Genomic DNA, 57,671 nt, shown 5'->3' on the forward strand with positions numbered 1-57,671 from the left:
CGTCGCCGCTTGTAGTTGCCTGGGTTACGTTGGTAATCACCGTTGCCGGGGCAACCGTTTGCGGGCTGATTAAAGCCGGTACCGGTGTTGAGGCCACTACCTTGATAGCGGTGTTGCCCGATGCAACTACAGCATAGTTACTTGCCGGAAACACGCCGTTAAATATGTAACCGGTGGTTATAGAGCCTGGCAACGCGTTATCGGTTACCGACACGGTTTGCTGCGGCGTAACCTGTACGCCATTGGCATATGCATCAAGTGCAGGCACACCCGGCGCGGCGTGAAAGAATTTGAGTTGTACACCCGAAGCAGCTACGCCAGCTTGGGTTATCACACTTTTGTCGCAACTTGATAGTGCAAACGCAACCGCACAAGCCGCTATATAAAATATTTTTTTCATGTTGTTTCGCTTTTAATTACGGTAAAATAAACCATGGTTTTTTAGTGTGATAATCCGGGGCTAAAGCGCCAATATTATTCAAAGCCGGTACGTTCCAAATGTACTCCGAGTTGTAACGCGGCCTTAACAGGTAAACCTGTTTACCTGCATTATCAGGATACAATGGGGATGGTTTTTGGAAACCCTGGAATATCGATGTATCGTAGCTATACCTGCGCTCGTCGCACCAGGCCTCTATAGCACCCCAAACATACAGTGCGATGAATTTTTGCTGCAGGATATCGGCCAGTGTTAAGGTAGCTGCCGATTGCTTTACGCAAGGGCCGGTTAAGTACGCTGTTTTAGCAGCGGCGCTTATCACGTTTTGCGTACCCGTTAAATTGTCTCCCTGTGGTGGGTTGCTGCAAAAATCAAGGCTACCTGTTATACCGTTAATATAAGCTGTGTACGCACCTGCCAGGTCGCCCTTCTTAAACAAAGCTTCGGCTTTGAAGAACTGTACTTCGGCATAAGTATCTAAAACCCCCCTCGCGTTGTCGTTATAGATATACTTTTGCGTGGTACCTGCATTCGAAGGATAGGCAGCGCCGGTATAACCGGTGCCGTTACCGTTACTAAACAGGTATGGTATTAAGGTGTTGGCATCTGCTGAGTTTGGGTCGGCGCCTGCGCCAATCACACCACGGTAAACGCCATCTTTACTCTGCGCTATCAGGATATTAATGCGCGGGTCTAAAGTATTGTTAGGGGTCGACGAACCGGTGAAGATACGACCGTCGAGCAAACGAACAATAAAATCCGATTGACGGAACGAACCCAGGTTCGCCCGTAGTGGCCCCCAGAAATTCGAATCGCCCGATACCGAACCATTATTTTTTATGCTGGCGTTATCGGCATTGCTCACAAACGAGCTATCAACATATTTGGCAACAAGCGTTGGGTTAAATATTGATTTGTTGGTTAAATGTAACTGGTTTTTGGCCAAAATGGCATAACAAAATTTGATCCATTTGGTGCGATCGCCGTAGTACATATAATCACCAACTTTAAGGGCCGGGGATATAGTCAAGTGGTCGGTGTTGATAGCCAGGTTAAAGTAGTTGATGGCCATCTGCGCATCTTTTACAACTTCGGCATAAACATCCTCGGGTACATCATAGTCAAAAGTAAGGCGGCTTGGGTCAAACGCTTCCTTTACTATCATGTTGTTGTACTCGTCGGCACCAGCCTGCCATCCCCAGGCGCGCATGGCCCAGCCCGCACCAACATAGTCCCATTGTTGTTTTGGTATGGCATCCTGCCAAAGCAAGCCGGTATTGGCACCAAGGCTGAAGTAAACCGAGCGCCAAATCTCGCCGCCGCTGTCGCTTCCCACAGCATACCCTTCCTGATCCCAAACATTTTGTGATGCCGATGAGCCCCATATCTGCGCATACTGCCCTACAAAACGGCTATCAAACCAAACGCCGCGCTCCATGCCGGCCAGCATCGATGGCATTAAAGCTGATGCCGAAACCGCTACCGGTGCATTGGGGTTGTTATTTACATCTACATATTTTTTACAGCTGCTCGCCGTACAAAGCGTTAAGGCTGCAAGTATTGTATATTTTATCTTTTTCATTGTCTCTTAAATTTATAGCTTAACCTTTAAACCTAACGAAATTACACGCGGGGTTGGCAGCGTTCCGAAATCAAAACCACTCGAACCCGGGCCTGTTTCCGATGCGTTGTTACCATTCACATCAGGGTCGGCACCGGTGTAATTCGTCCACATAAACACATCGGTAGCGGTTACAAACACGCTCGCAGCTTTAAACAGCTTTTGCCTGCTTAGTATGGTTTGTGGCAATTTATAGCTCAAAGTAATATCTTTAAGTTTCAGCCAGTTGATGTTGTGCTCAACAAAGTCGGCATCGATATTACTGGTATAGTAAGTGTTTTGATAGTATGGTGTGATCTGGATAGTGTTAACCGTTGGGTTAGCGGTGTTTTCCTTGCCATCTTTAATAACACCCGGTACTATAACAGGTGTCAGGCGGTCAAGCGTACGGGTACTTAAACCGTAACGGGTTAAAAACAACTCATTGCCGTTAAATACGTCGCCGCCTTTGCGGATATCGAACAGGAAGCTCAGGTCAAAACCTTTAAAGCTAAAATGGTTACCCAAACCTACCTGGAAGTTGGGTATCCTATCGCCAACGGTACCAAAGGTTGCATTGCTGATAGGCAAACCGCTTTGCGGGTCAACCAATATCTGACCGGCATTGTTGCGTGCATAATTGTAGGCTGCTATATTGCCTGTGCTGCTGCCTGGGAATACGCTCACGCGTACGTTCGAGTACAACCAGGTATCAGAGTTATAATACTCAGGCAAGCCGCCTAAACTTTTAACGGTACCGTGCGCTTTGGTAAAATTAAGCAACACATCCCAGCTAAAATCTTTTGTTTTAACAGGTACGCCCGTTAAACTTATCTCAACGCCATGGTTATCAACTTCGCCACCATTGATATAGGCCAAAATGTAACCTGTGGCGTAGCTGGTGCGAGGCGCAAATATTTGGTTAGTGGCCACCACACTGTAGTAGCTGATATCGGCACCTAAGCGGCCTTTAAATAACTGAAATTCAACACCCAGGTCGAGTTCTTTATCACGCTCAGGTTTCAACAACGGGTTGTTGCCGGTTACGTTATAAGCAAACCCGCCGCCGGTTGTGGTTTGTTGCGATAAGGTTGATAATATCTGGTAAGGGGCATAAGGATCTTTACCTACCTCTGAGTATGATGCGCGGATCTTTCCATACGATAACCAGTTGCTGTTTTTAAGCGCTGGTATTTCGGTAAAGATATAACCCAAACCTACCGATGGATAGAAGTAATGATCTTGTGTAGTACCCGATAGTTTTGACGAATACTCTTCCCTTGCAGTTGCGTTAAGCGTTAAAGCCTCCTTGTAAACCACGCTCAGGTTAGCAATACCCGATGCGTACCTAACACGTTTCAGGTAATCTGATGTACGTTGTTTGGTAGGGTCGGTGTTGTTAATGCTGTTAAAGTTAGGCTGCGCAAAGTTTTGTCCGTAAAAACCATTCACGTCATCGCTGTTGTTAATAATCTCGGCACCTACGCGTAGCGTTGTGCGGAAATTACCGAAGGTTTTTTTAACGGTCGCAAACACGTTACTGTTGATCTGCAAGTTGTTGTCGTTGAAATTATCAATGATACCATTTGCACCAATACCCGTTGTTGCAGCAAAGCTGTTTACCGGCGAATTTTGGTAAGCCGAGCTTGCCTGGCTGGTGTAATTGTTACCGGCTGTCGAAGCAAAGTCGATACCCACAATACCGCGGAAGTTTAACCATGGCGTAGCGTCGAACGACAGGTCGGCGCTGGCTTTTATACGGTTGGTTTTATCTTCGCTGATGTTGTTGTGAGCATCCCAAATAGGGTTGTCAAAATCAATGCTGTTATCGGCTAAACTGGCTGTCGACGGGATAAGCGTTCTTTTCGAACCGTCAGGGTTTTGATAGTTCCTAACATCATCATAAGTAGGCCATGTCAACGCGTCGATGTAAGTACCCGTGTTACCCTTATTCAATTTACGGTTGTCAATATTAAAATAGTTAAAAGTAGCGCTGCTGGTTAGTTTAGATGATAGTTTGGACTGACCCGAAAAGAACAACGATAATTTATCATTATATGCTACCGGTAATACACCTGTTGCATTCCTGAACTGTGCCGAAATACGATACGATGACTGATCGTTACCACCTTCGAAAGCTACATTATTGGTAACCGTTTTACCGGTTTGCATAATGTTTGCCAGGTTATTATAAGTCGTGGTACCAGGCGCGTAAGCAGGGCCAAAGGCTGTACGTACGGTAGTGCTGGTAGCACCGTTTTGCCCTACACCAAATACGGTTTGTACTTGGGGGAAGCGGTAAGCGGTAGCAAAACCAAAGTTGTTATCATAGGTAAACGAACCATTTCCGGCGTGGCCCTTTTTGGTAGTGATAACGATAGCACCGCCAGAAGCTGATGAGCCGTAAACTGCAGCAGCATCGGCTCCTTTTAATACTGTTACCGATTCAATATCATCAGGATTAATATCTGCAATACGGTTGGTAAAGTCGGCACTGCGGTTCGGGCCGTTCGATGCTAACAATTGCTGGTCAACAGCATCGTTACTAACGCGCACCCCATCAACTACAAACAAAGGGTTGTTGCTGCCACCTATAGAATTGTACCCACGCAATACAATTTGCGATGAAGCGCCCGGGGCGCCACTTGTACTGGTCACTGTTGCTCCGGCTACACGACCTTGTAAAGCGTTCAAAAAGTTTTCGCGTTGGGTATTGGCAATATCTTCACCTTTTACCGTCTGCACTGGCGATGTCAGGTCGCGCTGACTTTGTTTAACGCCGAAAGCGCCGGTTACAACAACCTCATTAAGCGCATGGCTGTCTTGTGCCAGCTGTACGTTAATTATTGTTGATGCCCCTACAACCTTTTCCTGCGTAACAGTCCCGATATAACTAAATACCAGTATTTGGCCTGTATTGACAGAGATACTGTAAGCACCGTTAAAATCGGTAGTGGTTGCCTTTTGTGTGTTTTTAACTTTAACAGTTACCCCCGGTAGCGGGGAGCCGTCGTCGGCGGCTACGACCTTCCCTTTAACAGTTACTGTTTGTGCAAACGAAGTTGCTACATAACAAAATACTGCGAAGAAAAGAGTGAGTAGAGCTTTTTTCATACATGATTTGTTTAATGTTAGTTATTTATTTGTGTTTGGTAGTTGGTGCGTTTTTGGTGATTATTGTATCAGTTAGTGCAAATCAATTCGAATGCTTAGTGTCCAACCCGTCGAAACCTGCAATAAAATGCAATAAATTTAGTTATCTTAACTGATAAAGCTAATTTATGCAAATTAATTTTTATTTCTTGCATATTTTATACAATTTTATTTTCGATACATGCAGAAACCCGCAATATTTAACCTAAACAAGTTTTTAATTAACTAACATGCTAAAAAAAGAACGCCATTCGCTTATCATTAAACAGGTTAATTTACACAATAAGGTGCTTTCTGCCGACCTTGCCCTGCAGTTAAACGTGTCTGAAGACACCATTCGCCGCGATTTGAACGAGATGGATGAGGCCGGCGAAATTGTAAAGGTACATGGCGGCGCACTGTCGCGCTCGTACCACTATCCTTTTAAGTACAGCGATGTTTACGCCGCTGATGCCAAAAAGAAGATCGCACACAAAGCGATCAGCTTAATTAAGGATGGCATGGTTATTTTAACAGGCGGCGGCACCACCATGATCGAGATGGTGGGAATGTTACCCAAAACCTTAAGCGCTACCATATTTACGATAAGTCCGCTTGTTGCCCTGCAACTGGCCGATCACCCGCTGATCACCGTCATCCTCATAGGCGGGCAGTTTTCAAAAAACTCGCAGGTTTGCGTTGGCCCGCAGGTTACGGGTTATTTAAACGAGATACGTTTCGATTTTTGCTTTCTAGGTACCAATGGCATTTCGTTGAGCGACGGTGTTACCGATTCTGACCTGGATATCGTCCAGGTAAAAAAGTCGATGATCCGTTCGTCGAACAAACTGGCAGTGATGTGTATTGCCGAAAAACTCAACTCTTCACAGCGCATACGCGTTTGCGAGCTGAGCCAGATCAGTTGCCTGATAACCGACCTCGACCCGACAGATCAGATCTTACAGGCTTACAGCCGCGAAAATATACAGTTATACTGATCTAAACAGGAAAGCTGATCTTCCCCATCAGCGTCGCCGGGTTCGTTCCGATGGCAATGGGTTCGCCGCAAAGCGTTTCATTACCCAACAATGCAAAAAGTATGGCCTCTTTAGCATCCGGGTCGATGCCCAGACCGGCAGTACTGCTGATACTTACATCTCGTAAACCTTGTTGCAGTTGCTTCATGATGAACGGATTGCGGTAACCACCGCCACTTACAAACAATTTCAAATTTTTACCCGGATAATTGTCCCGTATAACACTCACAATAACTTTTGCCGTTAAAGTGCTCAGGGTAGCTACTATATCCGCCGGTGTTATATTTTGTGTGCCCGATAATTGCTGCGCCCGCTCCACATAGCCTAAATTAAATAACTCGGGGCCGGTGGTTTTAGGGAAACTTTCTTTAAAAAAGGAATGTGACAACAGCTCGTTTAATAAAACTTCATTTACTTCGCCCGAAAAAGCGATCTTACTGTTCTCATCAAAATCGCGATTAAAGTACTTCTTGCAGGCTGCATCAATTAAGGTATTCCCCGGGCCGATATCAGTGCACATAATTTTAGCCGGATCGCTATCTGCGGGCAGATAAGTCAGGTTGGCTATACCGCCCATATTTAACAAAATGCGGTCCTCACCGGCCTTAGTACCCAAAAGCACATCGCCGTATAAAGCCAACGGAGCTCCTTCGCCACCTGCTGCCAGGTGCTTTTGCCTGAAATCGCTGATGGTCAGAATGCCGGTTTTTACAGCCAGGTGGTCGCCATCACCAATTTGCAGGGTTGCGTTGGGGTAATCAGCGTTTAAATGCAGGCGCTTAGGCGCGTGATAAATGGTTTGCCCGTGGCTGGCGACATAATCAACATCGAGCGGATCAATGCCCCATTTTTCCAAACAATCCAGCACCAACTGCCCATGAAAATTACCAATGTACGCGTTTAGTAAGGTAAGCTTTTCGAGATTGACAGTTTGTTTGGAAAACACCTCGCGAATGGCGTTTTTAAATTCGGTCGAATAAGGTAAAGTTGCAAATTCATGCAAATAAATTTGCGTTTTTAAACCATTTCCTGCAAACCTGCAAAGCGCCACGTCCAATCCGTCGAGCGAGGTTCCCGACATCAGGCCAATGCCTAACCTTTCGGTTTTCGAGGCTATTTCAACCAGTTTTGTGAGATTGCTGTTTAAATGCTGCATTAATCAAAGATAAAGATATCGCCACGCATAAAATTATTTTTTTTATGCATCTATGTGCAGGGTTCTGATATATTTGCTTAGAATTTACCTTTTCTTTATCATATGGCCAGATTAAATTTATTAGAAGAAACCCGGTACGAAAAGCTGCCGGTGACTGTCTATCCCGACCAGTTAACCGCATCGGTAAAAGTTGCACAACGTATTGCAGCCCTCATCCGGTCAAAAAAAGAAAAGGGCGAAAAGGCCGTTCTGGGCCTGGCGACCGGAGTTACCCCTTTGCAGGTTTATGCCGAATTGGTGCGTATGCATAAAGAGGAAGGACTAAGCTTCAGCAATGTAATTACCTTTAACCTGGACGAGTATTATCCCATGAAGCCCAAGGCTGCCCAAAGCTACGTGAGCTTCATGAACGAGAATTTGTTCAACCATGTGGATATCAATAAAAACAACATCCACATCCCTGATGGAAATTTAAAGAAAGAGTTTATACAGTCGTTTTGTTACGATTACGAACAAAAGATCAACAGCCTTGGCGGCCTCGACCTGCAGATATTGGGCATCGGCCGTACAGGCCACATCGGTTTTAACGAGCCTGGCTCGGCGCCCAACAGCGGCACCCGCCTGGTTACGCTCGACGACCTGACCCGCAGCGACGCCTCGCGCGATTTTGGCGGCAAGGCCAACGTACCTACCAAGGCCATCACCATGGGTATCGGTACGATATTTAAGGCCCGCGAGATCATCCTGATGGCCTGGAGCCAGAAAAAGGCCCCGATCATTAAAAAAGCCGTCGAAGGCGAAATATCGGGCGATGTACCGGCAACCTTCCTGCAGTTATCAGATAATGTGGAATTTGTGCTCGATGCAGGCGCAGCATCGTCGTTAACCCGCTTCGATACGCCATGGCTTGTTAAAGATTGTGCCTGGGATAACACTTTAAAGAAAAAAGCGGTGATCTGGCTGGCCCGTACTGTAAACAAGCCGGTTTTAAAGTTAACCGAAGACGATTACAACAACCATGGCATGGCCCAACTTGCCGTTGAGCTGGGTCCGGTTTACAACATCAACATCGATATTTTTAACCAGATACAACATACCATTACCGGCTGGCCCGGAGGCAAACCCAATGCCGACGACAGCGACCGCCCCGAACGCGCTTACCCGGCACAAAAACGGTCGGTTATTTTTTCGCCTCACCCCGATGACGATGTGATATCGATGGGCGGCACATTTATCCGCCTGGTCGACCAGGGGCATGATGTGCATGTGGCTTACCAAACATCGGGCAATACTGCCGTTTGGGATGATGACGTGTTGCGTTATATGGAGTTTGCCATCGATTTTAACCATAGCATCGGCGAAAGCAACGCCAGGCTGAAAGCCATATATGAGGATATGCGCAAGTTTATTGCATCCAAACAGCCAAACCAGGTTGATACGCCCGAAGTGCGCGATGTGAAAGGTTTCATCCGCAAAAGCGAAGCCATATCGGGCGCCCGTTATGCCGGATTAGAGGATAATCATATCCACTTTATGGCGCTCCCTTTTTACGAGAGCGGTAAAACGCAGAAGAACACCGTTGGCGAAGCCGATATCAAGTTAACCATGGATCTTCTGAAAAAAATAAAACCGCACCAGGTATTTGCCGCCGGCGATTTTGCCGACCCGCACGGTACGCACCTGGTTTGTTTTAACATCATACTGGCAGCGCTTAAACGTTTGAAAGAAACCGAAGACTGGGTTAAAGATTGCTGGCTATGGCTTTACCGCGGTGCCTGGTTTGAGTTTGATGTGCACGAGATCGAGATGGCTGTACCCTTATCGCCGCAGGAGGTGGAACGTAAACGTAACGCTATCTTCAAACATCAGTCGCAAAAAGACAGGCCGGTTTTCCCGGGAGAAGACGCGCGCGAATTCTGGGTACGCGCCGAAGACCGCAACCGCGATACTGCCTGCCAGTACGATAAGCTTGGCCTGGCCGAATATGAGGCAATGGAAGCTTTTGTACGGTACAAATACTAATCGGTGAGTGGGGATTGGTGAACAGGAGGCCGTTGGACCGGTTTGTAATTTATTTTATATCTTGGATATTATTTAACCAAATAAACCCCTTTTAGCATGAAACAAGCCCTGGGCCCTAACCGCCTGCTATCACTCGATGTTTTCAGAGGCATAACGGTTGCCGCAATGGTACTGGTAAACAATCCTGGCGACTGGGGTCATATCTATGCCCCGCTTGAACATGCCGCCTGGAACGGGTGCACCCCAACCGACCTGATATTTCCCTTCTTTTTGTTTATCGTCGGCGTTTCTATCGTGTTTGCCATGGAAACAAAAAAGGCCGATCCGGCCAATCACAAAAAGCTGATGCTGAATGTGTTGAGGCGGGCGGGCATCATTATGCTCCTGGGGTGGCTGCTATCGGCATATCCATTCTATAATTTCAACGAACATCACTTCATCAACCTGCATACGCTGCGCATACCAGGTGTATTGGTCCGTATCGGTATCGTATTTGGCATCTGTGGCACGCTTTACCTCAATACTACCCGCAAAACCCAACTATGGCTGTTCTGGATATTCCTCATTGGCTACTATCTGATCATGACCCTGGTACCTGTTCCTGGTTTTGGCCCGGCAAACCTCCAGCCCGAAACCAACCTTGGCGCCTGGATAGACCGCACTTTGATAGGCGAAGCTCATTTATGGAAAGAATCAAAAGTTTGGGACCCCGAAGGTTTACTGGGCACCATACCTGCGTGCGGCACAACCTTGTTCGGCATCATGATCGGCACCTGGCTCAAGCGTAAGGATAAAGACGAAGCCACCAAAATAGCCTGGATGTTCAGCACCGGTTTGGGTGCGGTGATGCTGGGTTTATTGTGGGATTTGTTTTTCCCGATCAATAAGGCACTTTGGTCGAGTTCGTATGTTTTATATGCGGGCGGCCTCTCCACCTTAGGTTTGGCTTTTTGCTACTGGATAATTGATGTTCAGGGTTATAACCGTTTCGTCAAACCTGCGGTTGTTTACGGTGTCAATGCTATTTTTGTATTCTCGTTTTCGGCAATACTGGTGCGCACACTGGGCTTTATCCACGTCACCGAAAAAAAGATAACACTAAGCCAGTATATTTTTCAAACGGTGTTTAAGCCCCATTTTTCGCCGGTAAACGCATCGCTGGCCTGGGCCATTTGCTTTAACCTGTTCTTCATGCTCATCCTGTGGATCATGTATAACCGTAAGATCTTTATCAAAGTATAAATTACCTGATAACAGTAATGTAGCCGGATGTATTAATAGAGGTACGGAAGTATGTATTAACCGCTGTAAGTACCCAATAATACGTCCCGCCCGGAACAGGCTTACCATCAAACTTACCATCCCATAATTTATTGATATCGTAGCTGGTAAATAAAAGCTCGCCTAACCTGTTGTATATCTTAAGGTTTTTAAACGTCCCGTAACCGCTTATGGTTATGCCGAAATAATCGTTAACCCCATCGTTATTCGGCGTAAAGGTATTAGGCGCCGTGATAGTTGGCGGCGGTGGCGGGTTAACCGTGACGGCAATAGCCTTGATGGTATAACACCCGAATTTGTTTGTCGCCTTAATATAATAAATGCCGCTGTAGTGCAGATTGTTAAAGTTGGTAAGCGGCACTGTAGCCAGCGGATCGCTGTAGTAAGTGTATGTTAAACTGGTATCGGCTGTGAACGTTGCCGACAGATCGATGCCCTCGGGATAAGTAACCGGGGCAGGCCTTACCGGGTTAAATATCGGGGTACTAATAATGATCTTAACAGGCAAAATATTGGAGCAGCCAAATGGGTTGCTTGCTTTAACATAATATACACCGGGGCCAAGCGACGTAGGGTTCGGCAGGAAGTTTACCCCATCCGGATCGGAATAGTACGCATAGGTTAAATTAGGGCTGCTGCCTCTTACATATGATGGCTTTGTAATATCGACCGTCCCCTGCCCAGGGCATATCGCTATCGAATCGGGCAGGTTAAAATCAAATTCGGCATTAATGGCGTTGATGGTGGTATGCAAAGTATCCCTACAGCCTAAACCCGCAAAAGGCACGATGATCAGGTTATATTTGGTTTGATCAGCTGGCGGCGGGGTGATGGTTAAGCTGTATTGTGTACCTAATAATTTGGTATAGTCTTCGTTATACCAATAATATTGATCGAAACCGGCCGGCGAATAAAGCTTCAGCGATTTTTCGTTCGTGCAAAAAGCATTCCCGGTAATTGCCGAGCTGCATCCCTCGTTAACATCAAGATAAGCATAACCGAAATGCCCTCCCGGCGTACAGCAGCGGGCAGTAAATTCGAGCCGCATAACACGCCCGCCATATCCGCGCAGGTTAATACTCGCCGGGGTCCAGTCTTTATAATAAACAATGCCTTTGCTGTTATTAAACAGCGACTGTTTAAAGCCCGGCAAACTCGAGCCGGCATTATATGAAAACGATGCACATGGGATGTATTGACCCGTAGCTACGTCATATATCTGTGCCGAAAACAAGGGTTTTTGTTCGGTGGTATGATTCGTGCCTCCGGGCGCCGGATCCTGCAATACACAGGCGTAGTTATAAAAGATGGTATAGTCTGACGCGTTTGCCGGAACAGTGAAGGTATACGAAATACGCTCGGCTATTGATGGAACATCAGAATTACCCAACTGGATAGAATAATTACTGCCGTTTGGACATATACGCGAGAACCCGCCATAAGCGTCAACGCCGGGGGTACCGTTTTTATAATACATAGTGTGCCTTCCCGGAACAGGGCCGGTTGCCGTTAAGTGCAAAACACCGCTTTGATCTACGGTACCAGCAGAGCAATCCCAATTAGTAAAATTACCATCTTCGAACCCTATATTGGGCGGACAGTTTTGTGCAGTAGCCCTCAGGGTGAAAAGCGCGATGAATAAGAGTACATATTTATTCATTCAGCAAAGATTTAAATTAGTATCCTGGTGGGCTCAACAGCAGTTTACGTATAACGTATAATATTACGCAAATTGTATCAACATAAACAAATAAAAAAAGTCCTGGTTTTTAGCCAGGACTTATAATTCTTATTGAGTAATTTACCGGTTCTTATTGCTGATCGATAATCGTTCTGATCACACGGCCATCCGGGGCCATAATTACCTTTTCGCTACCGGTTTCATCGGCCAGGCTCAGCTTATACGATACCTTGCCTTTTTCTTCAACCTGGCTGGCTTCGGTTATTTTCAGTTCGGGAAAGTTCTTTTTCAAACCGTCGAACACGTCGGCAGGCAGACTCGATACCGGCAGGCCAAACTGCTGCGATATCATTTTGCCATTCTGATCGTAAACCAATTGGTGTGCAAATTGCTCAACGTTAAAAGTAGCTTTGTAATGTTTGCCGTCTTTCTCCCAATCTACCCTGGTCATGTTTGGATATTTGGCCGAAAAATCCTGAGTGATGTCGGCCGGCAGATCGCCGGTGCCTATATATTGCGCTTTAGCGTAAAATCCAAAACTTAAGGTAAAGATGGAAATTAGTATTAATACCTTTTTCATAATGATAATGATTTAATTGTTTTAATAAATTAATTTCAATAGCAAAGATAATACATTGTATAATTATCAACAAATTAATTTAATTTTTGAAATTATGTTAAACAATCGTATATTTTTTTATGATCGTTTAATTAACGTCCTGATTCGCTTTGTTTTTTTAACGATCTCTCAATAATTGGAATGGTTTTTTTGATAATAGTTTAAAGAAACAGGATAATATTTGCGAATAATTCTGTATTATTTGGGTTACATTATCAAAAATTTATCATAAACTTTTCTTCCGGTCACAAAAAAAGCCCCCGGCAACCGGGAGCTTTCCATTTTTTCTCTGGCACTCTAATTATAAATACGATTGCAACAGGTTGCTGCGCGAAGTGTGGCGCAGGCGTTGCAGGGCTTTGTCTTTAATCTGGCGGACGCGTTCGCGGGTCAGGTTATATTTCTCGCCTATCTCTTCCAGCGAAAGCGGATAGTTGTTACCTAAACCAAAAAACAGCACGATAACTTCGCGCTCGCGCTCGGCTAAGGTTACTAACGACCGCATGATCTCCTGCGACAGCGATTCTTCCATCAGCAGATCGTCGGTAGTGGGCTCGTTATTCTGCAAAACATCCAGTAAGGTATTCTCCTCGCCCTGTACAAACGGCGCATCCATACTTACATGGCGGCCCGAATTGCTTAACGAATCGGATATCTTTTCCTCGGTGGTCTCGAGTATCTCGGCTAACTCGGCTTGCGACGGCTCACGCTCATACTCCTGTTCCAACTTTGAATAAGCCTGGCGTATTTTGTTTAACGATCCGATCTGGTTAAGCGGCAAACGCACAATACGCGATTGCTCGGCAACGGCCGACAGGATCGACTGACGGATCCACCATACTGCGTACGATATAAATTTAAAGCCCTTGGTTTCATCAAAGCGTTTAGCCGCTTTAATTAAACCCAGGTTCCCTTCGTTAATCAGGTCGCCAAGGGTTAAGCCCTGGTTCTGATATTGCTTGGCTACCGAAACAACAAAACGCAAATTGGTTTTGGTTAAGCGTTCCAATGCAGCCTGGTCTCCCTCCCGTATTTTCTGTGCCAGTATAACCTCTTCATCAGCGGTTATCAGATCTACTTTGCCAATCTCGGTCAGATATTTATCCAACGACTGGGATTCGCGGTTAGTAATGGATTGGGAAATTTTGAGTTGTCTCATTTTTAAAACCTCGTGAAAAAATACACTCTGTGTTCAGAGTGTTGTACAATGTAGTAAATTACTTTCGTGATAGTCCCTCTATAAACGAAATAAATTATTTGCAAATTGTTATCTGGCTATCCCTCCTACTCATTATGACACAATACTGATAAGTAATTTGTCGCAAACAGATAGACACAACTCCCGGCAAATTTATTGATTCTGGTGCTATAACGCATTTTGAGCCAATATTGTTTCGAGGTGCAAAGGTAAGGTTTAAAAATTACTTTTACAATACTCATTATAAGTTGTTTGCATGCAGTGTTTAAATGTTAATATCAGGTGACAATCAGTATGTTTACCAGCCGGCGGATGATATAGAACGAGGCATATGTTCGGAGAACAGGCCCGGCGCCAAAATGTTTACACTTTGTTTTCACAGATCAATGTTTGTATTTTTAGCATCTTTACGAAACGTCAAAATTAAATTCTGAACCTAAATAGCCTACATGAAAACAGTACACTTTTTACCTTTAATAGCTATGGCAATTACTTTGGCCTCGTGCGGAGGCGGTCATCAAAGCAATAGTGCCGGCAGCGTTTCGGCCGATAACCCGTTGCTAAACGCCAGTACATTGCCCTTGCAGGCCCCGCCTTTTGATAAAATTAAGGATGCCCACTTTAAACCGGCAATGGAAGAAGGCATGAAACAACGCCTGGCCGAAGTGCAAAAAATTGCCGATAACCCCGATGCGCCGACTTTTGAAAACACGCTTGCAGCGCTTGAGAAAAGCGGGCAGCTGCTTACCCGGGTTAACTATGTGTTTAACGTACTAACCGGCGCCAATACCAACCCGACATTACAGAAGATACAGGAAGAGGAAGCGCCCAAGCTCTCGGCCAACCAGGATGCTATATTCCTGAACAGCAAATTGTTTAAACGCGTGGAAGCTGTTTACAAAAAGCTCGAAACGCTGAAATTAGATGCCGAATCGAAACGCCTGGTCGAATTTTATTATCAGAAGTTTGTACTGGCCGGCGCAAACCTGAACGATGCCGACAAAGAGGCACTGAAAAAACTGAATGCCGAGGATGCCACCCTCGAAGCCAAATTTACCAATAAGCTATTGGCTGCCGCAAAGGCCGGGGCATTGGTTGTAAGCGATAAGGCCGAACTTGCGGGTTTATCTCCAGGCGCACTCGACGCCGCTGCCCAGGCCGCCAAGGCAGCTAAAATGGACGGCAAATGGCTCATCCCATTGCAAAACACCACACAGCAGCCGAGCCTGCAATCGTTAAGCAACCGCGCCACCCGCCAGAAACTTTTTGAGGCTTCGTACACCCGCGCCGAAAAGAACGATACCAATGATACCCGCGCCACCATAGCGCGCATAGCACAGATACGTACGCAGCAAGCCAAATTATTGGGTTTCGCTAACTATGCCGCCTGGAAACTGCAGGACCAGATGGCCAAAACGCCCGGGGCAGTCGAGAAATTCGTGAGCCAGTTGGTTGGCCCTGCAACAGCCAAAGCCGGTCGCGAGGCGGCCGATATACAGGCCCTGATCGACCAGCAAAAAGGCGGGTTTAAACTGGAGCCTTACGACTGGAATTTTTATGCCGAGCAGGTACGCAAAGCTAAATTCAATTTAGACGAGAGCGAGATAAAACCCTATTTCGAGCTCAACAATGTGTTGCAAAACGGTGTGTTTTATGCCGCTAACCAGCTGTATGGCCTGACATTTAAAGAGCGTAAAGATTTGCCTGTTTACCAGGCCGATGTGCGCGTATTTGATGTGATCGACCAGGATGGCAGCCAGATCGGCTTATTCTATTGCGACTACTTTAAACGCGATAATAAATCGGGCGGCGCCTGGATGAGCAATATGGTCGATCAATCAAAACTCCAGAATCAAAAACCTGTGGTTTATAACGTTTGCAATTTTACCAAACCCGCTCCCGGCCAGCCGGCACTGATCAGTTTTGACGATGTGACCACGATGTTCCACGAGTTTGGCCACGCATTGCACGGCCTGTTTGCCAACCAGCAATACGCCAGCATTTCGGGCAGCAATACCGCACGCGATTTTGTGGAGTTCCCATCGCAATTCAACGAACACTGGGCGCTCGATCCGCAGGTGTTTAAACACTACGCCGTACATTACCAAACCCACCAGCCTATGCCTCAGGCTTTGGTGGATAAGATCAAAAAGGCCGGCACCTTCAATCAGGGTTATGCCCTTACCGAACTTTTAGCAGCTGCCGACCTGGATATGCAATGGCATACCTTAGGCGCTAATGCCCCGCTGCAGGATGTAGATAAATTTGAGGCGCAGGCCCTGCACAACACGCATTTGGATTTGCCGCAGGTGCCAACACGCTACCGGTCAAGCTACTTTTTACACATTTGGAGCAATGGTTATGCTGCCGGTTACTATGCTTATTTGTGGACCGAGATGCTGGACGATGACGCTTTCGCCTGGTTTACCGAGAATGGAGGCCTGAACCGTAAAAACGGACAGCGTTTCCGCGACATGGTATTATCGCGCGGCAATACCGAAGATTACAATAAAATGTTTGCCGATTTTCGCGGCCACGCACCATCTATCCACCCAATGCTGGTTAAGCGTGGTTTGGTTGAGAAATAAATCAACCAACATATATATCTAAAGAGAGGCCGTTTTCATGGCCTCTCTTTGTATTTTCTTCTATTGCTTACTGAAGTTTTACTACGGCCGATCCTGCGGTTACCGTCGACGAATTTTTATTCGCATCAACCGGTAGTCTAAACTGAAAATGACCATTGCTGTCTGTTGTCGTCCAGAAACTTTGCAACCCGGCATTCAATCGCACACTTGCATTCGATAACCTTCTGCCTGCCGTATTTTCGACGGTCCCTGCTACACTGTTGGCTGTGCTCAATTCTGTCGAGTTATCCCTGAAGGCAAACGTGCCAAAAACGTTATCGAAATAAACCTCGCAGTAATAATGGTCCATCAAACCATCGCCATGCAGGGTGAAACTTTGCACAATACTTTGACCATTGGTAAGTTGTACCGATGCACTTTTGCTGAATGTTGATTGAATGGTCCTGTCGCCGGTTTCGCCCAATCCTAAAAATGAAAGGAAACCGGGTTTGTCGACTTCAATAGTTGAACTGCTGATAACCGTCGACTGAAGATCGGAAGCGGTTACCTGGTGCGATACGGTTTCTGTTTCATCGACGCCACCATTTTGAAATGACGCCTGCGAGCCATCCAATTTATGCGCTATCGAAAACCGTGCAGGATCGAGTTGTGTCTGAGCTCCGTTAGGGCCGGTAAACGGATCCAAAGCAAGCAGCGAAGCTATCGAACGCGCGTCAAGGTTCCATTGCGCATCTCTTGCTCCGGGTGGCCTGTTTACTAAACCACCTAATGCAGCCTTCAATTGCCAGGCGCTCGGCGTTTTTAAAGTTGGGTTATAACCCAGCAATACAAACTCCATTTTACCGCCTACCTGACACCATAATAGCTTAACATCGGTGTAAAAGCAAATCACATCGCCATCTCCCGGTCCGCCGTTACTGGCTTTGGCCTGCATGGTTTCGGTTTCGGAGCTGCTTACCGCATAAGTTTGCTGGTTGGTGACCGAGTTTGAAACCGTTTGATTGATGGCCTGTGATCCTAAAGCATCTGTCAGGAGACCATTCACGGTATTTAATGCCGCTCCTGCCGCCTTTACGTCCGGGTCATCAATTAACGAAAACGCTTTGGATAGGTCGCCCAGATCTTTTTGTATGCCACTTAATGTAGTAAAGCCAGTGCTGATCGGTGTTGTAGTACTGTTAACCGAACTAATCTGAAAACTGGAGCTATAGCCTTGTAAGGTGGAGTTTGATATTGACGAGGTGTTTAACTTTTTCGAATCAACAACCGGTGCATAAACTATTTTAACAGGCAAAACCGGCAAGGTAACAATACCAGCACCGGCAACATGCCAGTTAATTTTTAATATGTTATTTGTTTGCTGCCAAGACTCTAAAAGCGACGATCTGCGAGGTGGAACGTTACCATTGGTGTAACAGGTTACGTATGCATTTACATCAAGCACATTATTAAACAATATTTCGCTTTCGCCATTATGCACTGTTTTGGTTTGCGATCCCACGGTTAGGGTTAAAGTATTAGCCGCGGATACCCAATTGCGTATAGTAAATCGCAGTGCAACACGTAAATTGCGGTTGGCATTTACAACGCGGTAAATATTGGTGATGTCTCTCTGATCTATTATTACGGTTCTGTTAGGCCCAGGAAGGCCCAAATCGCGTGAGCTCTCCCGCGATCCCGGACTTACAATATGGTCCGAATGCTCAACCGGCATGGCATAGTTTATAACCGGGTTGTTATTATTGATGTTAATTTCGCCGACTCTTACGGTGGTATCCTTTTGGGGGAACGGAAATTTGATTTCCTGCGATTGGATTTTGGTAATCAGATCGGGATACGAAATTTGTGCCAACAACGTGCTGCTGATCAGCAACAGTAAAAAGCTGAATTGATATTTCATGATACATTCGGTTTATGCTGAATAATGATCGAATGTAGATAGATGCTTAAACAACGAATACCGTAAAAATACCCTTATTAGGTTCGTCATATCACCTTTTATAAGCATGAATTATGCATTTGGTGACGTATGGCGTTAAAATAGCAAAGCCATCCTAACCGATGGCTCTGCTATTATTACATATTTACAGCCTTAATTTGAGTATGATCAAGGTTCTGTATGCCGTACTTAACGGTGAGCTCGCCCATTAATTTAATAAACTCGGGGCTTGGCGGCCCTGATGGCGGAGGTGGTAGCTCGTGCTTCTCGGCTGGGCGGCTTACCTCAATAAACATCTCCTCCAAACCGGCCGGGGTTACCTGTAAGAGATATTTTGCGGTATCTGTCTGTATTTTAAACCCGTGCGGGATGCCTTTGGGCAGGTAGATATGATCTCCGGCTTTTAACAAGGCTTCCTTTCCGCCGGCAGTAAACAGGATTTCTCCTTCCAAAACATAAAAGCTTTCATCTTCGCGGGTATGGGTATGCCCCGGCGGCTCCAGGCCCTTGCGCATAATGGTTTCTATCAAAGCATATTTACCATCGGTATCTTTACCGGTGGCAATAAAGGTTAAAAAACCGCCCATATACCAGCGGGCCCTTTCGAGGTTGTTGTCGGGGTTAAGATAAATAATTTGGCGATCCATAGGTTTTGGTTTAATTAACTAAAGCTAAAGATTCTAAAATAACCAAACAATTTTTTTTGAATGATTAACTCGCCCGCGATTTACTTCCCAACCATAAACACCGCGTTGCTGAACAACAGTTTACCATTTTGCCAGAAACTACGGAAGAGCGGGTCGTCGGCCATGTAGATAATGCTGCCGTGGCCGGCGTTCTGCACACCCAATACCATGCCTTTGCTTAGTTTGGCTTTGGTTTTCTGGCCTACAAAACCGGTTACATAGGCATCTTTGCTGATGGTGCCCACGTTCCAGCCATCATCGCCTAAAAACTCAAACAGTTCGTCGTTGAGTTTAAGGGTATAGTAAAAATCGGGCAAACCAAAACCCAGCGGGTGGGTATTATCAATATTCACTTTGTAAATAGCACCGGGTATGCTGTTTTTGAGCGATTCGCGGTCGCGGTTATCATAAGCTTTCGGCAGGTCATCAGCAGATTTCTTATCGGCTTTATCGTCTTTTTTCTCTTCTTTATTTTTGAGCAGGAAACCTTTTTTATCGATTAAGCCCGATGCCCCGTTTTCCATCGCGATAAGCTTTCCACCCTCGTTCACCCAGTTCAGCAGCTTATCATTCGGCACCGAATTATAGTTACCGTCCGGAAAGATCGCCACATCAAAATCACTCATCCTGATGCGGCCCAGGTCCTGCACGCGTACCACGGTAACCGGGTAGCCAATTTGCTGCTCAAACAGCTGCCATACTTCGCCCATCGCTGCCGACGAAATGCCATCGCCTGCAACGAGCATAATATTGGGTTTGCTGATGTAACGGATAGAAGACGAACCCAGATCGTTACCCTTATCAACAAAACCCGAATATAAATTGCTTAAGGGGCGGTTAAATTGCGACGCAAGGTGCAATACCAGTTCGTCAAAATCAGGCTGCCTGTTACCTGCACGGGCTATAATGAGCGATCCGGCGGCAAACTGCCTGCCCACCGCTTCAAATGGTTTTTCCGAATATCTTACTTTGATACCGGCTTTTAACAATGCCGCTAAAAACTGCACGTCCTGCATCGATCTCCATTCGCACACATAAGCATACGGTGCGGGTGGCAAAAGTTTCACCTCGTTAGCGAAAGTCATCTTTGCGGTTTCGGGCTTAATACTTTGCTTAAGGCCGTAGGCTTTCAGGCCGTAAGCATAAGGCATAGCCCAGGCGGTGATATCGTAGGTGTTTGAGTCGGCTACAAAAGTTTTAGGCTCAAAAAGCACGTTTAGCAGCACGGCCTTAGGCTGGTGCGCATCGATCACCATATCGTTGGGGTCAACGTTAAAGGTTTCGGTTTTATTAGTGAAATAGTTATAGCCCGAAACACCTTTGGGCCCGCCAAAACCGTATTTGATCCCATTACGGTCGAGCACCCCGGCCAATGCTTTAATGTTATCCGGGTTATCGTTTTTTACCACATATCCCTTGTACTCGCCGGGAGGTTCGCTTACGCTGATATCGAAAAATTTTTTAAACTCGGCAATGAGTTTCGGCGCGTTTGCCGATGCCGTTTCCACAGTACTCATACCGGTAGTGTAATGGTGCAAAATACGGTCGGCAAGGGTTAAGGTATCTCCATCGTGTTTTATCACAGCCAAACCGGCGCTGATACCGGCCTGCTCATAAGTCATGCCGATGGAACCGTTGTATAGCGGGTAGGTATCGCCGTATGAAGGGTATAACAAGTCGAACTCTTCTTTAGTAAAATACATCCAGCCATTTTTATCAAAGTATTTGGCATTGTTTTTACCGATGGTGGTTTGAAACTCGCGCTGCCATTTGCTGATCACCTTGTGGAAAGGCTCGGCGGCAGGCGCAAAATAATAAGGTGCGTTGACACCCTGTTCGTGAAAGTCGACGTGCACCTGCGGCAGCCACTGGTTGTAAAAACCCACCCTTGCCTGCGATTCCTTTTGCGTTTGCCAGGCCCAGTCGCGGTTCAAATCAAAATAATAATGGTTAACCCGGCCGCCCGGCCATGGCTCCATATGCTCGCGCGAAGCAGAATTGGCATCGGGCGCCAGCTCGCGTACCGAATTGTAAAAGTTAATATAACGTTCGCGGCCATCGGGGTTAAGGCAGGGATCAATCACTACAACAGTGTTTTTGAGATACTCCTTGGTTTGAGTATTGGCAGGGTCAACCAGGTCGAACAGGGTTTGCATGGCAGCTTCGCTGCTGCTTGGCTCGTTACCGTGCACGTTATAGCTTAGCCAAACAATAGCCGGGGTAAGTGCGCTGGCTGCACCGCTTTCAATCCCGGCAAGGCGCAGGTTATTTTTGCGGATGTCTTCGAGACGGTTGATGTTTTCGCCGGATGCGATGAACATAGCCAGCAGCGGCCTGCCTTCGTTAGTGCTGCCATATTGTTGCAGCTTTACATTTTTTGAGCTTTGCGCGATGTATTTAAAATAGTCGGCTATCCGGTAATGCGGTGTAAATTGTTCGCCCAGCCTATAGCCCAAAAACTCGGCCGGCGATTGTATTTTTTGCGCCTGCGCGCTGATACAGAAACAAAAGGTGAGGACTAAGGTCAGGTATCTTCTCATAGAAAACAATATAGATTGACTAAGCTAATAATTTATCAGGAATGTTGATTACATCTGTAACGCAAAAACGTGTTGAGCCGATGTGGTATCCGGAAACCGCTTTTAGAAAGGAGGCTCCTCCGGAGCCAGGGTCTTCGGTTTTGTACTTCACAAATCGCCGAAAGGCACATCCAGCAGTTCGAAATTTTGCCAGCCGATAAAATCAAAGTGCCACCATTCGTTGCTCAGCTGCCTGAAGCCGTGATGCTCCATCGCGGTTTTAAGCGTCAGCCGGTTTTTTAATACCTGTGCAGGCAGGTTAGGGTAATCGGCTGCAGCCATAGGGCTAAAACTGTCAAAAGGTGTGGGCATATCCAGTTCTTTACCGGTTTTAAGATCGATCAGACTTAGGTCGACAGCACAGCCCCGGTTATGTTTTGAGCCTTTTTTAGGATTGGCCACGAAGTTTTTATCGCTGGCTTTTTTGTAAAACTGGACGGTTACCGAATAAGGTCGATAAGCATCATAGATCTTTAAACCCAAACCCAGCAAAGCCAGTTCGGCCTCGACAGCCTTTAAAGCTTTAACAACCGGAAAACGGGCAAAAGCACGTGCCTGGTTATACATGCGCTGGTGCATAAAGTTATTGGTGGTAGCGTAGCGGATGTCGAGCTGTATGGCAGGCACCTGTTTACTGATCTCAATCAGCTGTTTTTCGGGCGCAAGCTTAATCTGCTTTTTATAATCGCTTGCGCTGATGACATGCAGCGAGTCGCGGTAATCCTGCGCCCAGGCGCCAAAAGCTAAAAGTAATAAGATGGCGAACAGAAATTTGGCCTTCATACCGTTTAACGATGCGATACGATGAGCAGGTCGAGATCTTTACAAGGGATCTTAAACCTGTCGCCAATATGTTTGTTGGTTAGGTGCCCCTGGTAAATGTACACCGAGTTACGCACACCCGATTTTTGCCAGATCACGTTCTTTAGCCCGCCATGCTCGCCGATATCCAGCAAAATAGGCGTAAAGATATTGGTCAGCGCATAGGTTGCGGTACGCGCTACGCGCGAGGCGATATTGGGTACGCAGTAATGGATCACATCGTGCTTGCGGAAAACAGGATGCGTATGGTTGGTTATTTCGGAAGTTTCAAAACAGCCGCCCTGGTCGATACTCACATCGATAATGACCGAGTTGGGTTTCATCCGGCTCACAGTAGCTTCGGATACGATGCACGGGCTGCGGCCCGATTCGGCACGCATAGCGCCAATGGCTACATCGCAGGTGGTAATGGCTTTCTCCAAAACTATAGGCTGCACTACCGAGGTAAATACCCGGCTGCCGATGTTGTTTTGCAAACGGCGCAGCTTATAGATCGACGGATCGAACACCTTCACCTGCGCACCTAAGGATATAGCGGTACGTGCGGCATATTCGCCAACGGTACCTGCGCCTAAAATCACGATCTCGGTAGGCGGCACGCCGGTTATCCCGCCCAGCATCAAGCCCTTGCCATCGAACACGTTACTCAGGTATTCGCCGGCTATCAGTATCGATGTCGCACCCACGATCTCGCTCATGGCACGTACCACGCTCAGCGAACCGCCTTCGTCTAAAATATCTTCAAAACACAGCGCGGTTACCTTTTTCTGGATAAGTGCGTTAATGTATTCGGGTTTTAAGGTGGAGTGCTGCAGGGCCGATATCAGCGTTTGATGGGGTTTCATCAGCGCTATCTCCTCCAGCGTCGGCGGCGCTATCTTGATAATAATGTCGGCCTGTTCGTAAACCGATTTACTGTCATAAACTATCCTTGCGCCCTGCTCGCTGTAATGGTTATCGTAAAAATTGGCGGCTTTGCCGGCATTGGTCTCTAAAACAACCTCGTGGCCGTTGTTGATGAGCAGCGCTACCGAAAGCGGCGTGAGCGCGATGCGGTTTTCCTGGAAGGATGTTTCGCGCGGAATACCTATGTAAAGTTTGTTCTTTTTATTTTTAACCTCCAGCATCGACTCCTGCGGCTGCATCATGGCTTGCTTCGCGACGTCGGAAAACCCGCTTAAAATCCCTGAACTCATAGTATTTCTATTTCCGGTTGATGAAGGTACACAAAAAGATGCTCATATTAAATACTGCTGATATGAATTTCTCTTTTATTATCCGCTAATATTTCAATATTGATATCTAAATAATGGTTTGGCAGAAGATCTGCTATTTTTTCGGGCCATTCGATAAAGCAATATTCGCCCGAATAAAAGTATTCTTCATAGCCCATATCCAGGGCTTCTGTTTGGGTTTTGAGTCGGTAAAAATCAAAATGATATATTTTACCTTTCGGGATAAGGTATTCGTTTACGATAGAGAACGTAGGGCTGCTGATATTTTCATCAGTACCCAAAGCCGAGCACAGCGCTTTGATCAGCGTGGTTTTACCTGCGCCCATCTGCCCGTGAAAAAGGAAGATCTTTTGTTTACCGGCAGCTTCGATGATGGAGCGGGCGGTATTATCGATAGTATCGAGGGTAGAAGTCATAATATTCACTTATAAAAAATTGTCATTTCGAAGGAGCAATGGGAGGGACTGAGTGACTGTGCGACTGAAAAATCTTCTGCAATCAGCAAAACGTCATACATTTAGCAGAAGATTTCTCCTCACGCCCTGCACTTACCCTACCCGCATTCGTCGAAATGACATATGGTTTTTTATCCCGGACTCAAGTTAAGTTATATCGACATCAAATATAATAAATCATTAAAAATAAACTTTCAATAAATTTTGAAAGTTAAATAATGTTTGTACATTTGTATATGGAATTGGCAGAAGCAAAGCAAAAGTTTATCGAATCGTGGGGCAAGTTAGGTTCAGAATGGGGTATTAACCGTACCATGGCTCAGGTACATGCCTTATTGCTCATCACACCCGAGGCGCTCACCACCGAAGAGATCATGGAGCAACTGAGCATATCGCGTGGCAACGCCAATATGACCCTGCGCGACTTAATTGGCTGGGGACTGGTTGAGAAGCAATTAAAACCCGGCGAACGTAAAGAGTACTTTTTTGCCGATAAAGATACCTGGAACATTGCCCGGCAAGTCGCCAAAGAGCGCCGCAAACGCGAGCTCGACCCGATCATCAAAATACTCGACGAACTCACGAAGGTAAAGGGCGATACAAAGGATCCGGAGTATGCCACCTTTAATAAATCGGTAACCGATATTAACAAACTGGCAAAAAACGTTGATAAAACTTTAGAGACCATGCTCAAAGCCGAAGAGAATTGGTTCTGGGGATCGGTTATCAAGATCTTTAAATAGGTCTTTTTTTATGACTATATATTTCAATTATTACTGAAAATTCAAATAAAATGAATACTTTAAAAAACTATCTGATCCTATACGATGCCGAATGCCCTATGTGCAGCCTGTATACCAAAGCCATGGTGAATACCGGCACGCTCGAACGCAAAGGCCGTAAGGCTTATCAGCGTGTACCAGTAGCCGCCTGCCCTATGGTCGACAGGCAGCGCGCCGTGAACGAGATAGCCCTCGTTAACCAAACCACCGGCGAAGTAACATACGGTATCCAAAGCCTGTTTAAAATCATCGGCAATGCTATACCGGTACTTAAACCCCTGTTCGCGTTTGGGCCGTTTGTATGGTTGATGAGCAAGGTTTACGCCTTTATATCTTATAACCGCCGGGTCATTATCCCTGCATCCCATGCAGATACCACTACTCAATTACAGCCAACTTTTAAACTGCATTACCGTATTGCTTACCTGCTATTCACCTGGATAGTTACTGCTTTTGTGCTAACCCGTTATGTACACTTAATGTACGGATTGTTGCCGATAGGCACCGCTTACCGCGAATACTTGGTTTGCGGTGGCCAGATCATCTTCCAAAGCGTAGTCATCAGCTTCTTTGCAAAGGATAAGCTTTGGACATACCTCGGCAACATGATGACCATCTCTTTCGCCGGCGCATTGTTATTCCTGCCTGGTCTGGTATTAGCTCATTTTGCCCATTTACAACCTTTGTTTTATGTACTGTACTTTTTAACCGTAGCCGGGTTAATGTTTGTAGAACATATCCGCCGTACGGGGTTATTAAACCTGGGCCGGGCATTAACCATCAGTTGGGCAAGCTACCGCCTGCTGGTTTTATTACTGATATTTTTAGCCAACTAAGTCATGAAATACAAAAAGATCATTCTCGCCGGCGGTAACGGTTACCTCGGCGGCGTACTGGCCGGTTACTATCGCAACCTTGCCGATGAGATCATTATTTTAAGCCGCAAGCCTAAAGCAACCGATGGCAACATCAAAACGTTGGTATGGGATGGCAAAACCGAAGGAGACTGGGTAAGCCAACTGGAAGGTGCCGAAATGCTCATCAACCTTTGCGGTAAAAACGTAAACTGCCGTTACACCAACACCAACCGCGAGGAGATCGTTAACTCACGCGTAGCACCTACAAAGCTATTAGGCAAAGTAGTCGAAAAACTAAAAGAACCGCCAAAGCTTTGGATCAATCTTTCTTCAGCTACGATATACCGCCATGCCGAAGACCGCCCGCAAGATGAAGCAACCGGCGACATTGGTTACGGTTTTTCTATCGATGTATGCCAGCAATGGGAAGCCGCCTTTTATGAATCTATCACACCTAAAACCCGCAAAATAGCTTTACGCATGGGCATCGTACTCGGCATGGCCGACAGCGCTTTCCCACGCCTGTTCAACCTGGTAAAATTTGGTTTGGGCGGCAAACAAGGCGATGGCAAGCAATACCTCAACTGGGTACACGAGCAGGATGCCGCCCGCTGCACTGAGTTTCTATTGCAACATACAGAGTTAGACGGCGCAGTCAATTGCACCGCTCCCGCACCTATACAAAATGCCGCTTTTATGGCCACTTTGCGCAAAGCCTGGGGAATACCTTTCGGCTTGCCAACCGCGGCATGGTTGTTAAACATAGGCATGGCTGTCGTCGGCAGTGAACGGGAATTGATACTTAAAAGCCGCTGGGTGATACCTACGCGGCTGTTGGATGCCGGTTATCAATTCCTCTTCGCCGAAGCGGAGTATGCGATTAAAGACCTACTGAGTATTACTAAATAACTCTATATTGACCTTAATCTTACACAAATGAGTGATAAATCTTTTGACCCTAAATTTATGGGGTTCTTAATGTCAAATTTGCTGGCGTTTGCAATCATTGGCCTTAGTGCGCTTTTTTTAGAACATGATCATACTGACGTAATACTGGTCTTTTCTGAATTTATCATTATCCCGATACTGATGGGATTGGTATGCGCCTGGTATTGGCTCAAAACGGACCTGAGCGGAAGAAGCTGGACAGCTAATGTAGGTGCCAATAGTTTGATCGCTGTTTTCCTGAGCTCTGTTTTTTTGCACGAAGGAGTTATTTGCCTTCTAATCGTCTCGCCATTGATATTCTGCTTTATGCTGGTAGGCACGGCCATCGGCAAAGCCATCTTTAAACGCAACAATCAAAATCTCAACGTAAGCGTATTCGCTCTGCTGGCCTTAATATTTGTTGCCGATTCCTTATCTAAGCACGATTATAAAAATGTAGTTTCGGACAGCATCGTGATCAACGCAACCCCGGATAAGATATGGAAGAATGTGGTGTCGTTTGAACCGATCAAACAAAAAAACACGTATTGGCTTTTCAGGATAGGTATGCCAAGTCCAATGGCAACAACCGTAACCGGGCAATACAACGGCGCGGGGCGCAAATGTATCTTTAGCAACGGCTATGTTTTCGGTGAAAAAATAGTGACTTACGATGAGAACAAGGACCTTACCTTCGACATTATCGATCAGCCGCGCGACCCGGAGATCATGGGCCATATCGATATAGAACGCGGCCAGTTTTTGTTAAAAGATAACGGTAACGGCACCACTACCCTTATCGGAAATAGCTGGTATAAACTTTATGTGTTTCCGGTTTGGTATTACGATATCTGGGCGCAAAGCATTACGCGCAATGTACACTTACGTGTGATGCAGCATATTAAAGAATTGAGTGAAAAAAATTAACCTGTTTAGTTTCGTCGTCAAAAACTTTGGCTTTTTAAAGTATGTGCCATTGCTGCCGCTGGTATTTGATGCCTGGCTCAAACTATGGACATTACTTACAAACGCTTCCATCCTCGATGCAATGGAAGCCATAGAAGCCGAAGTTTTAACCTGGCAGGGCGCAAGTGCCGGCCTGCACAAATATGGCGGCGTTCAGTTTAATTATAACGGGCGCGAACTTGGGCATATTCACGGTAACGGGTTGTTAGATATGCGTTTCAGCCGCTCTATAAAAAACAAACTGCTTGTCGAAAACCGCATAACACATCACCATGTTTTTGTTAACTCGGGTTGGATCAGCTTCTACATCCGAAATGAAAAAGATGCTGAATATGCTCTCCGTTTATTAAAAATGACTTATGATCGGCGGAATAGAATCAATAGCTCTACGCTTCTTCATGCTTCCTGATTTTGATATAAACCAGCTTGCTGGTCGGGGTATTGCTTTTTTCAGCAACGCTGTCTACCGGCACCAGTACATTTGTTTCGGGGTAATAGGTGGCAGTGTTCCTTTCGGGGATGTTATACGGTACTACCACAAATAGCCTGGCCACACGTTCTTTTCCTTTAAAATGACTGTACAGGTCTACTTTATCACCAGCTTTTAATCCCGCTTTCGCGATGTCGGCGATATTCATAAATATCACCCGGCGCTCATTGTGGATGCCACGGTAACGATCATCGAGACCGTAAATAGTGGTGTTAAACTGGTCGTGGCTGCGGATGGTCATCATATAATATTCATCTTCGGCAAGATTATGTACAGGCAAACCAGCGATATTGAATTTGGCTTTATCGCCAAAATCCGGCGTTGGGAATTTACCGCCCCGGGGCGCATTAGGCAAATAAAAACCTGCCTTATCGCGCACACGCCTATTGTAATCTTCAAAACCCGGTATAACTTTTTCTACGTCGTCGCGGATGTGATCATAATGAGCAATATATTTATCCCAGTCGACAACCGACTTTTTGCCCAGCACGGCTTTAGCCAGTTCGCAAACAATCACGGTTTCGCTTTTCAGCTGATCGGATACCGGGTCGAGCACACCTTTTGACTGCTGTACCACGCCCATCGAGTTTTCGCAACTTACAATTTGTTCAATTCCGTTAATGATATCTTTATCGCTGCGGGCGTAAGTAGGCAAAATAATGGCCTCCTTACCATGCACAAAATGGCTGCGGTTTAATTTGGTTGAGATCTGCACCGTCAGGTCGCACCGGCGCAAACCATCTGCAGTGTAAGTAGTATCCGGCGTAGCCGATAAAAAATTACCGCCCATCGCAAAAAACACTTTTAATTTACCCTGGTGCATAGCTTTGATGGATTCGACCACATCATAACCGTTCTTACGCGGCGGTTCAAAACCGTATACTTCCTTCAGTTTATCCAGCTGCTCTTTTTTAGGTTTATCAAATATGAGCATGGTACGGTTGCCCTGCACATTGCTATGCCCGCGCACCGGGCACAGCCCTGCACCGGGTTTGCCGATGGCGCCTTTTAATAATGCCAGATTAGCTATCTCTTTAATGGTAGCCACCCCGTTGACATGTTGGGTAATACCCATAGCCCAGCAGATAATGATCTTGCTTGTGCCCTTCAGCATATCCGCGGCCTGCTTTATCTGCGCAAGCGGCACACCGGCAGCATCTGCCAGATCGTTAACATCATATTTTTGCAGGCTATCAATAAATTCATCATAGCCGGCTGTTTTTTCGTTGATGAACTGATGGTCAAAAACCTTTTGCGGGTTTTCTTTTTCGGCCTGATGCAACAACAGTTCGATGGCTTTGATAAGCGCCATATCGCCGTTGATCCTAACCTGCAGGTACAGGTCGGCCAGTCGGGTGCTAAAGCCAAGGGCGCCCTTGATGGTTTGCGGGTTTTTAAAAGCCATCAGGCCGGCCTCGTGCAAAGGATTGATCGCGATGATCTTGCTGCCGTTCTTTTTGGCTTTCTCAAGCGCGGTCAGCATCCTCGGGTGATTGGTGCCCGGGTTTTGCCCCATCACGATGATTACATCCGTATCGTAAAAATCGTTCAAAGTTACTGTCCCTTTGCCGATGCCTATCGACTCTGACAAAGCCGTACCGGTAGATTCGTGGCACATATTGGAGCAATCGGGCAGGTTGTTGGTGCCATATTCGCGCACAAACAACTGGTAAACAAACGAGGCTTCGTTACTCGTCCGCCCCGAAGTATAAAAAGCTGCCTCATCGGGCGAGGCCAATCCATTTAAGTGTTGTGCTATTTTTTGATAAGCATCCTCCCAGCTAATCGGCTGGTAATGCGTACCGCCTTGCGGCAGATAGACAGGTTGTGCGATGCGGCCTTTTTTGCCCATCTCAAAATCCGTCAGCGCCGCCAGATCGGCAACAGAGTTTTGCGCGAAGAACTCTGCGTCAAGCTTCTTATTGGTCGCCTCCCAAGCCAGGGCCTTGGCTCCGTTCTCGCAATATTCGGCGAAGGGCGAGCGGTCATCATCCGGGTCGGGCCAAGCGCAGCTTGAGCAGTCAAAGCCGCCGGGCTGGTTCATTTTCAATAAAGCCTTTAATCCCCGCAAAGGGTTGCCTTCTTCTTCCAGCACATCTTTCATCGCCGCGCCTACGGCACTCATGCCCGCGGCCCAATGTTTGGGTTCGGTAAGCCTGATCCCGGTTAGCTCTTCGGGGTTTTCGGCGCCGGGCGCTTTGGCTTTAGTGCTCATGGCTGTGCGCGGCTAAAGGGTTTGGATAGTTATCGCTTTGGTCTTCGGCTACGTTATCAAGGCATTTAAAGTCCTTTTCGACATAGAGCAGCAGCTTACCGTTGGTATTTTCGAAGCCCACGCGGTCGGTATCCGTCCACTCTTCGGCCTGTGCCTGGGGCATCAGCAGGGTGATGATATCGTTATCGTAAGTAGCCTTTAATTCGGGCTCGTCGCTCGCCCTCAAAATGTAAGTGAGCATTTTGTTGCCGAAATCGGTGCGCTCGGTAATAACGCCTTGATCCTTGAATTGTTCAACTTCGGATTGGGTAAGACGGTAGCGAACTGAATTCCCCCTGATACGTATTTTCATGACCCTAAATTTTTACGCGGTGTGCTGATGTATAAATATTAAACCGCCCGTCGCGCAGGAAGCCGATGAGCGTGACGTTAAACTCATCGGCCAGTTGCACCGCCAAAGTTGATGGCGCGCCGATAGCCGCTATGATGGTGATGCCTACCATTACGGCCTTCTGCACCAGCTCAAAACTGGTGCGGCCGCTTAACAGCAAAATATGTTGATTGAGCGGGAGCAGGTCCTGATCGAGCGCTACGCCAATCAGCTTATCGAGCGCGTTATGCCGGCCCACATCTTCGCGCAGCAGCCGCAGTTCGCCCTGGTTGGTAAATAATGCCGATGCATGCAAGCCGCCCGTATCGTCAAAAATATCCTGGTGCCGGCTTAAAATAGCCGGCAGACCATTCAGAATTTCGGCCGTGGCAGAGTTATGATCGGGCAAAGCCGAACCAAAGGCACTGACCGTACGGATGGCATGGATAGACGATTTACCGCAAACGCCGCAGCTTGAAGTGGTATAAAAATTCCGCCCGGTGTTTTGCAGATTGGGTTGTACGCCTGGTTTAAGCGCAACTTGTATCACGTTCTGCCGGTCTTCGTCGCAGGCAGCAAAACAATGCGCAATGTTTTCAACTTCATCAGCATCGCAGATTATTCCCTCGGTAAATAAAAAACCAAGCGCCAGTTCGGCATCGTTGCCCGGCGTACGCATCGTTACCGATACATTGCGGGTTTGGCGATGCTGTTCATCGCCAAACTCCAGGCGAATCTCCAAAGGCTCTTCAGCAGCAAGCTTATCCAGCGCTTCGGTGCTGCCGCTGGCGTTTACTTTAATAACAGGTAATTGGTTTATGGCGGTTACAGGCATATTCAAATATACAATTTGTAGCCCGTGTTTGTTTAAGCTTTCGGGTAAATCGCTTTTAGAGAGGAGGCTCCTCCGGAGCCAAAACCATAAGCGGCTTTTTCTATAAACAGGGTACTCCTCCGGAGTTTTAGATGTTGTTAGGTCAGCTCCGGCGGAGCTGCGTGTTTATAGAAATTCAATTACAACAGGAAAGATGGCTCCCGCGGAGCCCCCTTAATTACTTTTGATGTTTAAAAGCGATCTTCCGCCTTTGGTTCATGTGGATTAACCACACTTTGCCATTTAGGCGAAGACCTGATGGTTATCAAACCTGCAAGAATAAACAAAATGCAACCGATAGATAACATCAATTGTTTTGAAGGGAATGACACCCATGGTACAGGCAGGAACATGCCCGAACTTTGCATAACTATGACCGCTATAAGAACAAAAGTTGCTGTTTTGGTTTTTATAGCGATACTGACAGAAGCCGGTATAAACAATAAAAAATCAAAGAGCGCTATCTTTAGTGCTTCTCTTAAACCATCGGGTACATATTTGTCGTCCAGGTAATCTCTGTAGTTAGTTAGGTATACCAATCCGATAATTAGCTCGATCAACAGCGTTATTACTAAAATTGATACTTCCTTCTTTCTCATTTTTCAATAGTGCTATCGAGGGATGGCTCTTCCTTTTCACTTACTGGTGTAAGTCGATATCGGGATGATCATCTCCTCTAACGAGATGCCCCCGTGCTGGAACGTTTCGTTATAAAAATTAACAAAATGGTTGTAGTTGTTAGGATACACGAAGTAATAATCGTCCTTGGCGAATACAAAGCTGGAGCTCAGATGCAGCCTGGGCAGCATGGCATCGTGCGGGTTGCGGATGTAAAATACCTCCTTGGCGTTATAATTGAGATTTTTGCCTTGTTTATAACGCAGGTTGGTGTTGGTGTTACGGTCGCCGATGATCTTGCTCGGGTTTTTTACGCGGATGGTTCCGTGATCGGTAGTGATGACAATCTTTACCTGTTTTTGCGACAGGAATTTGAGCAGATCGTATAAAGGCGAGTGCTCAAACCATGATAAGGTTAACGAGCGGTAAGCGGCATCGTCGCTGGCCAGTTCGCGGATCATCTGCATATCGGTACGGGCATGGCTCAGCATGTCCACAAAGTTGTAAACCACCACGTTCAGCTCATTTTTCATCAGGTTGCTTACGGTATCGTTCAGTGCGCGGCCTTCGTCGATGTTCAGTATCTTGGTGTATGAGTGTTTGCACTCCTTACGCAGCACCCGTTTGATATGATCGGCCAGGAAGGCATCCTCGTGCAGGTTTTTGCCCCCCTCATCTTCGTCGTTCTGCCACAGCTGCGGAAAACGCTTTTCCATGTCCAGCGGCATCAACCCGCTGAAAATAGCGTTACGCGCATATTGGGTAGCAGTGGGCAGGATAGAGTAATAAGTATCTTCTTCCTCCAGGCGGAAATACTCGGAAATAAGCGGATGTATAATGCGGTACTGATCGTAACGCAGGTTATCTATCAGGATAAAAAATACCGGGCCGGCTCCGTCCAACTGCGGGAAAACTTTCTTTTTAAATAGCTGTGTTGAGGTAATAGGCGCCTTATCCGGGTTTTTTAGCCAGTCGAGGTAGTTTTTTTCGATAAACTTAGAAAACTGCACGTTAGCCTCAGCCTTTTGCAGGGTGAGTATCTGGTGCATGCCGTTATCCTGCAGCTTTTCAAGCTCCAGCTCCCAGTAGATCAATTTCTTATACACATCGACCCATTCCTGGTAGCTCAGGTTATCGTTCAGGGTCATGCCCAGCGTGCGGAAATCCTGCTGGTAAGCCATGGTGGTTTTTTCGGTTACCAGGCGTTTGTTCTCCGTCAGCTTTTTTATCGTGAGCAGTATCTGTTTAGGATTTACAGGCTTAATCAGGTAATCGTCTATTTTAGAGCCGATGGCATCCTCCATCAAATACTCTTCTTCGTTTTTGGTGATGAGCACGATAGGCACATCGGCATTGATGTTTTTTATCTCGGATAAGGTTTCGAGGCCGGTTAGGCCGGGCATGTTCTCATCCAGGAAAACCAGGTCGAAATAGTTATTTTTAAATAATTCGACGGCATCGGCGCCGTTTGTTACAGTTTGTACCTTATAACCTTTATCGGTTAAAAAAAGAATATGTGGCTTGAGCAGATCAATTTCATCATCCGCCCATAATATAGTGGTATCTTGCATCGTGAATTTTGTTATGAGGTATTAACCGATAAACTTAGCTTTTGTTACCGACAATTATCCGTATTAACATAAATTAACTAAAATAAAATATCGATAGTTTACGGTAATTTAACATTTTTGTAGCTCAAATTAAACATTGAATAAAAAGAAGATCATTAACGACCCGGTCTATGGGTTTATCAGCATCCCCTCGGGGCTGATATTTGATTTGATACAACATCCATATTTTCAGCGCCTGCGTTATATTAAGCAACTGGGTATGACGCACCTTGTTTACCCAGGCGCATTACACACCCGTTTTCATCATGCTTTAGGCGCCATGCACCTGATGACCATGGCCCTCGAAACCCTGTGCAGCAAAGGCCATTTTATCAGCGACGAAGAGCAGGAAGCCGTAACCATCGCCATTTTATTGCACGACATAGGCCACGGGCCATTTTCGCATGCGCTGGAACAAACCATTGTGGAAAGTATATCGCACGAGGATATTTCGGAGCTGCTGATGGATAAGCTGAACGATGAGTTTGACGGCAGGCTAAGTATGGCGATAGATATTTTTAACGATACGTATCCAAAAAAATTCCTGCACCAGCTGGTTTCGAGCCAACTGGATATGGACCGCATGGATTACCTGATGCGCGACAGCTTTTTTACCGGCGTGAGCGAGGGCGTGATCAGTTTCGACCGTATTATCAAAATGCTGGATGTAGCCGATGACTACATCGTGGTAGAAGAAAAAGGCATTTATTCGATCGAAAAATTTTTGGTGGCCCGCAGGCTGATGTACTGGCAGGTTTACCTGCATAAAACCGTAATAGCCGCCGAACTGTTGCTGGGTAAGATACTGGAGCGCAGCCGCGAACTCTCGCTGGCGGGCGAAGAATTATTTGCAACCCCGGCGCTGGCTCATTTTTTAACCAATAATATCGATATCAGATCGTTTATTAATGGTAACGATCATTTGGATATCTTTGCCAGCCTGGATGATACCGATATCATGTCGGCCATTAAGGTGTGGACAAAACACGATGATTTCATACTATCGGCCTTGTGCCAAAGCCTAAGCAAGCGCAATTTATATCATGTCGAGATAACCAATACACCGCCTACTGCCCAACGGGTGGCCGAATTGGTTGAGCAGGCTATGGAAAAATACGATATCAATGAAGATGAAGCATCGTATTTTGTTTTTACCGATACGATAACCAATAAGGCTTATCGCGTGGGCGATGGCAGTATAAGGATATTGATGAAGAACGGCTCGGTGCAGGATATTACTACGGCAAGCGATAACTCCAATTTGGAAGTGCTGGCCAAAACTGTAAAAAAATATATTTTATGTTATATAAAGGGCCTATGATAAATTGTAATAAGCCCGGATTTATTATAATTTGCTGCTTTAATTTTAACGTTTAAATTTGTCCGATGCAATTTACCGCACAAGAAATCAGTTTGCTGCTCGACGGCACCGTAGACGGTGACCCGACCGTGCTGGTAAATCAGCTTGCAAAAATAGAAGAGGCCGAAAAAGGTTCGCTGTCGTTCCTGGCAAATCCTAAATACGAGCAATACTTATATACTACAAACGCTTCGGTTGTTATTGTAAATAAAGATCTTGCATTGACCGATCCGGTAAGATCGACCCTCGTGCGTGTCGATAATGCCTACAGCGCTTTTACCGTATTGCTCGAAAAATACAATACCATTAAATTAAATAAAACAGGTATCGAGCAGCCGAGCTTTATCCACCCGACGGCTAAAATCGGCAAAAACGCTTACGTAGGTGCTTTCGCATATATAGGCCCGAATGTGGTGATAGGGGATCACTGCAAGATATTCCCAAACACCTATATCGCTGATAATGTTACCGTTGGCAACAATGCCACGTTTTACGCCGGGGTAAAAATATACTTTGATTGCGTTATCGGCAATAATGTAATACTGCACTCGGGCGCCATTATCGGCGGCGATGGCTTTGGCTTTGCCCCCAACCCCGATGGCACTTACAACAAAGTGAGCCAGATAGGCAATGTGATTTTGGAAGATGACGTGGAGATTGGAGCAAATACCACCGTCGACAGGGCTACCTTAGGCTCTACCATCATTCGCCAGGGCGTAAAACTGGATAACCTGATCCAGATAGCCCATAACGTTGAAATTGGAAAAAACACCGTGGTTGCCGCACAAACCGGCATATCAGGCAGCTCAAAAGTGGGCGAAAACTCGGTTATCGGCGGGCAGGTAGGCATAGTGGGGCACATCAGCCTGGCTAAAGGCACACAGGTACAGGCCAAATCGGGCATCAGCCGTAATATCGATGAAGAAAACCGTAAATGGGCAGGCGCGCCGGCTACCTATTACCAGGACCACATGCGCAGCCAGGTGGTATTGGCCCGTTTACCCGAGTTAGAAAAGAAGTTGAACGAATTGGAGCGTGTTATTGCCGAACTGCGCAAGGAAGCCCAATGATTAAATACTTGTAAGCGCATATATGAACGCAAAACAAAGAACAATGATGTCTGAAGTTACCGTTTCGGGCACAGGATTACATACAGGCGAAAAGGTGACTATGACCTTTAAGCCCGCACCTGAAAACCACGGTTACAAATTCAGGCGGATAGATTTACCGGGACAACCCATTATTGAAGCCGATGTTGACAATGTAACCGATACTTCGCGCGGTACAACCATCTCGCAAAACGGAGCGAGCGTAAGTACCATCGAACACGTTTTGGCAGCTTTGGTAGGTTTAGAGATTGATAACGTATTGATCGATCTGGACGGCCCGGAAACGCCGATCATGGATGGCAGTTCTATCTTATTCGTCGACGCCATACTCGAAGCCGGCTTTATGGAACAGGACGCCGACCGGGAATACTATCATATTACCGATAATATCCACTACTCTGAGCCCGATCGTAAAGTTGAGATGGTAGCCATGCCATTGGATGATTACCGCTTTACCTGTATGGTCGATTATAACTCGCCGGTACTGGGCAGCCAGCATGCAAGTATCTCTACCATATCCGAGTTCAAAAAAGAGATTGCCTCGAGCCGCACCTTTTGCTTTTTGCACGAACTGGAAATGCTGCTGAAGCACGACCTGATCAAAGGCGGTGATTTGAACAATGCCATCGTAGTGGTCGACAAGCATGTGAGTAAGGACGAGCTTGACCACCTGGCCAAGCTGTTTAACCGTAAAGATATCGACGTTGCCCCGCAGGGGATTTTAAATAACATCGAACTAAGGCACCAGAACGAGCCCGCCCGTCATAAATTATTAGATATGATAGGCGACCTTGCCCTGGTTGGCGTACCTATCAAGGGCCATATTATGGCTGCACGGCCGGGCCACGCGGCCAACGTTGCTTTTGCGAAAAAAATCAAGGCCATTATTAAAAAGGAACGCAGCCGCAAGCATTTCAAGGTGTACGATCCGAATGCCAAACCGGTGTACGATACCGTGCAGATTATGAACATGCTGCCGCACCGCTGGCCGTTTTTGATGGTTGACAAGATATTGGAACTATCCAAAACGCACGTAGTGGGCTTAAAGAATGTAACCATGAACGAGGATTTGTTTATGGGCCACTTTCCCGGCTCGCCGATATTCCCCGGTGTGCTGCAGATTGAGGCAATGGTGCAAACCGGTGGTATTTTGGTGCTGAACACTGTGCCCGATCCGGAAAATTACCTGACCCTGTTTTTGAAGATAGAAAACGCCCGCTTTAAAAACAAAGTGGTGCCGGGCGACACGCTGATATTTTATTGTACCCTGCTCGAACCTATCCGCCGTGGCATAGCGCGCATGCGTGGTGTAGGTATGGTTGGCGAACGCATAGTTGTTGAGGCCGAATTAATGGCACAGATTGTAAAAGTGAAAGGTTTAGAAGAATGATCCAACCGTTAGCATACATACACCCACAGGCAAAAATTGCCGACAACGTGGTTATCGAACCATTTGTAACCATTGATAAGGATGTGGTGATTGGCCAGGGTACCTGGATAGGCCCCAACGTTTGCATTATGAATGGCGCCCGTATCGGTAAAAACTGCCGTATATTTCCGGGTGCAGTTATCTCGGGCATCCCGCAGGACCTTAAATTTGCCGGCGAAGACACCACCGTCGAGATAGGCGATAATACCACCATCCGCGAGTGCGTAACCATTAACCGCGGCACAAAGGATCGCTGGAAAACCGTAATTGGTAACAATTGCCTGATTATGGCTTACTGCCACGTAGCGCACGATTGCGTGGTGGGCAACAACTGCATCTTCAGCAATAACACCACTTTGGCCGGCCACGTTACCATTGGCGATTATGTGGTGCTGGCAGGTATGGTAGCCATACACCAGTTTGTACAGGTTGGTTCGCATGCGTTTGTAACCGGCGGCTCGCTGGTGCGCAAGGATGTACCGCCGTATGTAAAGGCCGCGCGCGAGCCGCTGTCGTACGTAGGTATTAACTCGGTAGGTTTACGCCGCCGGGGCTTCTCGTCAGAGCAGATCAACGAGATACAGGATATTTACCGTACTATTTTTGTTAAAAAGCACAATTTCAGCAACGCCCTGGATATTATTGAAGCCGAACGCCAGCCTACCGAGATACGCGACGAGATACTGGATTTTATCCGTAACTCCAACCGCGGTATTATGAAGGGTTTCGGAAACCAGTAGTTAGTCTGGAGTCCGGAGTCTTTAGTCTGGAGTCGGGCTGATGGTTAGATAAATAAACAAAATAAATTGACTCAAGACTCAGGACTCAAGACTCAGGGCTTCAAAATATCCCTCGAAAATATCGGCCGCCGTTTTAACCGCGAATGGATATTCAGGGATGTGAACTATACTTTTAACAGCGGTGCCGCTTATGCCATACTGGGGCCCAACGGCTCGGGTAAATCAACTTTACTGCAGATTCTTAATGGCAGCCTTACGCCCTCGGCCGGAAAGATCGTTTATGAATTTGACGGGAAAGCGGTAGAGGCAGAGTCGGTTTACCAGTACCTGAGCCTGGCAGCACCTTATATGGAGCTGATCGAAGATTTTACCCTGGCGGAGATGATCACTTTCCATTTCAAATTCAAAAAGATACGCGAAGAGCTGGATACCGCAAGTGTGATCGATTTGTTGAACCTGCAGGCGAGCAAGGATAAGGCCATTAAATATTTTTCATCGGGTATGAAACAGCGCACCAAACTGGCTTTAGCTTTTTGCGCCGATACCCCGGTGCTCATGCTTGACGAACCGACCTCGAACCTTGATGCCCAAGGCGCCGACTGGTATTTAAACCTCGCTGAAAGATTTAGTAAAGACCGCCTCACCGTTATCTGCTCCAATCAGCCCAGTGAGTATGGTTTTTGCAGCGAAATGATCAATATCACCGACTACAAGAAGTAAGCCGGTAAGTATCTCGTTTTTGAAGAAGGTGCGTTAGGGAAGCGCCCGCCTGCCGGACGGGCAGGGATACCGGCCCGTGGCTAATGCCCGTGCAGTATGAGCGGAAAGGCCGGGCCGCAGGCAACGGCCCGATAGCACTGATTGGATGCTTGAATCAAAAAACTTTTAAACCCTCTCAACCTTACAACATTCAAACATTGCAACAAAACCCCTTTTAAACAATCGTTTATATCCGGCTTGTATCTTTGGATGCAAGTGGCTAAGTTTGCGCTTCAATTTTTTAGTACAATTTTATGTCAAAAGCATCCGAAATAAGAAATGGCAGTATACTTCGCTTCAACGGCGAACTGGCACAGGTTGAAGAGTTTATACACCGCACCCCTGGTAACCTGCGTGCGTTTTACCAGGCACGTATGCGCAACATTAAAACCGGTAAGCTGATCGAATACCGTTTCCGTACCGACGAGGAGGTGGAGATTGCCCGTGTTGAAACCAACGATTATCAATACCTGTACGACGAGGGTAACGACCTTGTAGTAATGGATAATAATACTTACGACCAGTTTAACGTGCCTAAAACCTTATTCGGTAACGCCGTTAAATTTTTAAAGGAAGGAACTAATGTAATTGTTGCTTTTGAGAGCGGCGAGCCGATTATGGGCCAGATGCCAAACTCGGTTGAGCTGGAAATTACTTATACCGAACCTGCGGTTAAAGGCGATACTTCGAGCGGCGCCATGAAAAAGGCTACCGTTGAAACAGGCGCCGAGATCAACGTACCTTTGTTCATCAATTTAGGCGATATGGTGAAAGTAGATACCACTACCGGCAACTATGTTGAGCGCGTAAAGAAATAGGGATAATTTAATGATATTGAAAAGCTCTCCGGCATTCGGGGGGCTTTTTTTGTTTGGGATGCAAAGCGTATATTTGAGTATGAGCCTTTTCGGAATTGGTTACGAGGTGTACATCATCTGCGTACTACTTGGTATCCCTGTTTTCTTCCTGTCAAAGTACATTTCCAAGAAATTGATAAAGGAGAAAAAAAACCAAATGATCGGCACATGGCTGGCGACGATCATCCTAACGCCAATTATATATTGTTCCATTGTATTATTTTTCGTTTTTTGTGTAGAATACTATCCCAATAATGATTTTGATAAAGATAAATGGAAAGCAGATAAAGAAAAACGCTATGAACTTACAAAGGATCTGATTGGCAGCAAATTACTAATCGGGATGACTAAGGATCAGGTAAGAGCAACTCTTGGCGATGAAGAAAATATTAACGACAATAATGATTGGTATTACGAAATTGGGTATAAACCGGAGTTATTCAATATCGATCCGAACAGCATCCATATCACTTTTGAAAAGAATAGGGTTGTTGAAGTATTTGAACATTGATTGATAATGCCAACCAAACAACAACTCCGCAAAATCTACTTAGCCAAAAGGCAGCAGCTTTCGCCCGAAGAATATGCGGAATTGAACAGGCAATTGCTCACGGAGTTTCAGCAACTCGACTTTACCGGAATAAAATACCTGCACTGCTATTTGCCCATCTTATCAAAAAAAGAACCTGATACGCGGCTGCTGCTCAACTGGCTCAAAGTAACACGCCCTGATATTAAGATCGTATACCCGCAAACCGATTTTGCCGACCATAGCATGCGCCATTTTGCTGATGACGCCGATCTTGTTTTGGCCGAAAACATGCTGGGTATTACCGAGCCCATTGCCGGCAATATGGTTGATGTGAGCAATATAGACATGGCTGTTGTGCCGCTCCTGGCTTTCGATAAGCGCGGTTTCCGTGTTGGCTACGGCAAAGGGTTTTACGATCGTTTTATGGCGCAATGTAAACCCGGCGCGCATTTTATCGGCCTGTCATTTTTCGGCCCTGAGGAAAAGATAGAAGATATTGATGGATACGACAAACCTTTGCATCAGTGCATCACTCCTGATCAACTGTACCTGTTTTAGCTACTACCTTTCAGCCAGGGCGCTGCCCCGTACAGGAGCGTTGTCTATCGCGCGTGAGAACCAGGCATTCCATTCTTCCTGTTTGATATCATTTTGCATGTGCATGGTTTGCCTTTCGTAATCTGCGTTAATCTTCTGGTATTTAGCGTCGACCTGCCTGAATATAGCGCCTATCTCCTGTGCGTAGTTTGCAGTGTAGTGCGCCTGTCTGAATGCCCTGTACAATTCGGCACGCATCAGGTAGGCTATATTATAGTGCCCCTGTTCGTGCCGCAAAACCTGCAGCAGCATGTCCTGGTCTTTGATCCAGTTTAAATGAATGAAGGATTTATCACGGTTAAAAACCAGCTGTACATTAAAATCGACAGAGTAGCTGTTATTGCGGCCCGTGGCCTGGTATGTGTATTTAACATCGCAATCGGTATAGGCCAATGCCTGGTTACCTGCCGACGGCACACCCTGGAAATCGCTGGCGGCGAGCCGGCGATAATACTGCGCCGAAGCCAAAAAAGGAATTGAACAAATTAAGCATAGAATACCCCGTCGTTTACCTCTCATCTTTATTTCTGTGGTTTAATCATCAGTACAGACTAAACGATTAATCATAAGTTTATTGTATGAGGCAAAAAAATTAAGTAAAAAAACAGCGCCCCGGGTTATCGGAGCGCTGTTCAATAATAACATATGACGTGTTAACGATTAATCGTGTCCATGCCCGTGTCCATGATCGCCATGCCATTCGGGGCCTCTGCCACCATGGCGGCCATGATCCCAATGGCCATGATCTTCGTCGTGATGGCGGTACTCAACCGTGCGGTATTCTTCATGGCGATATACTACCGGATGGTAACGTTCCACATAATATGCCCTTCGCGGCGCAAAATAAGTATAAGGTCTGTCGCCATAATAGCGAACCGGTACATGGTGCAGGCTACCTATATTGTAACTTGCATAAAAGCCTGGCAATGATGCCGAGAATACCCAGTTAGGGCCGTCGTAATAATAGTAACCGCCTCTTTCAGCATCGTAATAACTATCGATCTCGGGGATATAGTAATAACGGATAGTGTGGGCGTAAGCCGGGGGCGCCCAAACGGGCGGTGTGCCTATGTGTAAGGAAAAGGAAACCTGTGCTTTTGCAGTATTTACGGCTATCAGCATTAAAAAGGCCGATAGCATACTTAATGTTACTTTTTTCATGGTGTTTATGGTTGTTGCATTTACATCAACTATAAAACAAACATAATGCCACCGGGTAATTTTTTGGAAAGTGTATTTATTGCAAAATATTGATTGCCTGTGTTTTGTTGTTTAAAAACATGCCTTTAACCGCTCTTAAAAAGAGAATTTACCGATAGGTTTTTTTACCAATAACCCAATAAAAGTGTATGGTTTTAACTACACTTATCTGGCCGGCTACTTTTTATTCTGCTCTTTTTGCTGGCTGAGCATGTTCAGGCTCATCATCTCTTTCATGGTTTGGTGCATAGCCTCGGTCGAGCCATCGAGGAAGATGACGTTGCCTTTGGAGTTTTCTGAAAAATGCTTGATGGCTTCCGTCCACATCGTAAACAAAATTACCGAGGTATCCATCTCGGCCTCTTTCATCTCTTTTGCGGCAACGCTCATACCTTTAGCTACTTCCTCACGGAATAGGGCAATACCCTGGCCGCGCAGCTGGGCAGCCTGGCGCTCGGCTTCAGCGGCAATTTTAATGGCGTTGCCTTCGGCTTCGGCGGCCTTGGTTTTGGTGATGAGCAGGGCCTGGCCTTCGTTCTCGGCAGCGGCTTTGAGGTTGTTCGATGCTACTACCTGGCTCATGGATTTGAGGATCACATCATCGAAAGTAATATCGTTCAGTTGCAGATCCTGCAGGTGATAACCCCAGGTTTCTAAAACCTGGTCGATCTGTCCTTTAACGTGTTCAACAATGTCTCTCCTTAAGATCAGTACATCGGCCTGGCGCTTGGTAGCCACGAAGGCACGGATAGAGCCTTCGATGGTGCGGATGAGCGCCTGCATCAGGTTTCGTTCATCAATAAACTTAAAGGCTACGTTTTTAATGTTTTCCTCATCCTGGTTCAATACCGAATAAAGCAGCATGGCTTTGAAATATACGTTGGCCTGGTCGACAGTAACTGCCTGGAACTCGAGCTCGACCGAGCGGTTCTGGATAGAGATACGCGCGTATATCTGTTCGATCAGGGGTATCTTAAAATTAAGTCCGGGTGTCATTATCCGGCTGTATTTGCCAAATACGGTAACTACAGCAATAGTGCCCTGGCTAACGGTAACAAATGAGCTTGAAATGAGGATCAGTAAAACAAATACGATCACTCCGACGGCTATCATCATGGCTTTAAGGTTTATTTTATACGAATGTATAGAAAATACCCGGCATATTTATTTGGTTCGCTTTTTGTTTTACAGAGATAGATTTACCGGTTGGTGATCGATAAAACAAACACTACCATGAACTTAAAACGTACTTTCGGAGCCATACTGACCGTGTTAGGCATTATCGGCTTAATCTATGCTGGCATCAGCATTATCCAGCACAGTGCACAATACACCAGCATTACGGTGTTCGGCATTATAGGCCTGCTGTTCTTTTTTTCGGGCATCGGGTTAGTAAGGGTTACCAAAGATGAGGCTTAATTGCCCTGTACGGTTATCTTCCCGTCATCAGCTATCGTTAACCCGGGGTTAGGGAAATCGGCCTTAGTCAGGGCTCGCACCCGGGTTATTACTTTGTTCGAGCTGTCGCGCTGCAGGCCGCCGGCATGAGTTTGTTTTAAAGCGATGATCTGCCCGTTAATGAACTCGCCATTTTTGTTAAGGTTGACTTTTAGTAACGATGACAGACCGCAAACCCCGTCGACACTCACGCATTTATAGGTACAAAAGTTACCGAGGCTATAGGCGATCAGCCGGCCCTTGTATCGCTCCATTGCGCGGTTAACATGCGGGCCGTTGCCAAAAACCACATCGGCGCCGGCATCAACGGCGGTATGCGCAAAGGCACGAACATCGCCGCGCTTTTGCCCGAGGTACGATTCGCCGCCGGGCGGAACATGCTCATAGGCCACACCCTCCGCACCGCCATGAAAAGATACGATCACGATATCCACCTGTCTTTTCAGACCGCCGATGACCTGCGCTTCGTTCTTCAGATCGAGGATGGGCAGGGTACTGGCATTGGGCGCAAAAGCACAAAAGCCATAGGTAACGCCATTTTGCTTAAAGATTGCTGTGGGATGGCTCAATAAGCCGCCATAATTTATGCCCGCGCTATCTAACGTTTTGGCGGTGCTGATGCGGCCCTCTTCGCCAAAATCGCCGCTGTGGTTATTGGCCAGGCTAAGCACATCAAAACCCGCATCTTTAAGCACGTTTACATAGGCCGTAGGCATTTTGAAGAAGTAGGCTATGGCCAGGTTTTTTTTATACCTCGCCGGGCTGCCTTTATCCAGCAGGGTACCTTCGAGGTTGCCAAAGGTTACATCGGCATTGCGCAATTCGTTCAGCACTGCTTTAAAACTATTTTTGGCGCTATCGGGAGGTAAGGTGTTTTTATTTGGATATGCCGTACCCAGCATAATATCGCCGACAGCTGCAATAGAAATGGTATCGTGCGGTTTGGCAACCGGTTTGGCTACTGGCTTGCCGGCAGGCGCCGGCGAAAGCCTTATCGGTGCGGGTGCGTTGTTACAGGCTGCAACAAACAAAGCCGCAATACATGCAAAAACAAAAAAAAACTTCTTCATCGGGCAAAAAAAATCCCTTCAGTGTAACGTGAAGGGATCAATATTTTTCTCAATAATGGCGAGTGTTATTTTTTCTCGCCCTTATCGGCATCTTCCTTAGCTACTTCGGCTTTAAACGAATCTAATAAACGGCCGCCTTTAAAAAAGTAGTGGCTATAATAGTCGTCATCCAGGCTCGATATCTTAACCCCTTCTGACGATGCATGTGCAAACTTACTGTTGCCCAGATAAATACCCACATGCGATATATTACGGCTGTGTATTTTGAAGAATACCAGGTCACCTTCTTTCAGGTCGTCCTTTTTAATCGGGCTAACCATGCTGAAGATATCGCGCGAGTTACGTTGTATGCTCAGGTTAAATACCTTGCTGTACAGCTCTTTGGTAAATGCCGAGCAATCAATGCCTTTACGCGAAGTACCACCAAAACGGTAAGGGGTACCTATCCAATCGTAAACAAACTGAAACAGCTTAACATTCGAGGTAGTAGATAACGCTACCCCCATAATTTGTGAGAAGTAATCTTTTATAAGGCTTTTGTCCTGATCATCAGCAACTTTAGTTTCCTGATTGTTTGGTACAGATTTTGTTTGGGCTTGAACCGCTACTGTTGTAACGCTTAAAAATAATGCAAGTGCAATAGTAATTTTCTTCATTTAATGCTTTTTTGTTGTATCAGGGGGTGCAACAAATTGTTTATTAAATTGACAACTAAATCGTCATCAAACTGCTATTTCCTTAATAATTTATCCAATTATCAGGTCCCGAAGATAAACCTATTAATTACTTATCCAAAATAAATGTGAAAAAAATTTGTGGATAACTCATTTAACTGTCAGATTTTCAACAGAAAAGAATTTAACCAGACTGTCGCAAAAACACATCACAGGCGTACTAAAAGAGGTACAAATGCACGTTATACTATACACTTTTGTTTTCATTAACAGAAAATAAAAGCACTTTTCGAGAAAAAAATTTACACAATAGTTGGGTAATTCTTAACTTTTGCAATTGCAAAACTCCGGGTACATCATCACTAAAAGTATCTGTAAACAGATCGTGTATTTACCCCCCGTCAGTTATCCCCCTGCATATTTACCTGTAAACTATAAATTTACCGCCAGGTAAAAACAGGCGTGCATGATTAGCTTTTTTCGAGCCGCTATATTTGTTACATCATTTGCTAATGTCAGCCCGCATCTATACCCTTTAATCTAACTGATCATGGTGGTGCAAGCCGAGCAATTACTGCGCCGGTACACGGCCCTCAAATAGTTAACTAAATATACCGGCTTTGCCACATCTGCAACAACACAACCCTGCTTCTCTCAATAACTTATACCTTCTATCCGGCAAATCCTGATGCAGGAGGTAAAATATTTTGTTTGCCCACGGCTCAACTACAATGCACAAACACATGGTTTTATTTTGCCAAACTTGGCGTTAATGAAATTTTGTTGGGATAAATTATCGCCACACAATAAAACCCATTTAATTAACGGTTTACCGGGCATTTTGCCGCGGTGCAATAAAACTGAAACATTCTTGTGGGGTTTTCGCTTTTTACGCGGATATAATTAGATTTGCGCATTAAATTAAATAAAAGATCTTTTTTAATACAATGAGTTCAGTCGCGATTACCAAAGAAACTTACTTGCATTGGTACGAGTCAATGCTTTTAATGCGAAAGTTTGAAGAAAAGGCAGGTCAGTTATATGGTCAGCAAAAAATACGTGGCTTTTGCCATTTATATATCGGTCAGGAAGCAGTTTTAGCCGGCGCGATGTCGGTTTTAAAACACGAAGACAGCATGATAACCGCTTACCGCGATCACGCCCATGCTTTAGCTAAAGGCACGCATCCCAACGCCGTTATGGCTGAGCTTTATGGCAAAGCAACCGGCTGCTCAAAAGGCAAAGGCGGTTCGATGCACATGTTTGATAAAGAAAACAATTTTTATGGCGGCCACGGCATCGTGGGCGGGCAGGTACCACTGGGCGCCGGCATAGCTTTCGCCGAAAAATATAAAGGTACCGACCACGTTTGCGTTGCTTACATGGGCGACGGCGCCGTGCGCCAGGGCGCTTTAACCGAAACCTTTAACATGGCTGCCCTATGGAAGCTGCCTGTAATTTTTGTTTGCGAGAACAACGGTTACGCTATGGGTACCTCGGTTGCGCGCACTACCGCCCAAACCGATATTTACAAATTAGGCCTGCCTTATGATATCCCATCGTCGCCGGTTGACGGTATGGACCCGGTAGCTGTACACAACGCGATGGACGAAGCCGCGCAACGTGCACGTAAAGGCGATGGCCCTACCTTCCTCGAGATCCGCACCTATCGCTACAAAGGCCACTCGATGAGCGATCCGCAAAAATACCGCACCAAAGATGAGGTTGAAAGCTACAAAGCGAAGGACCCTATCGAAACTACCAAAGCCACCATTTTAAAAGAAGGTTATGCCGACGAAAAATGGTTTGAAGAAATTGATGAAAAAGTAAAAGCTATTGTTGATGAATCAGTAAAATTCTCTGAAGAGTCGCCGTGGCCGGATGCATCTGAGCTTTATACAGATGTATATGTACAAAAGGATTATCCTTACATCAGAGACTAATACCGTTTATCTAAAAAATATTAATAAAACTATTCATCAAATAAATATATGGCTGAAGTAGTTAAGATGCCTAAAATGAGCGACACCATGACCGAGGGGGTTTTGGCGAAGTGGCATAAAAAAGTTGGCGATAAAATTAAATCGGGCGATTTGCTTGCCGAGATAGAAACCGATAAGGCTACTATGGATTTTGAATCCTTTCAGGATGGAACCATTTTGTACCTGGGCGTTGAGGAAGGTAAAGCTGTACCGGTTGATGCGGTAATAGCCGTATTAGGTAAAGAAGGAGAAGATTATAAAGCGGCTTTAGCCGGCGCTGGCACTCCGCCTGCTGCCGAAGCACCTAAAGCTGACGAAAAACCGGCTGCACCCGCTGCCGATAAAAAGGCCGATGCGCCGGCTGCGGCACCAGCGCCAAAAGTTGATACATCGAACATCCCGGCAACGGTTATCCGCATGCCGCTGTTAAGCGATACCATGACCGAGGGAACCATCGAAAAATGGAACTTTAAGGTTGGCGATAAAGTAAAATCGGACGATTCGCTGGCCGATGTTGCTACCGACAAAGCCACGATGGAAGTTGTAGGTTATGAAGCCGGCACTTTATTATACATCGGTGTAAAAGAAGGCGAAGCCGCCAAAGTAAACGATATTATTGCCATTGTAGGTAAAGAAGGAACTGATATTACGCCTTTACTGCAAGATAGCGGCGCCGGCAGCAGCGGTGGCAGTAGCGCCGAACCTGCAAAAGCCGAAGCTCCTGCTGCACAAGAAGCTGCTCCTGCAACTGCCGCCGCAACTTCTGATGACGACAGCCGCATTAAAGCATCGCCACTGGCACGCAAAATTGCCAAAGACAAAGGTATCAGCCTGAGCGAGCTGAAAGGCAGCGCCGAGGGCGGCCGCATTGTTAAAAAAGACGTTGAAAGCTATACCCCTGGTGCCGCCAAACCGGCAGCCGCCGCTGCTGAAGCACCTGTTGCCGCTCCGGCTGTTGCACCTGCCGCAGCACCCGCGAAAGAGACACCTAAAGTGGTTATACCGGAGTTTGTCGGCACCGAGAGATTTACCGAAAAACCCGTTACCCAAATGCGTAAGGCTATCGGCCGCCGCCTGTCTGAAAGCTTATTCACCGCGCCGCACTTCTATGTAACCATGACCATCGATATGGACTCGGCCATCGAAGCGCGCAACAAAATAAATGCCTACGCACCAAGCAAGATATCGTTTAACGACCTGGTAGTTAAAGCTACTGCCATCGCGCTGAAACAGCACCCTGCTATCAATTCATCCTGGTTAGGCGATAAGATCCGCTTTAACGAACATGTGAACATCGGTGTTGCCGTTGCGGTTGACGAAGGTTTGCTGGTACCGGTGATCAAATTTGCCGATGGTAAATCGCTGAGCCATATCAGCGCCGAGGTTAAAGACTTCGCCGGCAAGGCAAAAGCAAAAAAACTGCAGCCTAATGAAATGGAAGGCTCAACTTTCACTATCTCAAACTTAGGCATGTTCGGTGTTGATGAGTTTACCGCAATCATTAACACACCAAACTCTTGTATCTTAGCCGTTAGCGGTATACAGGCTGTGCCGGTTGTGAAAAATGGCGCCGTAGTACCGGGCAATATTATGAAAGTAACCCTGAGCAGCGACCACCGCACGGTTGACGGCGCAAGCGCGGCTGCTTTCTTACAAACACTGAAAGCTTTGTTAGAGGAGCCGGTAAGGTTACTGTTTTAAGAGAAACATTTTTTTATATGGAAAGCCGAAGTCATTACTGACTTCGGCTTTTTTATTGGCTTAAATGGCGTTTTTTTCGTATCTTGTAAGATTAGGCGCAAAGCCTGAAACGGATACAAGAAGCAAAAGGTTCGAAAAATTTCTTACAATTTCCCCCCTGGTTGGACGAAGTCGGAAAGTCCGAAAGTAAAAAAGCATCTTTCGGACACTGGACTTTCGGACTGAAAAATGCGTTAGGGATAGCAGCGGGTACCGGCCCTGTGGCTAATGCCTGCAGGCGTATGAGCGGATAGCCCGGGCCGCAGGCAACGCCCTTTTAATCAAAAAGTAAAGTATAAAAATGACTTGCATAGTTGCTCCGCCTAAGGAGCACTGAAACAAGTTCAGCATGACTTAATTTTTGTTGGATACCCATAAATACCCATGTTCTTTCGTCCGTAATTGCGAAAAATAGCACGTGAAAATACCGAAGAATACCTATGTGTTCCCCGCAACATTACAGCCTTTAAACCTTACAACTTTCAAACAAACCCGATGAAAGTGTAAAAATTACAGTTGTAACAATATAGCAACGCTTTTTACTGCTGCGGCTTTATTTAGTCGAATATGCTAATTTTAACCACTATAAGCACCATATGATGAAGAAGACCTTTTTACTTAGCCTTATTACCCTTTCGTTTTTGCAGATCAGCCGCGCGCAGTTGCCCAATGTGTTTTTGATCAGTCCGCAACATATAGCCGCACAAAAAGCTAAATACAAGCAAGGCGATGCCACTGTTGCCAAAGAAGTTGCAGTGGTTATTGACCGCGCAGATAAAGTACTGCCCGAAAAACCCCATTCGGTGATGGATAAAGCCAAAACGCCGCCAAGCGGATCGAAGCATGATTACATGAGCCTGGCGCCATATTTCTGGCCCGACCCTGCCAAACCCGATGGTAGGCCCTACATCCGTAAAGACGGGGAACATAACCCCGAAACCAAAACCATCAGCGATCATGAGTACTTAAGCGAACTGGAAGAACGCTGCAAATACCTGTCGTTAGCATACTACTTTACCGGCGACGAAAAATATGCCGCCAAAATGAAGGAGCTGTTAGCCGTTTGGTTTTTAAACCCCGATACCCGGATGAACCCGAACTTAACCTATGCGCAGGCCGTACTGGGCGTTAACGACGGACGCGGTATCGGCATTATCGAAAGCCGCTCGTTAGCCTGGCTGGCCGACTGGATGGGTTTACTGGCCGGTTCGAAATCATTCACCACTGCCGACCTTAACATCATCAAAGATTGGTACAAGCAATACCTGGTTTGGTTGCGTACCAGCAAAAACGGTAACGACGAACATAATGCAAAAAACAACCATGGTATTCATTACGATACACAAACCATCGACTATGCCTTATTTACCGGCGACGTGGCACTGGCTAAAGAACTGGCAACCGCGAGCCTGAAACGCGTACCGGTACAAATTGAGCCCGACGGGCAGGAGCCGCTCGAACTGGCGCGTACCAATGCCTACGGTTACAGCACTTTCAATATAGCTGCCTGGTATAACGTATCGCTGCTGGCCGAACGTGCAGGAATTGATATCTGGAATTACAGCACCGCCGATGGCCGCAGTATACATAAAGCGCTGGATTACCTTATTCCGTATGCTTTGGATGATAAACCTAAAGAACGCCAGCAGATAAGCCCTTATAACAAAGGCGAGATGTACCCTTTACTGGTACTGGCCGGTCAGAAATACAAGGATGCATCGTACACCAAACGGGCAGAAGCCTTCCCTAAAAACGATTCGGTGCTGATAACGGATTTGTTGTATAATTAATTATTTGGCAGGTTTTGTAACAAAGTTATTGTTTAGGCAGGTTTTGCAGACGTTTAAGGCATTTTTTGCGTTATTTTAGGATTGAACCCTGTACTAATAATTATTTAAATGAAGTTACATCCTGGCATCTTGGCCGGCTGCCTATTGTTTATCTTATGCAGCGGCACTAACAACCCATCAATAAAAAACAACCGGATTTATGTTAACGACTATGAAAACGTATTAGGCACGTCGTTACAGATCAAAGTTTCGGCAGCGTCAGCGGCCGAAGCTGCCGTTGCCGAAAACAACGCGCTGAACGAGATCGACAGGCTTGATCATATTTTAAGCGGCTATAACCGGCAAAGCGAGTTTAGCCGCTGGATGCATTCGTCTGCAAAACCGACTGTAGTTTCGCCGGAGCTCTTTGAGGTATTGAACCTGTTCGACCAGTGGAAAACTCGTAGCAACGGCGCTCTCGATGCTTCGGCTGAGGTAATTGGTAAATTATGGAAAGACGCTGCAAAGCGCAATCAGTTGCCAACCGAAGCCGAGATCAGCCAATCGGTAGCTGTGATAAAGCAAGCCCATTACAAACTGGATGCGGTTAACCATACCGCCCAGCGCCTGGATAACGCACCGCTGATGCTGAACTCGTTCGCTAAAAGCTATATCATCAACAAAGCTGTGAACGCTGCCCTTACCGCGGGCGGCATAAGTGGTGTTGTATTGAATATTGGCGGCGATATCGTGATCCGCGGTGAGCACACCGAGCAGGTACAAATAAGCGACCCGAAGGCAGATGCCGAGAATGATGCACCCATATCCGATGTATCACTCAGCAATAAAGCCATCGCCACAAGCGGCAATTATCGTCGCGGCGAACTGATTGGTGGCAAATGGTATTCGCATATTGTCGACCCGCGTACCGGCTTGCCTGCCCAGAATGTCATCAGCTCCACTGTTATCGCGCCAAACGCTACCGATGCAGGCGCGCTGGCAACCGCTTTCAGCGTTTTAACACCTGCCGAAAGCGCCAAACTTGCCGCTACTGTGCCCGGATCGGAATACCTGATCATCACCCGCGACGGGCAGCGTATCGAGAGCAAGGGCTGGAAGATTTTGGAAATTCCCGTAGCAAAACCACGCGTAACAAATCCAAATATCGCACCGGCAAAAGATAAAACCTGGGATACCAATTACGAACTGGCTATCAACCTGGAGCTTGCCGAAATTGAAGGTATGAGGGTACACCGCCCGTTTGTAGCTGTTTGGGTGGTTGATAAAGACAAAAAGCCTGTACGCAATATCGCCTTATGGTACAACAAACCGCGTTGGCTGAGCGACATGCATGCCTGGTACAGCGCCTACTACGATACCTTTATGGACGCCAATAGCAATATAAGTTCTACATCCAGCGCTACACGTTCGCCGGGAAAATATACTTTGAAGTGGGATGGTAAAGATGATAAAGGTAACCTGGTTGCCCGTGGAAGCTATACCATCGAAATTGAAGTTGCCCGCGAACACGGCACCCACCAGTTGTATGAGCAGGAAATGGATTTTTCGGGTAAGCCTAAACTGATTACCTTAACGCCCAATACCGAAGTCGCTTCGGCATCGTTAGATTACCGCAAAAAAACCAGGGATGCCCAATAACGAACTGAATACCGATGGTATCCCGGGCAAAAACAAAGCCGCGAAGCATCACAAAGCCGCATGGAAAAAGCGAACTGCCGCTGTTTCGCGCTGGCTGCATATTTACCTGTCGATGGTAAGTTTTGCCATTCTTTTATTTTTTGCCGTTACCGGATTTACCCTCAATCACGCCGATTGGTTTGGCAATAAGCCGCAGATAAAAAAGATCAGCGGCGATATGGATGCCAAATGGGTAAATGTTAAAGACACCAACCTGGTTGCCAAATTGCAGATAGTGGAGTTTTTACGCAAAACCAATGGCATTAAGGGCAATGTAAGCGATTTCCGTATCGATGATGGCGACGTTTCGGTATCCTTTAACGGCCCGGGCTATGCGGCCGATACGTATATCAACCGCAATAACGGCCGGTATAAACTTACCGAAACCCGTTTCGGCCTGGTAGCCGTATTGAACGATCTGCACAAAGGCCGCGATGCCGGTAAAGGCTGGGCATGGGTAATCGATATAACCGCCATCTTCATGGCGCTGGTATCCCTTACCGGTATCGTGATGATCTGTTTTATGAAAAAGAAACGTTTCAGCGGGTTTGTTATGGCCGCAGCCGGAATCGTGATCGTTTATGTGATATACCTTACTTTTGTAAAATAACGGCAAAAAAAATAGCGATGAATTTAGGCCATCGCTATTTAAATATCAAATACGCGTTCTTTAAACCATGTAGTTCCAGCCGTACGGATCGGCGGTTACGCCGTAACGTATCTCATCCAGAGTCTTTAATACCTTTTTCGAGAATTCGCGCTGCGACGGGTCGGGCAAGGTATACAAGTTACCCCCGTGCTCAATTTCACCGATAGGTGCAATGGTAGCGGCTGTACCTGCGCCAAAAGCATCGGTCAGCTTACCGTTTTTAGCGCCTTCCAAAACTTCGGCTATGCTTACGCGGCGCTCTTCAACTGTATAACCCCACTCACGCGCCAGGGTTAAAACGGTATCGCGGGTAACACCTTTTAAAATGGTATCGCGGGTCGACGGGGTGATCAGTTTGCCATCCAGCAAAAACATGACGTTGGCCGCGCCAAGCTCTTCCATATATGCATGTTCTTTACCATCTGTCCAGATCAGTTGGTCGTAACCTTCTTCAACGGCCTTCTTCAACGGTAACATCGCACCGCCGTAGTTACCGGCCGCTTTAGCGTAGCCAAAACCACCCTCAACCGCGCGCGAGTAATGGGTTTCGATCTTCACACGCAGCGGTTTGCTGAAATACGGACCCGTAGGGCCGCAGATCACCATATATTTATATGTTTTTGAGGGCGCCACACCGAGGTAAGGATCAATAGCGAACATAAACGGACGGATGTACAGCGAGTGGTTAGGCTTAGCCGGGATCCAATCCTTATCCAGATCGACCAGTGCGGCTATGCTCTGTACAAAAATATCTTCGGGCAGTTCGGGCATGCACAAACGCTCGGCCGATTTGTTGAAACGCGCGGCATTCATGTACGGGCGAAACACAGAGACCTTACCATCGACATGCTTATAAGCCTTCAATCCTTCAAAAAACGACTGGCCGTAGTGCAGCGCCGAAATTGCAGGGCTTAAACCAATTTCGCCGTAAGGGACGATCTGGAAATTCTTCCATTCGCCGTCGGCGTAGTCAGCAACAAACATATGGTCGCTAAAAGTGCGGCCAAATGGCAGGTTGTTAAAATCGGTTTCAGCTAAACGCGATTTGGCAACCTTCGTAATCGTGATGTCAAGTGTCTCTGTCATAACATTTAGAGATTAGAATTAGAAAAAGCGCAATTTACGGATTTTTGTTTGAATTGGTAATCAGAGAAATATGCGGAGATGACCAATTTATGGGATTATGGTATTGAGATGATAGGATTGTAACGCTCTAAGCAACCAGGATATCTACTCATTCGCACATTTGATCGCTGTTTTCAGCGTAATATCGCTCTCGTTAATCGTTTTAAAATAACCGTCGTCGCCCCATTTAAAGCGGGCGGCAAAAGCTTTGATATACAGGCACATCTTTTTTTCTGACTGGCGGATCTGACCCGAGTCTAACTGTTTAAGCGTTTTGGTAGCGTATACCACAAAATCGGTAAACATAGCATCGTTAACGGCAAAACCTTTGCTAAAATCATCGAAGCTGCGGTATTTGGCCAGTTTTGCCTGTAGCTTTTGCAGCACAAAGCCCATAAAAAGCTGGCGATTGCTCAGGCTGTACAGCAGCTCGGTATTACCGGTGGTATCGGCAGGCACAAAAACATCGGGCATAATGCCGCCGCCGCTAAAAACCTTGCGCCCGTTGGCGGTATGGTATTTGGCTGGTTGTTTAAACAGGCTGTCATCGAGGTTGCTCTTTTCTGAAAACAGCTCACCTTTTTGCATACGGGCGGCCAGTTCGTTATGGTAGCTATCGGCGCCATCTTTATACGATTTCTGGATCGACCGGCCCGAGGGCGTATAATACCTGGCGATGGTGAGATTCACCGCCGAGCCATCCGCGAAAGGGAACTGCTCCTGCACCAGCCCTTTGCCAAACGAGCGGCGGCCAACGATGGTGGCGCGGTCCAGATCCTGCAGGGCGCCGGCCAGTATCTCGCTTGCCGAAGCCGAGTACTCGTTGATCATCACGGCCAGTTTGCCCTTTTCGAACAAACCAGAGTCGGTAGCGAAATAATCGGTACGCGGTTCGTGCACACCTTTGGTAAACATAATGAGTTTGCCGGCGGGCAAAAATTCGTCGGCCATGGCGGTGGCGGCACTCAGGTAGCCGCCGCCATTATCCCGCAGGTCGAGCACCAGTTTTTGCATGCCCGCGGCTTTAAGTTTTTTCAAGGCGGCCTTAAAGTCGCGGTCGGTTGTAGCGGCAAACTTGCTGACCTTAACATAGCCCGTAGCAGGCGCTATCATATACGCCGCGTCGATGCTGCTCAGATCAACGCGGTCGCGTTTAAGCTTTACTACTTTTATTTTACTGCTGTTTGGCCCCAACACGCTTAGCTGCACATCGGTGTTTTTACCGCCGCGAAATATCGAGTCGATCTTGCCGGTTGTCAGGTGCGCTCCTGCAAGGTTGTGGTCGTTAAAACGGATAACGCGGTCGCCGCTTTCAATACCTGCTTTTGCGGCCGGCCCGCCCGGCAGCACCTGGCTAACATACAGGGTATCATCAAGCATCAGGTATTCGACACCGACACCGAAAAAGCCGCCGTCAAGCCGCTCGTTGATGGATTGTGCACGCTGTGGCGGCAGGTATAGCGAGTGGGGATCCAGATCCTGCAATAACTGGTTAACCGATTTGCCCTCAAGGCTGTCTATATCAACCGAATCGACATACCTGTCGTGCACGAGCTTTACCACACGCTGCAGCTTATCGCCCCCGCTCAGAAAAAAGCGGTTGCCCCGCAGGTTTTCGTTGCTGAACCAAATACCCATCAGCGCCCCTGCAAACAGCAGCATTAAGGTACGAACGAAGGTTATTGCATTATTTTTCATTAATTTGACCTTGCTAAAATAAGCAATGCATACTAAGCCCAATAATTTTATGTTGATAGCTTTAAGTATTTGCTAAAATTTACCAATTTTGTTTATCATAATATAGAGCCATTGAAAATAGTCACCGAAAAGGATTCTCATTATAATAACCTCGACCAGATGTCGGTTAACGAGATCCTGACAAACATTAACAAAGAAGACCAGACCGTTGCAGATGCTGTTAAAAAGGCCATTCCGCAGTTGGAAAAACTAGTTACGGTAACTGCCGAACGGATGAAGAACGGCGGCAGGCTGTTTTATATAGGAGCCGGTACCAGTGGCAGGCTGGGTGTGGTTGATGCTTCCGAATGCCCTCCTACCTATGGCGTCCCGTTCGATTGGGTTGTCGGTATCATCGCCGGCGGCGACGGCGCTATACGCAAAGCTGTTGAATTTGCCGAAGACGATGCCGAACAGGCCTGGAAGGACTTGCTGGAATACAATATAAACGATAAGGACGTGCTGGTAGGCATAGCCGCATCGGGTACTACGCCTTACGTTGTGGGTGGTCTGCAAACGGCTAACGCGCATGGCGTGGTAACCGGCTGCATTGTTTGTAACGAAGGCGGGCCTATAGCAGCGGCAGCGCAATACCCTGTCGAGATCGTCACCGGCCCTGAGTTTGTTACCGGCTCAACCCGCATGAAAGCCGGCACCGCGCAAAAACTCGCCCTCAATATGCTCAGTACAAGCGTAATGATAAGGCTGGGCCGTGTTGTTGGCAACAAGATGGTGGATATGCAGTTATCCAATAACAAACTCATCGATCGGGGTACCAATATGGTGATGCAGGCCACCGGGCTCGACGAGCAAACCGCCGCCAACCTGCTCGAAAAATATGGCAGCGTACGTCAGGCCATCGATCATGCGCCCGTAACACAAAGAAAGTAGGATTCATTCGGATAGGGGTTGGGACAGGATGCACGAGATAGAACCATATTACCGCTGGCGCGACGATTATATAGCCGCCGAAGACGAGCTTTCGCCTTTTTATGCGACGGAATACAA

Annotated in this window: 50 protein-coding genes (2 of these 50 cut by a window edge); 25 read left to right on the plus strand and 25 right to left on the minus strand. The window is 46.6% G+C overall.

The window, feature by feature from the left end:
- The 3 genes in view from BEL04_RS20670 to BEL04_RS20680 are tightly spaced (at most 16 nt apart) and all read right to left on the minus strand, a layout consistent with a single transcriptional unit that may run on beyond the window.
- Positions 1–400: the beginning of a DUF4397 domain-containing protein gene (locus BEL04_RS20670; protein ID WP_066007059.1), read on the minus strand. The gene continues 515 nt to the left of window position 1, outside the view; the window shows 400 of its 915 coding nt (coding positions 1–400); its start codon is at positions 398–400; its stop codon lies off the left edge, out of view.
- Positions 401–416: 16 nt separating this feature from the next.
- Positions 417–2,021: a SusD/RagB family nutrient-binding outer membrane lipoprotein gene (locus BEL04_RS20675; protein WP_066007061.1), complete on the minus strand. Its 1,605-nt coding sequence runs from the start codon at positions 2,019–2,021 to the stop codon at positions 417–419.
- 12 nt (positions 2,022–2,033) lie between these two features.
- Positions 2,034–5,153, minus strand: coding sequence for a SusC/RagA family TonB-linked outer membrane protein (locus tag BEL04_RS20680; RefSeq protein ID WP_066007062.1), 3,120 nt, complete (start codon positions 5,151–5,153; stop codon positions 2,034–2,036).
- 269 nt (positions 5,154–5,422) lie between these two features.
- Here BEL04_RS20680 and BEL04_RS20685 point away from each other — a divergent pair, with 269 nt between their 5' ends.
- Entirely contained in the window at positions 5,423–6,169 is a 747-nt protein-coding gene (locus BEL04_RS20685; protein WP_066007063.1) for a DeoR/GlpR family DNA-binding transcription regulator, read from the plus strand.
- Position 6,170: 1 nt separating this feature from the next.
- Here BEL04_RS20685 and BEL04_RS20690 read toward each other — a convergent pair whose 3' ends face one another.
- Entirely contained in the window at positions 6,171–7,364 is a 1,194-nt protein-coding gene (locus BEL04_RS20690; protein WP_066007064.1) for an anhydro-N-acetylmuramic acid kinase, read from the minus strand.
- A gap of 102 nt (positions 7,365–7,466) precedes the next feature.
- On the opposite strand from BEL04_RS20690, the gene nagB reads away from it, so the two are divergent.
- Complete coding sequence (gene nagB, locus BEL04_RS20695) at positions 7,467–9,386, plus strand: glucosamine-6-phosphate deaminase (protein ID WP_066007065.1); 1,920 nt, start codon at positions 7,467–7,469, stop codon at positions 9,384–9,386.
- Between the two features lie 96 nt (positions 9,387–9,482).
- The gene (locus BEL04_RS20700) at positions 9,483–10,628 is read left to right on the plus strand and encodes an acyltransferase family protein (protein ID WP_066007067.1); all 1,146 of its coding nucleotides are present in this window, start codon (positions 9,483–9,485) and stop codon (positions 10,626–10,628) included.
- A gap of 1 nt (position 10,629) precedes the next feature.
- On the opposite strand, the gene BEL04_RS20705 is transcribed toward BEL04_RS20700, so the two are convergent.
- The 3 genes from BEL04_RS20705 to BEL04_RS20715 all read right to left on the minus strand — a co-directional run bounded on the left by BEL04_RS20705 (position 10,630) and on the right by BEL04_RS20715 (position 14,126).
- The gene (locus tag BEL04_RS20705) at positions 10,630–12,327 is read right to left on the minus strand and encodes a gliding motility-associated C-terminal domain-containing protein (RefSeq protein ID WP_066007068.1); all 1,698 of its coding nucleotides are present in this window, start codon (positions 12,325–12,327) and stop codon (positions 10,630–10,632) included.
- 151 nt (positions 12,328–12,478) lie between these two features.
- Positions 12,479–12,928, minus strand: coding sequence for a PepSY-like domain-containing protein (locus tag BEL04_RS20710; RefSeq protein ID WP_066007069.1), 450 nt, complete (start codon positions 12,926–12,928; stop codon positions 12,479–12,481).
- A 340-nt stretch (positions 12,929–13,268) separates the two neighbouring features.
- Complete coding sequence (locus tag BEL04_RS20715; RefSeq protein WP_066007073.1) at positions 13,269–14,126, minus strand: RNA polymerase sigma factor RpoD/SigA; 858 nt, start codon at positions 14,124–14,126, stop codon at positions 13,269–13,271.
- 488 nt (positions 14,127–14,614) lie between these two features.
- Here BEL04_RS20715 and dcp point away from each other — a divergent pair, with 488 nt between their 5' ends.
- Complete coding sequence (gene dcp / locus BEL04_RS20720; RefSeq protein ID WP_066007075.1) at positions 14,615–16,753, plus strand: peptidyl-dipeptidase Dcp; 2,139 nt, start codon at positions 14,615–14,617, stop codon at positions 16,751–16,753.
- A gap of 67 nt (positions 16,754–16,820) precedes the next feature.
- On the opposite strand, the gene BEL04_RS20725 is transcribed toward dcp, so the two are convergent.
- From BEL04_RS20725 to tsaE, 6 genes are all read right to left on the minus strand, one after another.
- Positions 16,821–18,653, minus strand: coding sequence for a carboxypeptidase-like regulatory domain-containing protein (locus tag BEL04_RS20725; RefSeq protein WP_066007077.1), 1,833 nt, complete (start codon positions 18,651–18,653; stop codon positions 16,821–16,823).
- Between the two features lie 176 nt (positions 18,654–18,829).
- On the minus strand, positions 18,830–19,339 hold the full coding sequence (locus BEL04_RS20730; RefSeq protein WP_066007079.1) for a cupin domain-containing protein: 510 nt from the start codon (positions 19,337–19,339) through the stop codon (positions 18,830–18,832).
- An 80-nt stretch (positions 19,340–19,419) separates the two neighbouring features.
- Entirely contained in the window at positions 19,420–21,918 is a 2,499-nt protein-coding gene (locus BEL04_RS20735; protein WP_066007081.1) for a M14 family metallopeptidase, read from the minus strand.
- Between the two features lie 147 nt (positions 21,919–22,065).
- Complete coding sequence (locus tag BEL04_RS20740; RefSeq protein ID WP_066007084.1) at positions 22,066–22,740, minus strand: M15 family metallopeptidase; 675 nt, start codon at positions 22,738–22,740, stop codon at positions 22,066–22,068.
- Between the two features lie 5 nt (positions 22,741–22,745).
- Positions 22,746–23,975 carry an alanine dehydrogenase gene (locus BEL04_RS20745; RefSeq protein WP_066007090.1) on the minus strand — a complete coding sequence of 410 codons (1,230 nt, stop codon included), beginning with the start codon at positions 23,973–23,975 and terminating at the stop codon, positions 22,746–22,748.
- Positions 23,976–24,022: 47 nt separating this feature from the next.
- The gene (tsaE, locus tag BEL04_RS20750) at positions 24,023–24,430 is read right to left on the minus strand and encodes a tRNA (adenosine(37)-N6)-threonylcarbamoyltransferase complex ATPase subunit type 1 TsaE (RefSeq protein ID WP_083228017.1); all 408 of its coding nucleotides are present in this window, start codon (positions 24,428–24,430) and stop codon (positions 24,023–24,025) included.
- A gap of 275 nt (positions 24,431–24,705) precedes the next feature.
- Here tsaE and BEL04_RS20755 point away from each other — a divergent pair, with 275 nt between their 5' ends.
- Genes BEL04_RS20755 through BEL04_RS20775 form a run of 5 tightly spaced genes read left to right on the plus strand, consistent with a single transcriptional unit; the run spans position 24,706 to position 28,410 of the window.
- On the plus strand, positions 24,706–25,212 hold the full coding sequence (locus BEL04_RS20755; RefSeq protein ID WP_066007332.1) for a GbsR/MarR family transcriptional regulator: 507 nt from the start codon (positions 24,706–24,708) through the stop codon (positions 25,210–25,212).
- 50 nt (positions 25,213–25,262) lie between these two features.
- Positions 25,263–26,087 carry a DUF393 domain-containing protein gene (locus BEL04_RS20760; RefSeq protein WP_066007094.1) on the plus strand — a complete coding sequence of 275 codons (825 nt, stop codon included), beginning with the start codon at positions 25,263–25,265 and terminating at the stop codon, positions 26,085–26,087.
- A gap of 3 nt (positions 26,088–26,090) precedes the next feature.
- Complete coding sequence (locus BEL04_RS20765) at positions 26,091–27,017, plus strand: TIGR01777 family oxidoreductase (protein ID WP_066007096.1); 927 nt, start codon at positions 26,091–26,093, stop codon at positions 27,015–27,017.
- A 27-nt stretch (positions 27,018–27,044) separates the two neighbouring features.
- On the plus strand, positions 27,045–27,962 hold the full coding sequence (locus BEL04_RS20770; RefSeq protein ID WP_066007098.1) for a hypothetical protein: 918 nt from the start codon (positions 27,045–27,047) through the stop codon (positions 27,960–27,962).
- Positions 27,949–28,410 carry a luciferase family protein gene (locus BEL04_RS20775; RefSeq protein WP_254659607.1) on the plus strand — a complete coding sequence of 154 codons (462 nt, stop codon included), beginning with the start codon at positions 27,949–27,951 and terminating at the stop codon, positions 28,408–28,410. The genes BEL04_RS20770 and BEL04_RS20775 overlap by 14 nt, the downstream gene beginning before the upstream one ends.
- Here BEL04_RS20775 and BEL04_RS20780 read toward each other — a convergent pair.
- The 5 genes from BEL04_RS20780 to BEL04_RS20800 all read right to left on the minus strand — a co-directional run bounded on the left by BEL04_RS20780 (position 28,388) and on the right by BEL04_RS20800 (position 34,139).
- Positions 28,388–30,706, minus strand: coding sequence for an FdhF/YdeP family oxidoreductase (locus BEL04_RS20780; protein ID WP_066007100.1), 2,319 nt, complete (start codon positions 30,704–30,706; stop codon positions 28,388–28,390). The genes BEL04_RS20775 and BEL04_RS20780 overlap by 23 nt on opposite strands.
- Complete coding sequence (locus BEL04_RS20785; RefSeq protein WP_066007101.1) at positions 30,696–31,058, minus strand: hypothetical protein; 363 nt, start codon at positions 31,056–31,058, stop codon at positions 30,696–30,698. The genes BEL04_RS20780 and BEL04_RS20785 overlap by 11 nt, the downstream gene beginning before the upstream one ends.
- Before the next feature lie 4 nt (positions 31,059–31,062).
- Positions 31,063–31,911 carry a formate dehydrogenase accessory sulfurtransferase FdhD gene (fdhD, locus tag BEL04_RS20790; RefSeq protein WP_066007102.1) on the minus strand — a complete coding sequence of 283 codons (849 nt, stop codon included), beginning with the start codon at positions 31,909–31,911 and terminating at the stop codon, positions 31,063–31,065.
- A gap of 230 nt (positions 31,912–32,141) precedes the next feature.
- Positions 32,142–32,549, minus strand: coding sequence for a hypothetical protein (locus BEL04_RS20795; RefSeq protein ID WP_066007103.1), 408 nt, complete (start codon positions 32,547–32,549; stop codon positions 32,142–32,144).
- Between the two features lie 36 nt (positions 32,550–32,585).
- Positions 32,586–34,139 (minus strand): bifunctional response regulator/alkaline phosphatase family protein, encoded by a 1,554-nt coding sequence (locus BEL04_RS20800; protein WP_066007105.1) that lies wholly within the window; start codon positions 34,137–34,139, stop codon positions 32,586–32,588.
- A gap of 136 nt (positions 34,140–34,275) precedes the next feature.
- Between BEL04_RS20800 and BEL04_RS20805 the strand changes: the two genes are divergently transcribed.
- The 8 genes from BEL04_RS20805 to BEL04_RS20840 all read left to right on the plus strand — a co-directional run bounded on the left by BEL04_RS20805 (position 34,276) and on the right by BEL04_RS20840 (position 41,522).
- The gene (locus BEL04_RS20805) at positions 34,276–35,499 is read left to right on the plus strand and encodes an HD domain-containing protein (protein WP_066007107.1); all 1,224 of its coding nucleotides are present in this window, start codon (positions 34,276–34,278) and stop codon (positions 35,497–35,499) included.
- 65 nt (positions 35,500–35,564) lie between these two features.
- Positions 35,565–36,608 (plus strand): UDP-3-O-(3-hydroxymyristoyl)glucosamine N-acyltransferase, encoded by a 1,044-nt coding sequence (gene lpxD, locus BEL04_RS20810; RefSeq protein WP_066007109.1) that lies wholly within the window; start codon positions 35,565–35,567, stop codon positions 36,606–36,608.
- 22 nt (positions 36,609–36,630) lie between these two features.
- Positions 36,631–38,037, plus strand: coding sequence for a bifunctional UDP-3-O-[3-hydroxymyristoyl] N-acetylglucosamine deacetylase/3-hydroxyacyl-ACP dehydratase (locus BEL04_RS20815; RefSeq protein ID WP_066007111.1), 1,407 nt, complete (start codon positions 36,631–36,633; stop codon positions 38,035–38,037).
- Positions 38,034–38,816, plus strand: coding sequence for an acyl-ACP--UDP-N-acetylglucosamine O-acyltransferase (lpxA, locus tag BEL04_RS20820; RefSeq protein ID WP_066007113.1), 783 nt, complete (start codon positions 38,034–38,036; stop codon positions 38,814–38,816). Before BEL04_RS20815 ends, lpxA begins: the two co-directional genes overlap by 4 nt.
- A gap of 66 nt (positions 38,817–38,882) precedes the next feature.
- Entirely contained in the window at positions 38,883–39,536 is a 654-nt protein-coding gene (locus tag BEL04_RS20825) for an ABC transporter ATP-binding protein (RefSeq protein WP_066007115.1), read from the plus strand.
- A 293-nt stretch (positions 39,537–39,829) separates the two neighbouring features.
- The gene (gene efp / locus BEL04_RS20830; RefSeq protein WP_066007117.1) at positions 39,830–40,393 is read left to right on the plus strand and encodes an elongation factor P; all 564 of its coding nucleotides are present in this window, start codon (positions 39,830–39,832) and stop codon (positions 40,391–40,393) included.
- Positions 40,394–40,409: 16 nt separating this feature from the next.
- Positions 40,410–40,943, plus strand: a complete 534-nt coding sequence (gene bamE, locus BEL04_RS20835; RefSeq protein WP_175404125.1) for an outer membrane protein assembly factor BamE — start codon at positions 40,410–40,412, stop codon at positions 40,941–40,943.
- Positions 40,944–40,949: 6 nt separating this feature from the next.
- The gene (locus tag BEL04_RS20840; RefSeq protein WP_066007121.1) at positions 40,950–41,522 is read left to right on the plus strand and encodes a 5-formyltetrahydrofolate cyclo-ligase; all 573 of its coding nucleotides are present in this window, start codon (positions 40,950–40,952) and stop codon (positions 41,520–41,522) included.
- Between the two features lie 3 nt (positions 41,523–41,525).
- Here BEL04_RS20840 and BEL04_RS20845 read toward each other — a convergent pair whose 3' ends face one another.
- The 3 genes from BEL04_RS20845 to BEL04_RS20855 form a co-directional block, all read right to left on the minus strand.
- Positions 41,526–42,080, minus strand: coding sequence for a hypothetical protein (locus BEL04_RS20845; RefSeq protein ID WP_139113128.1), 555 nt, complete (start codon positions 42,078–42,080; stop codon positions 41,526–41,528).
- 141 nt (positions 42,081–42,221) lie between these two features.
- Positions 42,222–42,722 carry a hypothetical protein gene (locus BEL04_RS20850; protein ID WP_066007125.1) on the minus strand — a complete coding sequence of 167 codons (501 nt, stop codon included), beginning with the start codon at positions 42,720–42,722 and terminating at the stop codon, positions 42,222–42,224.
- Positions 42,723–42,938: 216 nt separating this feature from the next.
- A complete protein-coding gene (locus BEL04_RS20855) occupies positions 42,939–43,877 on the minus strand; it encodes an SPFH domain-containing protein (protein WP_254659608.1) in 939 nt (312 codons plus the stop codon).
- 117 nt (positions 43,878–43,994) lie between these two features.
- Between BEL04_RS20855 and BEL04_RS20860 the strand changes: the two genes are divergently transcribed.
- Entirely contained in the window at positions 43,995–44,180 is a 186-nt protein-coding gene (locus BEL04_RS20860) for a hypothetical protein (RefSeq protein ID WP_066007338.1), read from the plus strand.
- On the opposite strand, the gene BEL04_RS20865 is transcribed toward BEL04_RS20860, so the two are convergent.
- Entirely contained in the window at positions 44,177–45,289 is a 1,113-nt protein-coding gene (locus BEL04_RS20865; protein ID WP_066007127.1) for a CapA family protein, read from the minus strand. The two genes, BEL04_RS20860 and BEL04_RS20865, sit on opposite strands and share 4 nt — an antisense overlap.
- Before the next feature lie 65 nt (positions 45,290–45,354).
- On the minus strand, positions 45,355–45,945 hold the full coding sequence (locus BEL04_RS20870) for a C40 family peptidase (protein ID WP_066007128.1): 591 nt from the start codon (positions 45,943–45,945) through the stop codon (positions 45,355–45,357).
- A 965-nt stretch (positions 45,946–46,910) separates the two neighbouring features.
- Between BEL04_RS20870 and pdhA the strand changes: the two genes are divergently transcribed.
- From pdhA to BEL04_RS20895, 5 genes are all read left to right on the plus strand, one after another.
- Positions 46,911–47,906 carry a pyruvate dehydrogenase (acetyl-transferring) E1 component subunit alpha gene (gene pdhA / locus BEL04_RS20875; RefSeq protein ID WP_066007129.1) on the plus strand — a complete coding sequence of 332 codons (996 nt, stop codon included), beginning with the start codon at positions 46,911–46,913 and terminating at the stop codon, positions 47,904–47,906.
- Positions 47,907–47,954: 48 nt separating this feature from the next.
- Positions 47,955–49,646, plus strand: coding sequence for a pyruvate dehydrogenase complex dihydrolipoamide acetyltransferase (locus tag BEL04_RS20880; RefSeq protein ID WP_066007130.1), 1,692 nt, complete (start codon positions 47,955–47,957; stop codon positions 49,644–49,646).
- A gap of 635 nt (positions 49,647–50,281) precedes the next feature.
- Positions 50,282–51,475: an alginate lyase family protein gene (locus BEL04_RS20885; protein ID WP_083228019.1), complete on the plus strand. Its 1,194-nt coding sequence runs from the start codon at positions 50,282–50,284 to the stop codon at positions 51,473–51,475.
- Between the two features lie 108 nt (positions 51,476–51,583).
- The gene (locus tag BEL04_RS20890; protein WP_066007138.1) at positions 51,584–53,113 is read left to right on the plus strand and encodes a DUF2271 domain-containing protein; all 1,530 of its coding nucleotides are present in this window, start codon (positions 51,584–51,586) and stop codon (positions 53,111–53,113) included.
- Positions 53,103–53,762, plus strand: coding sequence for a PepSY-associated TM helix domain-containing protein (locus BEL04_RS20895; RefSeq protein ID WP_083228020.1), 660 nt, complete (start codon positions 53,103–53,105; stop codon positions 53,760–53,762). Before BEL04_RS20890 ends, BEL04_RS20895 begins: the two co-directional genes overlap by 11 nt.
- Before the next feature lie 60 nt (positions 53,763–53,822).
- Here the strand turns inward: BEL04_RS20895 and BEL04_RS20900 are convergent, their stop codons facing one another.
- Together BEL04_RS20900 and BEL04_RS20905 are read right to left on the minus strand one after the other, a co-directional pair.
- A complete protein-coding gene (locus BEL04_RS20900; RefSeq protein WP_066007140.1) occupies positions 53,823–54,887 on the minus strand; it encodes a branched-chain amino acid aminotransferase in 1,065 nt (354 codons plus the stop codon).
- 144 nt (positions 54,888–55,031) lie between these two features.
- Positions 55,032–56,624, minus strand: coding sequence for a S41 family peptidase (locus BEL04_RS20905; RefSeq protein ID WP_066007142.1), 1,593 nt, complete (start codon positions 56,622–56,624; stop codon positions 55,032–55,034).
- A 111-nt stretch (positions 56,625–56,735) separates the two neighbouring features.
- Here BEL04_RS20905 and murQ point away from each other — a divergent pair, with 111 nt between their 5' ends.
- Both murQ and BEL04_RS20915 read left to right on the plus strand, forming a co-directional pair.
- Positions 56,736–57,554, plus strand: coding sequence for an N-acetylmuramic acid 6-phosphate etherase (gene murQ, locus BEL04_RS20910; RefSeq protein ID WP_066007342.1), 819 nt, complete (start codon positions 56,736–56,738; stop codon positions 57,552–57,554).
- 28 nt (positions 57,555–57,582) lie between these two features.
- Positions 57,583–57,671, plus strand: partial view of a hypothetical protein gene (locus tag BEL04_RS20915; protein WP_066007144.1) — the 5' end (the start) only. It continues 478 nt past the right edge of the window; only the first 89 of its 567 coding nucleotides appear in the window; the start codon lies at positions 57,583–57,585; the stop codon falls past the right edge of the window.

The organism is Mucilaginibacter sp. PPCGB 2223 (assembly GCF_001705515.1).
Lineage (GTDB): Bacteria > Bacteroidota > Bacteroidia > Sphingobacteriales > Sphingobacteriaceae > Mucilaginibacter.

Coding starts and splice junctions, on each gene's coding strand:
- lpxD (WP_066007109.1), top strand. CDS start 35,565: ATGCAATTTACCGCACAAGAAATCAGTTTGCTGCTCGACGGCACCGTA.
- BEL04_RS20780 (WP_066007100.1), bottom strand. CDS start 30,706: ATGAGCACTAAAGCCAAAGCGCCCGGCGCCGAAAACCCCGAAGAGCTA.
- BEL04_RS20850 (WP_066007125.1), bottom strand. CDS start 42,722: ATGAAAAAAGTAACATTAAGTATGCTATCGGCCTTTTTAATGCTGATA.
- BEL04_RS20680 (WP_066007062.1), bottom strand. CDS start 5,153: ATGAAAAAAGCTCTACTCACTCTTTTCTTCGCAGTATTTTGTTATGTA.
- fdhD (WP_066007102.1), bottom strand. CDS start 31,911: ATGCCTGTAACCGCCATAAACCAATTACCTGTTATTAAAGTAAACGCC.
- BEL04_RS20815 (WP_066007111.1), top strand. CDS start 36,631: ATGAACGCAAAACAAAGAACAATGATGTCTGAAGTTACCGTTTCGGGC.
- BEL04_RS20795 (WP_066007103.1), bottom strand. CDS start 32,549: ATGAGAAAGAAGGAAGTATCAATTTTAGTAATAACGCTGTTGATCGAG.
- efp (WP_066007117.1), top strand. CDS start 39,830: ATGTCAAAAGCATCCGAAATAAGAAATGGCAGTATACTTCGCTTCAAC.
- BEL04_RS20885 (WP_083228019.1), top strand. CDS start 50,282: ATGATGAAGAAGACCTTTTTACTTAGCCTTATTACCCTTTCGTTTTTG.
- BEL04_RS20895 (WP_083228020.1), top strand. CDS start 53,103: ATGCCCAATAACGAACTGAATACCGATGGTATCCCGGGCAAAAACAAA.
- BEL04_RS20785 (WP_066007101.1), bottom strand. CDS start 31,058: ATGAAAATACGTATCAGGGGGAATTCAGTTCGCTACCGTCTTACCCAA.
- BEL04_RS20745 (WP_066007090.1), bottom strand. CDS start 23,975: ATGAGTTCAGGGATTTTAAGCGGGTTTTCCGACGTCGCGAAGCAAGCC.
- BEL04_RS20700 (WP_066007067.1), top strand. CDS start 9,483: ATGAAACAAGCCCTGGGCCCTAACCGCCTGCTATCACTCGATGTTTTC.
- BEL04_RS20855 (WP_254659608.1), bottom strand. CDS start 43,877: ATGATGATAGCCGTCGGAGTGATCGTATTTGTTTTACTGATCCTCATT.
- BEL04_RS20760 (WP_066007094.1), top strand. CDS start 25,263: ATGAATACTTTAAAAAACTATCTGATCCTATACGATGCCGAATGCCCT.
- BEL04_RS20755 (WP_066007332.1), top strand. CDS start 24,706: ATGGAATTGGCAGAAGCAAAGCAAAAGTTTATCGAATCGTGGGGCAAG.
- BEL04_RS20770 (WP_066007098.1), top strand. CDS start 27,045: ATGAGTGATAAATCTTTTGACCCTAAATTTATGGGGTTCTTAATGTCA.
- BEL04_RS20890 (WP_066007138.1), top strand. CDS start 51,584: ATGAAGTTACATCCTGGCATCTTGGCCGGCTGCCTATTGTTTATCTTA.
- BEL04_RS20685 (WP_066007063.1), top strand. CDS start 5,423: ATGCTAAAAAAAGAACGCCATTCGCTTATCATTAAACAGGTTAATTTA.
- BEL04_RS20800 (WP_066007105.1), bottom strand. CDS start 34,139: ATGCAAGATACCACTATATTATGGGCGGATGATGAAATTGATCTGCTC.
- BEL04_RS20900 (WP_066007140.1), bottom strand. CDS start 54,887: ATGACAGAGACACTTGACATCACGATTACGAAGGTTGCCAAATCGCGT.
- BEL04_RS20705 (WP_066007068.1), bottom strand. CDS start 12,327: ATGAATAAATATGTACTCTTATTCATCGCGCTTTTCACCCTGAGGGCT.
- BEL04_RS20730 (WP_066007079.1), bottom strand. CDS start 19,339: ATGGATCGCCAAATTATTTATCTTAACCCCGACAACAACCTCGAAAGG.
- BEL04_RS20740 (WP_066007084.1), bottom strand. CDS start 22,740: ATGAAGGCCAAATTTCTGTTCGCCATCTTATTACTTTTAGCTTTTGGC.
- tsaE (WP_083228017.1), bottom strand. CDS start 24,430: ATGACTTCTACCCTCGATACTATCGATAATACCGCCCGCTCCATCATC.
- BEL04_RS20865 (WP_066007127.1), bottom strand. CDS start 45,289: ATGAAGAAGTTTTTTTTTGTTTTTGCATGTATTGCGGCTTTGTTTGTT.
- BEL04_RS20710 (WP_066007069.1), bottom strand. CDS start 12,928: ATGAAAAAGGTATTAATACTAATTTCCATCTTTACCTTAAGTTTTGGA.
- BEL04_RS20675 (WP_066007061.1), bottom strand. CDS start 2,021: ATGAAAAAGATAAAATATACAATACTTGCAGCCTTAACGCTTTGTACG.
- BEL04_RS20860 (WP_066007338.1), top strand. CDS start 43,995: ATGAACTTAAAACGTACTTTCGGAGCCATACTGACCGTGTTAGGCATT.
- BEL04_RS20715 (WP_066007073.1), bottom strand. CDS start 14,126: ATGAGACAACTCAAAATTTCCCAATCCATTACTAACCGCGAATCCCAG.
- nagB (WP_066007065.1), top strand. CDS start 7,467: ATGGCCAGATTAAATTTATTAGAAGAAACCCGGTACGAAAAGCTGCCG.
- BEL04_RS20840 (WP_066007121.1), top strand. CDS start 40,950: ATGCCAACCAAACAACAACTCCGCAAAATCTACTTAGCCAAAAGGCAG.
- BEL04_RS20880 (WP_066007130.1), top strand. CDS start 47,955: ATGGCTGAAGTAGTTAAGATGCCTAAAATGAGCGACACCATGACCGAG.
- lpxA (WP_066007113.1), top strand. CDS start 38,034: ATGATCCAACCGTTAGCATACATACACCCACAGGCAAAAATTGCCGAC.
- BEL04_RS20870 (WP_066007128.1), bottom strand. CDS start 45,945: ATGAAGAAAATTACTATTGCACTTGCATTATTTTTAAGCGTTACAACA.
- BEL04_RS20845 (WP_139113128.1), bottom strand. CDS start 42,080: ATGAGAGGTAAACGACGGGGTATTCTATGCTTAATTTGTTCAATTCCT.
- pdhA (WP_066007129.1), top strand. CDS start 46,911: ATGAGTTCAGTCGCGATTACCAAAGAAACTTACTTGCATTGGTACGAG.
- BEL04_RS20905 (WP_066007142.1), bottom strand. CDS start 56,624: ATGAAAAATAATGCAATAACCTTCGTTCGTACCTTAATGCTGCTGTTT.
- BEL04_RS20725 (WP_066007077.1), bottom strand. CDS start 18,653: ATGAAATATCAATTCAGCTTTTTACTGTTGCTGATCAGCAGCACGTTG.
- BEL04_RS20735 (WP_066007081.1), bottom strand. CDS start 21,918: ATGAGAAGATACCTGACCTTAGTCCTCACCTTTTGTTTCTGTATCAGC.
- BEL04_RS20765 (WP_066007096.1), top strand. CDS start 26,091: ATGAAATACAAAAAGATCATTCTCGCCGGCGGTAACGGTTACCTCGGC.
- dcp (WP_066007075.1), top strand. CDS start 14,615: ATGAAAACAGTACACTTTTTACCTTTAATAGCTATGGCAATTACTTTG.
- BEL04_RS20690 (WP_066007064.1), bottom strand. CDS start 7,364: ATGCAGCATTTAAACAGCAATCTCACAAAACTGGTTGAAATAGCCTCG.